The sequence below is a fragment of the Streptomyces sp. Pv4-95 genome (assembly GCF_045782725.1).
GTDB lineage: Bacteria > Actinomycetota > Actinomycetes > Streptomycetales > Streptomycetaceae > Streptomyces.
Window position 1 is genome coordinate 5043014 of record NZ_CP127172.1, and the last position, 57671, is coordinate 5100684.

Below are 57671 nucleotides of genomic sequence, written 5' to 3' on the forward strand. Positions count from 1 at the left end.
TGATGGCCGAGGCCGCGGCCGACCCGCGGGTCACCGGACTCCTGGCGGAATTCCCCATCGTCGACGGTCACAACGACCTTCCCTGGGCGCTGCGCGAGCAGGTGCGCTACGACCTCGACCAGCGCGATATCGCCGGTGACCAGTCGGCGTATCTGCACACCGACCTGCCCCGGCTGCGGGCCGGCGGCGTCGGCGCGCAGTTCTGGTCGGTCTACGTCCGCTCCGACTACCAGGGCGACAAGGCGGTCAGCGCCACCCTCGAACAGGTCGACGTGGTGCGGCAGCTGGTCGCCCGCTACCCCGGCGACCTGCGCCTGGCACTGGCCGCGGACGACATGGAGGCCGCCCGCGCGGACGGCGTCATCGCCTCCCTGATGGGTGCCGAGGGCGGCCACTCCATCAACAGCTCGCTCGCCACCCTGCGTGCGCTGCACCAGCTGGGCGTGCGCTATATGACGCTCACCCACAACGATTCGCTGGCCTGGGCCGACTCGGCGACCGACGAGCCGCGGGCGGGCGGTCTGAGCGCCTTCGGCGAGGAGGTCGTCCGGGAGATGAACCGCCTCGGCATGCTCGTCGACCTCTCGCATGTCGCCGCCGAGACGATGCGCGACGCGCTCCGCGTCACCAGCGCGCCGGTGATCTTCTCGCACTCCTCGGCCCGCGCCGTCTGCGGCCACCCGCGCAACATCCCCGATGACGTGCTGGAGCAGCTGCCCGCCAACGGCGGCGTGGCGATGGCCACCTTCGTGCCGAAGTTCGTGGTCCCCGCCGTCGGCGAGTGGGTGCTGCGGGCGGACGAGAACATGCGGGCGCACGGCTTCCACCACCTGGACACCACCCCCGAGGCGATGCGGGTGCAGCGCGCCTTCCAGGCGGAGAACCCGATGCCGCAGGCCACCGCCTCGGACGTCGCCGACCACCTCGACCACATGCGCGAGGTCGCCGGCATCGACCACCTCGGTCTCGGCGGCGACTACGACGGCACCGCCTTCACCCCGAGCGACCTGGCCGATGTGGCGGGCTATCCGCAGCTGATCGGTGAGCTGTTCGACCGCCGGTGGTCGGCGGCCGACCTGGCCAAGCTCACGTGGCGGAACGCGGTGCGCACCCTGCGGGCCGCCGAGGACGTCGCCCGCGCCGAACAGGCCACCCGCGGCCCCTCCCTCGCGACGATCGACCAGCTGGACGGCCCGCAGGCCGCCGGCTGACGGTTCATCGGCGGGCCGCCGCACGCGGCCCGCCGATGGTTCCGGCTCACTTCATGCAGAGGCAGAAGGGGTGCCCGGCCGGGTCGAGATAGACCCGGAAGTCGCGCTTTCCCTCGTCGTGCCAGACGAGCTTGGCGCCGAGCCGGAGGACCTTCTGCTCGGCCTCCTCGATGTCCGCGGCGCGCACGTCGAAATCGAGGTGCAGCTGCTGCGGCACCTCCTGGCCCGGCCACCGCGGCGGCTGGTAGTTCTCCACCTGTTGGAAGGCGAGCCGTCGGCCGGCCGGTCCCGTGACCTCGTACCAGTCGTCCTCGCCGCCCGCCTGCCAGCCGAGCACATCGGCGTAGAAGTCGGCGAGGGACGCGGGATCGGGGCAGTCCAGTGCGACGACGCCGAGTTCGATGAGCGCCATGCGTTACCTCCTGGTCGGTTCAACCGGTAACTTGCGTTACTGCATGATGGCCTGATGCCGGTAACGTGGCAAGGGTGACGGACCGCTCAGCGCCGGATGCCCTGCAATGGGTGCAGGACCTGGTGAACACCCTGGACATCGAAACCGGCGCGGACGCGCTCGCCGCCGACGGCGGCCCCGTCGCGTTCCTCCGCGAGCACGGTGCGCCGGACCTCGTACCGGCGACCGGCGAGGCGGAGGTGCTACGGGAGCTGCGGGAGGCGCTGCGAGCCGTCTGCCTCGCGCACACCGTCCGCGAGACGGTTTCCGAGGACGCGGCCCGGACACTCGACCGGCTGCTGGCCCGCGCGCCGCTCGTACTCGCCGTCGCACCCGACGGCGGCGCCGCGTTGCACCCCGCCCCCGGCCTGGAGGGCATCGCCCGGTTCACCGCCCGGATGGCGGCGGGTATCGCGACCGCGGTCGCCGACGGGACCTGGTCCCGGCTCAAGGCATGCGAGGCCCACGACTGCCGATGGGTCTTCTACGACAAGAGCCCGGCCGGCCGCAGCCGGTGGTGCACGATGGCGGTCTGCGGCAGCCGGGCGAAGATGCGGACCTACCGCGCCAGACGCACGGGGTCCTGAGGCGCCTGCCGCGGGTCTGCACGGCGGCAGTTCGGCAGGCGCCGGAAGTGTGAGGCCGTGTCAGGTCTACGCCTGCGGGCGGCCCAGGGCGCGGTAGGTCCAGCCGGCCTTGCGCCACAGCTGCGGGTCCAGGGCGTTGCGGCCGTCGAGGATGCGGCGCTCCGTGACGACCTCGCCGAGCTCGGCCGGGTCCAGCTCGCGGAACTCGCGCCACTCCGTCAGGTGCAGGACGGCGTCCGCGCCGCGCACCGCCTCCAGCGCGCTGTCCGCGTAGCCCAGGGTCGGGAAGAGCCGCCGGGCGTTCTCCATGCCCTTGGGGTCGTAGACGGTGACCTGTCCGCCCTGGAGGTGGATCTGGCCGGCGACATTGAGCGCGGGGGAGTCGCGTACGTCGTCGGAGTCCGGCTTGAAGGTGGCGCCCAGCACGGCGACCCGCTTGCCGAGGAAGGCGCCGCCCACCGCGTCGCGGGTCAGCTCGACCATGTGGCCGCGGCGGCGCATGTTGATCGAGTCGACCTCGCGCAGGAACGTCAGCGCCTGGTCGGCGCCCAGCTCGCCGGCGCGCGCCATGAACGCCCGGATGTCCTTGGGCAGGCAGCCGCCGCCGAAGCCGATGCCGGCCCGCAGGAACTTCTTGCCGATCCGCTCGTCGTGCCCGATGGCCTCGGCGAGCTTGACCACATCGCCGTCGGCCGCCTCGCAGACCTCCGCCATCGCGTTGATGAAGGAGATCTTCGTGGCCAGGAAGGAGTTGGCGGAGGTCTTCACCAGCTCGGAGGTCGGGTAGTCCATGACGATGAACGGCGAGCCCTCGCCCACCGGCGTCGCGTAGACCTCGCGCAGCAGGTTCTCGGCCCGCTCACTGGCCACACCCACGACGATCCGGTCCGGGTGCAGGGTGTCCTTGACCGCGAACCCCTCGCGGAGGAACTCCGGGTTCCAGGCAAGCTCGGCGTCCTCGCCCACCGGGGCCAGGGCGGCCAGCCGCTCGGCGAGCCGGGCGGCGCTGCCCACCGGCACCGTGGACTTGCCGACTACCAGCGCCGGGCGGTTCAGGTGCGGTGCCAGCGAGGTGAACGCGGACTCGACGTAAGACATGTCACAGGCGTACTCGCCGTGCTTCTGCGGGGTGTTGACGCAGACGAAGTGCACATCGCCGAACGCCCCGGCCTCCTCGTAGGAGGTGGTGAAGCGCAGCCGGCCGCTGGAGCCCTCGATCCCGGCGACGTGCCGGCGCAGCAGATCCTCCAGCCCCGGCTCGTACATCGGGACCTCGCCGCGCCCCAGCATCTCGATCTTCTCGGGAACCACGTCAAGACCCAGCACCTCGAAGCCCAGCTCGGCCATGGCCGCGGCGTGGGTGGCGCCGAGGTAGCCGGTGCCGATCACGGTGATCTTGAGGGGCATGGATGCTCCAGACAGGTGGTTCCGGCGCGGTGCGCCGCCGGTGCGGTGCGGGGTGGGATGACGGGGGCGTACGGGAAACTGCGCGGACCGAGCATAGCCGCGCGTGGAGGGGCGGGATCCAGCCGTCGCACCGGCTCCGGCCTGGTCTGTCGGGAACCTCACGTATCCGTCACGGTCCCTGCGCCCTAGAATCCGGTGAGTATCTGGTTACTTAACGGTAGTTAGCTCAGTCAGCTCTCAGGGGAGTGAGAAACCTTGGCGGGAACCGCCGATTTCGATCTGTACCGGCCGTCGGAGGAGCACGACATGCTCCGCGAGTCGGTGCGTGCGCTCGCCGAGGCGAAGATCGCGCCCTTCGCCACCGCGGTGGACGAGGAGGCGCGCTTCCCGCAGGAGGCACTGGAGGCGCTGGTCGCCAATGACCTGCATGCGGTGCATGTGCCGGAGGCGTACGGCGGTGCGGGTGCCGACGCGCTGGCGACGGTCATCGTCATCGAGGAGGTCGCCCGGGTCTGCGGCTCGTCCTCGCTGATCCCGGCGGTCAACAAGCTCGGCTCGCTGCCGGTGATCCTCTCCGGCTCCGAGGAGCTGAAGAAGAAGTTCCTGGGCCCGCTCGCCAAGGGCGACGCGATGTTCTCGTACTGCCTGTCGGAGCCGGACGCCGGCTCGGATGCGGCCGGTATGAAGACCAAGGCGGTGCGCGACGGGGACCACTACATCCTCAACGGCGTCAAGCGCTGGATCACCAACGCCGGTGTCTCCGACTACTACACGGTGATGGCCGTCACCGACCCGGAGAAGCGCTCCAAGGGCATCTCCGCGTTCGTCGTCGACAAGAGCGACGAGGGGGTGTCCTTCGGCGCTCCGGAGAAGAAGCTCGGCATCAAGGGCTCCCCGACCCGGGAGGTCTACCTCGACAACGTCCGTATCCCCGCCGACCGCCTGATCGGCGCGGAGGGCACCGGCTTCGCCACCGCCATGAAGACCCTGGACCACACCCGCATCACCATCGCGGCCCAGGCGCTCGGCATCGCCCAGGGCGCCCTGGACTACGCCAAGGGCTATGTCACCGAGCGCAAGCAGTTCGGCAAGCCGATCGGCGACTTCCAGGGCGTGCAGTTCATGCTCGCCGACATGGCCATGAAGCTGGAGGCCGCCCGCCAGCTCACCTACGCCGCGGCCGCCAAGTCCGAGCGCGTCTCGGCCGGCGGCAAGGACGAGGACCTGACGTTCTTCGGCGCCGCCGCCAAGTGCTACGCCTCCGACGCGGCCATGGAGATCACCACCGACGCCGTCCAGCTGCTCGGCGGCTACGGCTACACCCGCGACTACCCCGTCGAGCGGATGATGCGCGACGCCAAGATCACGCAGATCTACGAGGGCACCAACCAGGTCCAGCGCATCGTCATGGCACGCAACCTGCCGTAGTCACGGGAAAGACGACAAGGCACAGAGGGGCCCGGACCGCAGGCGCGGTCCGGGCCCCTTTCGTCTGTGTCCTGCGCTTCGACCGGTAGCCGCTAGTTGCTGCTGACCGTGACCTTCTCGTCGTTGTTCAGCTGCTGGACGAGCTGCTGGAGCTTGGCCTTGTCCCACAGCAGGTTGCCGCCGGTGCTGCCGGCGATCGGCATGTTCATCGACTTGCCCTCGCCGCCCGTGACGCCCTTCATCGCGAAGAACATCTGGCCCAGGTTGAACAGGCTCATGTCCTTGTCGGTGATGAGCGTGTCCAGGCCGGCGCCCATCGTCGGGTAGAGCGTGAAGGGGTTGAGGATCGTGGCGGGCGTCGCGGTCTGGCTCGCCAGCGCGGCCAGGAACTTCTGCTGGTTCTTGGTGCGGTCCAGGTCGCTGCCGGCGAAGGCGTGCCGGGTGCGGACGAAGGCGAGCGCCTGCTGGCCGTTGAGCGTCTGCTTGCCCGCCGGGAAGTCGGCGCCCGAGTTCTTGTCCTTGAACGCCTTGGGGATGTTCATCTCGACGCCGCCGATGGCGTCCACGATGTTGGCGAAGCCCGCGAAGCCGATCTCGACGTAGTGGTCGATGTGCAGCTTGGTGTTGAACTCAACGGTGCGCACCAGCAGTTCGGGGCCGTCCTCGGCGTACGCGGCGTTGAGCTTGGTGTGCCGCCCGGTGCCCGGGTACTTCTTGCCGGAGTCGGAGCCGACGAACGAGGGGATCTCGACGTCCGAGTCACGCGGCAGGGATATCAGCGTCGGCCCGTTGCTCCCGTCGTGCAGGATCATCATCGAGTCGGTGCGCTTGCCCTCGGCGGAGCCGGTGTGCAGCTTCTTCTTCTCCTCGGCGGACATGCCCTCGCGGCTGTCCGAGCCGACGATCAGGTAGTTCGTGCCGTCGCCCGTCTCCGGCCGGTCGATGACCTTGCTCAGGTCCACCTCGCGGCGCACCTTGCCGTCCGCCCAGAAGTACGTGGCGACCGAGGTGACCAGGAGCACCGCGATCAGGGTGAGCACGGTCACCTTGATGCGGCGGCCCCAGGCCGGTCGCGGCCGGCCGCCGCGGCCGTCGCCGTCGTAGCCACCGCCACCGCCCCCGCCGCCGTAGACCTGGCCGGTGTTGTAACCGCTGTCGAAGTCGTCGTAGCCCTGGGACTGCTGCGGCGGCACGCTGCCCCGGCGCGGGGACATGTCCGGCGGCATCGGCGGCTCGCGCCGGGGGTGCCCGGGGGCGGCGTCGCGCCGCACCCGCGGCATGGCGCGCGCACCCTCCGGCTCGTGGCTGCTGCTGCCACGTCCGTACCGGTTGCCGTTCTGGTCGCCGGACCACCCATTGGGCCACTCATTCATAGGGGGAAGTGTGCCTGCCGCGAGTGCCGGGGAAATAGGGCGGGTGCCGGATCGGGCCAGGGCTGTTGCAGAGCTGATGCAAAGTGACGGCGCCGCTACCGCCGCATACCGCACGGGGACATGACCATTCCGGCGGGCCGGATGGAATCATCCATTCCGGATTGTTTCGGGAGCGGGTGAGGGGATTCGCCACGGGTGGCGCCGGGCGGCCGGGGGCGGCCCCGGCTTAGGCTGGGCCCATGACCGACCTCGTCACCAACAGCACGGAGGGCGAGCTTGTGGGCAAGCTCACCGCCGTCTCCCGCACCACGCTGTCGCACATCATGACCGCCGGCGACACCAACCTCCTCGGGACCGTGCACGGTGGCGTGATCATGAAACTGGTCGACGACGCGGCGGGCGCGGTGGCCGGACGGCACAGCGGCGGACCCGCGGTGACCGCCTCCATGGACGAGATGGCCTTCCTGGAACCGGTCCGCGTCGGTGACCTCGTCCATGTGAAGGCCCAGGTCAACTGGACCGGCCGGTCCTCGATGGAGGTCGGCGTACGCGTCCTGGCCGAGCGCTGGAACGAGTCCACCCCGGCCCAGCAGGTCGGCTCCGCCTATCTCGTCTTCGCCGCCGTCGACGAGCAGGGCAAGCCCCGCCGGGTGCCGCCGGTGATCCCCGAGACCGAGCGGGACAAGCGGCGCTACCAGGAGGCGCAGATCCGCCGTACGCACCGGCTGGCAAGGCGGCGCGCGATCATGGAGCTGCGCGAGCGACGTGCCGCGGAAGGCCTCGACGACGCGTAACCGTCACCGCCAGCCGCGCCAGCAACGCAAGACCCGCGCCGGTGACCGTGCCGGCCGCCGCGCACAGCACATCGTCGATATCGGCGATCCCCCCGGCCCGCATCACCAGCTGCGCCCCCTCGATGGCCACGCACAGGCCCACCCCCAGCAAGAACGCCGCTGCCACCGACCAGCGCGGCACCGCGAAGCGCAGCAGCAGCGGCCCCGGCAGGAAGAGCGCGGCATTGGCGATCTGCTGCCTTATCAGCATCGCCAGCTCCTCCGGCTCCAGCTGGGCGCCCGGGTCGAGCAGCCCCTCGCCGGGCTTCCACCACACCGTCGCGTCGGTGGAGCCGATCGGCTGAGTGGGGGAGAGCGTCGCCACCAGGACCAGCAGCAGCCAGCCCGCCAGCAGGACGCCGGCCGTCAGGCGCGGTCCGTCACTCCCGGGAGCGCGCGCGGACCACAGGGCGAGGGCCCCTGCCAGCGCCAGTGCCGCGGCGAGGAACACCGCGACGGTGGTGGGGGTGATGCCCAGTACGACCTGCCACACGATGTGCCCCCTTCAGGACATCCCCGGCTTCAACCGCAGCTCCACTTGGTGACGAAGATCTGGTCCCCGTACTCCATGACGCCCCGGATGCACTCGTCCGGGAGCATCCGGACGCGGCCGCTCAGGGCGGCGGCGCCGTGCACCGTCCGCCGGCTGCCGAACCAGCCGGGAAACGCGGTGATCTTCGGGTTCTTGCGCTGGAAGCCCAGCCGCACGGTGATCTCGGCGCCGGAGGCGAGCGGGGCGGACCCGGCGGGCGAGCCGGCGACCCGTGGGTTCCTCGGCTCGGCGGCCCCGGTGCGCCGATAGATCGTGCGGTACGTGCCGTCCCCGCCCACCGGGCCGCGCAGACACAGCTGACCGCGCATCAGATCGCCGCAGCCGGTCGGCGCGTCGGGTGCCGGCGGCGCCGCGGCGGCGGTGGCCGCGACCAGGCACAGCCCCGCGAGGGTGACCGCGGCCCGGCGGGCGCGGGCCGGACCGGGCGGCCGGTCCGCCGCCGGCGGGCTCGCGGTGCAGCGGGGTGCGGGCACGGTCATGGGCACACCGCCTCGTCGCCGGTGATCGCCGAGAAGCCCCCGGAGTTCTGCTGGGCCGGCTCCGCCCGTACCTGCTGCACCGCCTTGAAGTCCCCGCCGACCGTCACCTGCATCACCGCGCCCTGGTTCGGCACCGGACGCAGCTCCGCGCCGGGCAGCGCCGCGGCCAGCGAGCGCGCCGAGCGGTCCCACCGCGGGTCGTAGGTGATGAGGGTGCGCGCGAGCGCGCCGCCGGTGCCGTTACCCGGAGCCCCGGTGGTGGCGAAACCGGTGGAGCGCAGCGCCCCGTCGACGGCGCTGCCCAGGCCGGTCCTCGGGGTGCCGTTGTTGACGTGCACCTGGATCTGCCCCGGCGGGACCTCCACGACCTTGGTGCGTGACGGCGCCGGCTTGGCGGCCGCGCGCACCGCGATCGGCCGGTCGTCGCGGATCGCCTGGAAGAGCTTCCTGGACCTCACCGGATCCCACTGGACGGTCTCGCCCAGCCCCGGCACCCTCAGGCTCACACTGCGCAGCGGCACGGAGGTGAACTCCGACGACGAGGCGGTGAAGCCGCGCATCGCCTGCCCGAGATCGACCATGTCGTTGGCGTCGAAGCCCCCGTCGGCGCGGACGGATTCCAGCATCGTGTCGGCGACCTCCTTGAAGCGGATCGGGTTCATCAGCACCCCGGAGGACGTGGTCTGGTGGATGAGGGCGGCGAGGAAGCGCTGCTGGCGCCGCATCCGGCCGAGGTCCGCGGAGCCGTCGATGTGCCGCGAGCGCACGTACTGCAGTGCCTGGCCGCCGTTGAGCCTGCTCTTGCCGACCGGCAGGTCAAGGCCCGAGTAGCTGTCCTTCAGCGGCCGCACCGTGCAGATCTCCACGCCGCCGACGGAGTCCACGCTCCGCATGAAGCTGGTGAAGTCGACCTCCAGATAGTGGTCGATGTGCACACCCGTCATGTGCTCGACGGTCCGCACCGTGAGGTTCGCGCCGCCCTCCGCGTACGCGGCGTTCAGTTTCACCGCGTGCCGGGGACGCCGCTTGCCGGTGGCGTCCTGGTGGTCGGGCACCACGGCGTAGGAGTCGCGCGGCAGGCTGATGACACTGGCGCGGTTCCGGTCCGCGGAGAGGTGCACCAGCATCAGCGTGTCGGTGCAGTGGCAGGGCGCACCGCCCAGGTGGTACTGCCGCTTCTGCGCCCTGGAGAGCTTGTCGCGGCCGTCCGTGCCGACGATCAGGAAGTTCAGGCCGCCGGTGCTCGTGGGGGGCCGGTTGTTCATGCCCTTGAAGGCGTCCACCCGGCCGATCCCCTTCTCGACGCCGGTGACCATGGCGTGCCCCACACCGCTCGCGACCAGCAGCAGCATCGAGGCCACGGCGCAGACCCGCAGCCCCCACCGGCGCCGCGGCGGGCGCCGGTGCCGTGCGGGCCGGCGCGCGACGGTGCGGGGGGAGCCGGGCTGCGCGGGGTGAGGGGAGCGGGACGGGGCGGTCACGGTGGACACCTCCGCGGCGGGGCGGGTGGGGGCGGCGGCCGGCGGGGGCGCGGCAATTCGGTACAGGTCGGGACGAAGCCGGCTGGTACACCGTAAGCCGATATGATCTCCTGCAAAGCATCACACGCCGGGCGCCGAGCCCCCGGCCACCCGGCTGCCGTCCGCCGGTGTCCCCCGTTCGCGGTAACGTGAGGCGCGATATCGCAGTCTCCCGGCGAGCGCTGCCGCTCGATGGCGGCTCCGCCGCGGGCCGTCCCCCCGAGGATCCATGTCTCAGCAGCAGCCCCCGGCCGTCTCCGTGATCATGCCGGTGCTCAATGAGGAACGTCACCTCCGCAATGCGATCCGGCACATCCTGGAGCAGGAGTACGCCGGCGAGATGGAGGTGGTGATCGCCCTCGGTCCGTCCACGGACCGCACGGACGAGATCGCCGCCGAGCTCGTCGCGGAGGACTCCAGGGTGCACACCGTGCCGAATCCGACCGGCCGCACCCCCGCCGCGCTCAACGCCGCGATCAAGGCGTCCCGGCATCCGATCGTGGTCCGCGTCGACGGCCACGGCATGCTGTCGGCGAACTACATCGCCACCGCCGTACGCCTCCTTGAGGAGACCGGCGCGCAGAACGTCGGCGGCATCATGCACGCCGAGGGGGAGAACGCCTGGGAGGAGGCGGTGGCCGCCGCCATGACCTCCAGGATCGGCGTGGGCAACGCCGCCTTCCACACCGGCGGCGAGGCCGGCGAGACGGAGACCGTCTACCTCGGCGTGTTCCGGCGGGACGCGCTGGAGCAACAGGGCGGCTACAACGAGGAGTTCATCCGCGCCCAGGACTGGGAGCTGAACTTCCGGATCCGCGAGGCCGGCGGGCGGGTCTGGTTCTCGCCCGAGCTGAAGGTGCAGTACCGTCCGCGCCCGAGCATCAAGGCGCTGGCCAAGCAGTACAAGGACTACGGCAAGTGGCGCCACGTCGTGGCCCGCTACCACTCCGGCTCGATCAACCTGCGCTACCTCGCGCCGCCGACCGCGGTGTGCGCGATCGCCGCGGGCGTCGTCGTCGGCGCGGCGCTCACCCCGTGGGGCTTCGTCGTCCCGGGCGGCTATCTCGCGGCCATCGTCGCGGGCTCGGTGCCGGCCGGCAAGGGGCTCTCCCTCAAGGCCCGCGCCCAGATCCCCGTCGCCCTGGCAACCATGCACATGACGTGGGGCTTCGGCTTCCTGACCAGCCCGCGCTCCCTCGCTCGCAAGGTAATCGCCAGCCGCCGCCAGGCCGTGCAGGCGCCGGTCTCGTAAGCGGCGGCGAACGGGTTGGGTGGTTTCAGGTGGGTCCCCTGTTGCGCCTGACGCAGCGCTCCTGGTGAAGAGCCGGAGCGCGTACGTCTTTGGCCTCCTACCGTGACGGATAACCGGGTCGCCGGGGGAGCCACCGGACTACCGCCGGCGTAAGGCGCGACTACCAGCGCCCCTTTGGAGCTCGCCGCCGGAGCCCTGTCGCCGCTTGTCGCTCACGCACCAGTTGCCGGCGAGCGAGTGGTTCGGCGAGGCGACCGAGGGGCCGGCAGGCCAACATCACCCGATGTCAGCCGCCACTGGCGGCTTCCGTCCCGGACACGTCCCGGACTTGCCCTCTGTGAGCACGAGGCGTCGCTCAGCGCGAAAAGCAGCCGCTGTGGGGCGACTTGACCTTGGTAGCCTGCCGATTCGCCCGTACCCGAATCAACTGAACATCGAAAGGACTACGGCGTGATACGTAGCAGGTGGGTCCAACGAGCTGCGGTAGCCGCGGGCAGTGCTCTCATCGTCACCGGTGCACTGCCACTGGTGGCCCCGAGCCTGGCCTCGGCTTCCGCTTTTGACTGTGTGCAGTATCTGCGGCACCAGGGTTACAACGTCCCTGACGAGGGCAAGGCCGCGAAGGCGTGCATGACTGCCCAGGAGGGCAAGGGGTCGCCGTACTCGCTCGACATGTGCCGGCAACAGCTCGAGGCCCTGGGGCTTCCTTGGAAGCACGTGAAGCCCGCTTGCCTGAAGGGTGCCGCCTGACTGCGGTCGCAGGCCGGCACCCTTCAGCCGTGGGTATGGTGCTCCAGGCCCCTACGCCTAGAACGTGTACTGCGGATTCACCTTCATGCAGGCCTTCTTGTCCTCGCCGTTGAGTGCGTCCGCGCTCTCCGGGGCCTTGTTCGCGGGCTTGTCGTCGCCCTGCTGCTTCGGGTACTGCGTACCGCTGCGCCAGTCGTTGCCGACCACGAGGCGCAGCTCGGAGACCGAACGGGACTCCTTGGCCGCGCCCTCGGGCAGGCCCAGGGCCTTGGCCAGTGCCAGGGCGTCGCCCCGAGCGGCCTTGTTCGGGTAGCTGATGGTGGTGTCGGCCTGGGTGCTCAGCGCCGAGTCGGTGTCCGCCGCGGTGTAGCCGAGGCCGGCCAACTGCTGCTGGATGACGCTCGCCCGGCCCGACACCGGGCCCGAGACGCTGCTGTTGGTGCCGTTCTGCACGACGACCTTCAGCTCGCTCTTGGGAGTCGACGCCTTGGGGGCGGGCGAGGGCTTCTTCTTCGCGTCCTTGCCGTCCAGCGCGGTGTCGTTGCGCAGCAGGGCGAAGGTCTGCTCCGCCTCGCCCGGCTTGGGCATGACGTAGCTCTCGCCGGGGCCGTACTGCCAGGGCATGGTGACCATCGTGATGCGCTTGGTCGGCACCCGCTGGAGGTCGCCGCCCAGGTCGTAGAGCTTCTTGACGCTGCCGAGGCCGTCGTCGACGGTCAGTGCGGCGGTGGCCGCCTCGGCCAGATCGCGCAGCTGGCCGGGGTTGGTGAGCTTGGTGCCGGCCTTCAGCTGCCGGACCATGGAGTTCATGTACATGTGCTGGGCCTTGGCCCGGCCGATGTCGGTGTTGTCCTCGAAGCCGTAGCGGGTACGCAGCCACTGCAGGGCCTGGACGCCCTTGACGGAGTGGGTGCCCGCGGTCAGCCGCAGCCCGCTGCCGTGCCCCTTGCTGTCGTGCGAGTAGATGTTCTTGTCGACGCACACCGGGACTCCGCCGATGGCGTCGGCCATCTCCACCACACCGGAGAAGTCGACCATCATGAAGTGGTCGATGTAGATGCCGGTCAGCTCCTGCCAGGTGGCGAGCGTGCAGCCCGGACCGCCGTGCTGGAGCGACTGGTTGATCGCGGCCGTGGTCTGCGGATACACCTTCCCGCCGTGCGGGTCGGTGCACTTGGGTATCGGCACCCGGGTGTCCCGCGGGATGGAGATCACCGACATGTTGCTGCGGTCGGCGGAGACGTGCAGCAGCATCTGGACGTCGGCCAGCGGCTTGCGGTCCGCGTCCTGGCGGGCGCCGCCGAGCTTGATGTTCTCCTTGTTGTCCCGGCCGTCCGACCCGAGCAGCAGGATGTTGAGCGGGCTCTGTCCGAACGCGTTGGGATCGGGCTTCTTCAGCCCGCCGGCCGACAAGTCCCTGCGGTCCTTGCGGAGTTTGGAGTTGAGGTGCTCGTAGTAGAGGTAACCCGCACCCGCTCCGGCCACCAGCAGCAGGGCCAGGCTGATGGCGGTCCAGCGCAGCACCTTGCGGCCCTTGCGCCGGCGCGGCCGCCCGCCCTTGCGATGGCCGCCGCCCCCCTCGTCGTCGGGCGGCACGCTGCTGCTGCCCGGGGGCGGCGTCCAGCCGGGCGCGTCCGGCGGCAGCCCGCTCTCGTACGGGCCGTCGCCCGCCGGATCCTGCGCGTCCGGCCGCCGCCGGCGTGTTCTGTCACCACGCACACTGCTCTGCCGCATTCGGCCCTCTCCCCGTTGTCAGTTGGGCGGTGCACTCGGCGCCTCGGCGGCAGCCGGATCACGCTCTGTTCACTTGGCGCAGATGTTCTTGTCATCCGCGTTGACGTTCTGCACCCCGTCAGGGGTTTCGGTCGGTGCCTCGACCGGCGTGCCCGGAGCCGTGAAGTCCTTGCCGAGCACCAGCTTCATCGGGACCCGTGAACCGGCGTCCTGCGACGACTTCTTGAGCGCGCTCTTGGGCAGTCCCAGCCAGTCGGCCAGGGTGGCGGCCTGGTCGGCCTGGTTCGGGGCGTATTCGAGGCGGGTCGCGTCCAGCTTCTCCGGGGCGTTGCCGGCGTTGGTGGAGAGCTTGGCGGCCTTGGTGTTCTGCAGCCAGTCCACGGTCTCCTGCGCGGCGCCGAGCGGCCCGCCGCCGTTGGTGACGTCGACGCGTACACGCTCCGCCGGGGCCTTCTTGGCCGGCCCGGCGGCCTTCTTGCCGCCCTTGCTCTTGCCCTTGGACAGGGTGTGGTCCGCGCGCACCATCTGGAACAGCGGATTCGCCTTGCCCTCGTCCAGTACGACGGTGGCGGGGTCGTCGGGGTTGTCCAGGACCGGCACCGTGGCAAAGGTGATCTTGTCGATGTCGACCTTCTTGAGGTCGGTACCGAGATCCAGCAGCTTCTTCGCGCTGCCGATACCGGTGTCGACGGTGAGCGCCTTGGTCGCCGCCTGGCTGATGTCCAGCAGCTTGCCCGGGCTGCTGAAGGCGCTGGACTTCATCTTGCGGATCATGGAGCTGAGGAACTGCTGCTGGAGCTCGATCCGGCTGAGGTCGCTGCCCGTCCCGATGGTGTGCCGGGTGCGCACGAACGCCAGCGCCTGCTCGCCCTTGACGATGTGCTTGCCGGCCTTCAACTTCAGGTGCGACTTGGGGTCGTTGATGTCCTTGGCCGCGCACACCTCGACGCCGTCGACCGCCTCGGACAGCTCCTTGACCGCGTTGAAGTCGGCCATCATGAAGTGATTGATCTTCAGCCCGGTCATCTTCTCGACGGTGCGCCACGTGCAGCCCGGGTCACGGCCCGCCTGGCCGAGGCTCGTATTGAAGCGCACCCCCTGCTCACCGGGGATCGTCTTCTTCGAGCCGTCCGGCTGACTCGTCGGGCAGTTCGGGATGTCGGTGATCATGTCGCGCGGGATGCTCAGGGCGGTCGCGTTCGTACGGTCCTTGGAGACGTGCATCAGGATCGTGGTGTCCGCGTGCCCGACGCTGCCGGCGTCGCCGTAGCCCTGGTTGCCCTTACCCGAGCGGGCATCGGTGCCGATGATGAGGATGTTGACCGGCCCGTCGGACACCGCGTCGTTCTCGACGCCGACATCGACCTTCGAGATGTTGCCGTCCAGCTGCTGGTAGATGAAGTACGCGCCGCCGCAGCCGGCGACGAGGACGAACCCCACCACACCGGCCGTCCAGTACAGCGCCTTCTTCTTCACCGACTTCTTCGGCTTGGCCTTCCGCCGGCCCGCACGGCCCGCCTCGGCCGCCGCCGCGGCGGTCCGGCCTCGGCCGCCGCGCCGCTCCGCCCGGCCACCGGACGGGCGCTCGTCGGCCTCCTCCGCGGCGCGGCCGCCCCGGCGACCGCGCTGGGTCGGCAGGGGACGGGTGTCGGTGTCTCCGCCCTCGGCGCCCGCGTTGCGCGCGGCGCGTCTGGATCCGGGCGTCTTTCGGACGGAGGGCCGCTCCGCGGCTTGACCGGCAGGGTCAAGCCGCAGCTCGTAGTTGCCGGTGTTCGGATCGAACACCCACTGATCTGCGGGATCGACATTGTCGCCCGCCCGCCCACGGCCTTGCGCGTCCACGGTGCCTTGAGTCCTCCGTCGGTGCCACGCGGCGCCATCCCCTCAAGGCGCTCGGTCGGTCGATTGTGCATTACGTGCCTGGCCGGTTCCGCTGGTCGAGCGGACCGGATCGCTCACACTATCGGCCCAGTTCAGCGCCTAGCGACGCCCGTGACAAATTCCACTTCCCTACAACTGGGCATTCCGCCCAATCCATTCGAGTCGTTGAGCGTACCTTTGCGTCGTTTTTATTCGCAGATCCCGCGCTCCGCGGTGGTTCCGGGAAAGGTCGGGTCCGAACCGCCGGACGGCGAGGGCGATCCGTCCGGTTTGCCGTCCGGGGAGGTGGTGTTCGAAGGGTCCGGTGAGGATGTCGCGCCGTGCGGCGACGGGGCGTTCCCCGTACGGGCCGCGTCCGCGTCCCGGACGGGCTCCACCTCCACCGGCAGGTCCTTGCGCAGCTGGCCGAAGAGCCGTTTGGCGTCCGGCTGCACCAGCTCGTCGCGATTGGCGTCGAAGCGGTACTCCTGACGTGGCACGGTCAGGAACTGGACCCGCTCGGTGGGAATGCTGCGCATGCTGCGGACCAATTCGTACAGGCCGGTGAGCGAGGCCAGATCTTCGTCGGTGGTCAGCGAACTCGTCGCGGCATCCAACACCGGATAGAGACGGGTCGGATTGAGCAGCACACCATTACTCTGCACTTTCTTCACGAGAGCGCCAAGAAACTGCTGCTGCCGTTCCATACGCTGGGTGTCGCTCCCGTTCCCCATGCTCTTGCGTGCCCGGACGTACCCGAGCGCCGCCTCGCCGCGCAGTGTCTGGCGTCCGGCGGGCAGCACCAGGTGCGCCGCGGGATCGTTGACGGGCCGCGGCAGGCAGACGTCGACGCCGTGCACCGCGTCCACCATCTTCTTGAAGCCCACGAAGTCGATGATCATGTGGTGGGTGATGCGGATTCCGGTCATCTTCTCGACCGTGCGGATCGTGCAGGCGGCACCGGCGAACTGGAAGGCCCAGTTGAACTGCACCGTCTGGGAGTCGACCTGCTTGCCGTCGGAGCGCTTGCAGCGCGGTACCTGCACCATCAGGTCGCGCGGGATGCTGACCGCCGTGGCGCTCTGCCGGTCCCCCGCCAGGTGCAGCAGGATCGTGGTGTCCGAGCGCTGGGTGCCGCTGTCCTCGCCGTACTTCCCGTTGCCGTCGCCGCGGTTGTCGGAGCCGATCAGCAGGATGTTCTCGACATCCGGCGGACCCGCCTCCGGGCGCTCGGCTTCGTACTTCTCCAGCTCGTTGCGGGTCGCGCTGTCGGTCCGGATATTGCCGTTCAGCTTGGTGTAGAGCGCCCATCCGGTGCCGGCCGCGACCAGTACCAGGGCGGCCACGCCGACCGCCGCCCAGCGCATCAGGCGCTTGCGGCGGCGCTGGGTGCGCGGCGGGCCGGGCCCGTCGGAGGACGGCCGCCGTCCGAGGGGCCAGATGGGCAGGCCCCGGTTCGTGGGGCGCTCCGCCCAGCGGGCGGTGCTCTTCCCGGCCGGCCGGTCGGTCCCGGACTCCCCGCCCGGCGCGTGCGGAGCCGCCCCGGCACCCGTCTCCGGCCGCTGCCCCGCCGCAGGCTGCTGCGTCGGTGAGGCGCCCTCCTCGGGGCCCTCGCGGTCGGAAGGGGTATCCGGGCTCTCGGTCACGTGTGCGTCCATCCCTCACGGAGTCGGCGGCGCGCCCGCACGCGGGGCCCGGTCGAGTCAGAAGACGGACGAACCCCGTGCATGGTTGTACGTACGCAAGATCATGGACCGAAATGGGCGAACCAGCCCATTTCTACGGGTTTCCGGTCCGCCGGACGGGGGAGCAGGTGCCTCAGGAGCGTGGTGTCGTCACCGTGAAGGTGGTCTTCTCGCTGCTCTCGCGGGCGGCGGTGCCCTCCGCGCCCAGCTGTTCGAGATGCCGGCACAGCACCACGGAACCGCCGGTCGCCAGCGGCGCGTACAGCCCGTGGGACAGGCCCTGCCAGCTGTCGTACGCCAGGCCCGACAGCACGCGGGGCGCCTGCGGCATCCCGGCGGCCGCCGCGTCGGCCACCGCGCGTGCGGTGATCGCCGCGCCGGTCAGCTCCGCGCCGTCGACGACCAGCGCGGCGGCGCCCGGATCGACCGGCATGAACGGGACGAACCGATCGCCCTGGGAGGGCACCTCCACGGCGTAGTCCGCGAAGCCCTCGGGCGTCTGCGGGAAACGGCCGCCCATCGGGCGCAGCGCCAGCGCCACCCGCTCCCCGGAACAGCCGCGGGCCGCGTCCAGATGGTCGGGTCCGCTGACGACAAGGTCGGCCGCGGACGGGTTGCCGCCCACCTCCGCGACCACGCCCACCGACGAGCAGGCCAGCAGCCAGACGGCGGTCTGCCAGTGCGCGGGCAGCAGCAGCGCGAGCCGGTCGCCGGGCTCGGCGGCGAGGTCGCCCTGGAGGTAGTTGGCGGTCTTCGCCACCCAATTGGCGAAGGTGGCGACGGACAGTTCCACGCGCTCACCGGTGGCGTCGTCGTAGAAGGTCACGAGCGGGCGGGCCGGGTCCGCGGCGAGCGCGGAACGCAGCAGGTCGGCGGGGGTGCGATCGGTGGCGTTCATCGTGGCCAGATTACGCGCGGCGCCGATTGACGCCCCGTCGGGCACTGCGGGGCACGCCACCGGTTCGGCCGATGCCCCGTCAGATCACCGATGGCGCGTTCCGCCCGGCGGTCCCACGATTTGGCCATGCGTGCCTACTTCGTGACTTCGCTCGGCGCCGCGTGCGCGGTCGCCCTCGCCCTGCCCCTCGCGCTGCCCGCGGGAGCGGCCGCCCCCCGCTCCGCCCCGTCCTCGCCGCCCGAGCGGGCGGTGCCCGGCACCACCCGGTCCCTGCCGGTGGAGCGCCTGGGCTCGGCGGCAGGGAGCACCTCCGACCGCGCCGCCGCCGCGGCCGGGCTCCGGGGGCTGTCCGCACGCAAGGTGCAGCCCTTCTCCCTGCTGGGTGTCGTCTGGGACGACGGCCGCGCAGAACTCAGGGGCCAGGTGCAGGTCCGCACCCGCACCACCGGCACCGACATCTGGTCCGGCTGGCAGGAGGTCCAGGCCCACAACGACGACGCCCCCGACCTGGACGCCGCCGAGCGCCGCGGCAGCCGCGCCCGGGGCAGCACCGCCCCCCTGTGGGTCGGCGACTCCGACGCCGTCCAGCTGCGCATCACCCCCGAGACCGTCGACCGGGCACCGGCCACCCTTCCGGGCGGGCTGCGGCTGGAACTCGTCGACCCGGGCGACGAGCCGGAGACCGCGCGCGGTGTGCAGGCCGGCCCGCCCGCCCCGCTCGCCCCCGCCACCCCGGAGGACGCCGCGAGCTCCGCGGTCAATGCCCAGCTCGCACCGCTCGGCGCCACCGAGATCCCGGCCCTGGGCAAGGACGCCTCGCAGAACGACGTGAACGCCGCGGACGGCAGGCCGGCCGGCGCCCACCCGTTCATCGGGCCCCGCCCGCGGATGGTCACCCGGGCCGGCTGGGGCGCCGACGAGAGCCTCCGCGAGAAGGCGTTCGCCTACACCTCGACCGTGCGCGCCGCCTTCGTCCACCACAGCGCGTCCGGCAACAACTACACCTGCGCCCAGGCGCCTTCGGTGCTGCGTGCCATCTACCGCTACCACGTCAAGACCAGCGGCTGGCGGGACATGGGCTACAACTTCCTCGTCGACAAGTGCGGCACCATCTACGAGGGCCGCGCCGGCGGCGTCGCCAAGCCGGTCATGGGCGCCCACACCCTCGGCTTCAACCACGACAGCATGGGCGTCGCGGTGCTCGGCACGTTCACCACCATCGAGCCGCCGCAGCCCGCCGTGGACGCGATCGCCGCACTGACGGCCTGGAAGCTGGGGCTCTACGGGGCCGACCCGCAGGACATCGCCCGGCTGAAGTCCAGCGGCGGCAACCGCTTCAAGAAGGGCGTCGAGGCCAAACTGCACGTCATTTCCGGCCACCGGGACGGCTTCAACACGCAGTGCCCCGGCGACCGCCTCTACGACAAGCTGGGGACCACCCGCATCGCCGCCGCCCAGCTGCAGGGTCGCTGAGGCGGCCCCCGGCCGGTTACCGTCCGGTTGGCCCACCGGTGAACCGACCCCGCACGCGAGGCGTCCTACCGACCATGAAGCCGCCCCCCAGGGCGGCACATCACCGGAAAGCGTCTGCCTACACTGGTCGGCCGATCGCCGACCCCAGCAGGAAGCAGTGAAGACAAGGTGACTGAAGCGATCCTTCTGGTCGGCGGCAAGGGCACGAGATTGCGCCCGCTGACGGTGCACACGCCCAAGCCCATGGTGCCGGCGGCCGGTGTGCCGTTTCTCACCCACCAGCTGGCCCGCGCACGGGCCGCGGGCGTCGAGCACATCGTCCTCGCCACCTCCTACCTCGCGGAGGTCTTCGAGCCGTACTTCGGCGACGGCTCGTCCCTGGGACTGCATCTGGAGTACGTCACCGAGGAGGAGCCGCTGGGCACCGGCGGCGCCATCCGCAACGTCGCCTCGCGGCTGCACTCCGCGCCCGGCGACCCGGTGCTCATCTTCAACGGCGACATCCTCACCGGCCTGGACATCGAGGCCCTCGTCGACACCCACCGCACCACCGGCGCCGACGTCTCCCTGCATCTGACCCGGGTCGAGGACCCGCGCGCCTTCGGCCTGGTGCCCACCGACGACACCGGCAGGGTCACCGCCTTCCTGGAGAAGCCGCAGACGCCCGAGGAGATCGTCACCGACCAGATCAACGCCGGCGCGTACGTCTTCAACCGCTCCGTCATCGACAGCATCCCGGCCGACCGGCCGGTCTCCGTCGAGCGCGAGACCTTCCCCGGACTGCTGGCCGACGGCGCCCACCTCCAGGGCATGGTCGACTCCACCTACTGGCTCGACCTCGGCACGCCCCAGGCCTTCGTGCGCGGCTCGGCCGACCTCGTCCTGGGACGCGCCCCGTCCCCGGCCGTCCCCGGCCGCTGCGGCGACCGGCTGGTCCTGGAGACCGCCGACGTCGCCCCGGACGCCAAGCTGACCGGCGGCACGGTCGTCTGCGCCGGCACCACCGTCGGCGCCGCCACCCGCATCGACGGCAGCGCCGTCCTCGAAGGCGCGGTGATCGAACCGGGCGCCCACATCCAGGACTCGCTGATCGGCGCCGGCGCGCACATCGGGGCCCGTACCGTCCTGGACGGGGCGGTCATCGGCGACGGCGCGCGGATCGGCTCCGACAACGAGCTGCGCGGCGGCATCCGCGTCTGGTGCGGCGCCGAGATCCCGGCCGGCTCGGTGCGCTTCTCCTCCGACCAGTAGGTGCTGCGCGGCAGGCCGTGACGCGCGGCACCGCCGCGTACGCCCGCAGCCCCCTCGCCCGTCCGGCCGATCGCCTAACCTGGCAAGATGCCCGCCCGCACCTGGGTCCCGCCCGGCCCCTACGACCTGCACCGCACCCTGCGCGTGCTGCAGCGTGGCCCGGGCGACCCGGCCTTCGCGGTGCGTGGCGAGGAACTCTGGCGCGCCTGCCGCACCCCTCAGGGCCCCGGCACCCTGCGTGTCGCCGCCCGCCCGGCAGCGGGCACGGTCGAGGCGGAGGCGTGGGGGCCGGGTGCCGACTGGCTGCTGGAGCGGCTGCCGGTACTGCTCGGGGAGGGCGACGACCCGGAGGAGCTGACCGCCAGACACCGCATCGTGCACGAGGCGCGCCGCCGCCACCCCGGCGTCCGGCTCGCCAGGACGGGCCTGGTCCTGGAGTCGCTGATCCCCTCGATCCTGGAGCAGAAGGTCACCAGCGACGAGGCATACCGCGCGTGGCGGCTGCTGCTGCAACGGCACGGTGAGCCCGCGCCGGGTCCGTGGGAGCGGATGCGGGTGATGCCCGATCCGCGCGGCTGGGCGCTGATCCCCTCCTGGGAGTGGCACCGCGCCGGGGTCGACGCCAAGCGCTCGTCGGCGATCCTGCGTGCGGTACGCGTCGCCCGCCGGATGGAGGAGGCCGCGCGGATGGACCTCGCCGATGCCACCCGCCGCCTGACGGCCCTTCCGGGCATCGGCCCGTGGACCGCCGCCGAGACCCTGCAGCGGGCCCTCGGCGCACCGGACGCGATCACCGTCGGCGATCTGCACCTTCCGAAGATCATCGGCTATGCGCTGACCGGCCGCCGCGGCACCACCGACGAGGAGATGCTCGAACTGCTCGCGCCCTACGAGGGGCAGCGGCACCGCGCGGCGCGGCTGATCCTGCTGTCCGGCCGCACCCCGCCGCGCCGCGCCCCCCGCTTCCCGGTCGGGGACATAGCCCGGCTCTGAGTACACCTGCCTCGCCGCACCCACGACCGCCGGGCGCGGCGCACCGCGTGCGGGGTCAGCGCACCACGACGTAATCCGCGCTGTCCCGGGCCGGCCGCTCCCGCGGCGGTGCGGCCGGGCGGCCCACGGCCACCGCGCCCATCGGATCCCAGTGCGCGGGCAGTTCCAGGACCTCCCGTACGACGTCCCGGCAGAACATCGTCGAGGACACCCACGCCGAGCCCAGCTGCTCACCGGCCAGCGCGACCAGGAAGTTCTGGATCCCGGCGCCGTTGGCGACGACGAACATCTCGCGCTCGGCGGCGTTGCGCCGCGCGTCCGGGTAGGTGTGCGAGCCGTCCGTCACCATGCAGGGCACCACCAGGCAGGGCGCCTTGCGCAGGACATCGCCGCGGCGCACCCGCTTGGCGATCGACTCCTCGCTGAAGCCGTCCGCCCGCAGATCCGCGATCCACGCATCCCGCATCGCGTCCAGCAGCCGCAGCCGACTGTCCGCGGACTCCAGCAGGACGAACCGCCAGGGCGCGGTGTGGTGCGGGGCCGGGGCGGTCACGGCGGCGGCCACCGCGCGGCGCACCGCGCCGCCGTCGACCGGCTCGTCCCGGAACTCCCGGATCGTCCGCCGCAGCGTCACCGCCTCCCGCACGGCCTCGGAGGTGCCGAGCCGGAACATGTCCTCCTCGGCGTCGCGCACCAGCGCGTGCGCGCCGTCCGCCGCGTCCGCCTCCTCGACCAGCCGGGGCAGCCCGCGCAGCACCGCGACCGGCAGCCCGCCGGCCTTGCCCTTCACCAGGTCGCCCGCCGCGGCCAGCTCGTCGGCGGTGGCCACCACCGTCGCGCTGAGCGGATTGCCGTACGCGTCCACGCCGCCGCGCAGATCGTCCAGCACCCGCACGCCGGCCGCCCCGATGGCGACGTCGGTGAGGCCGCTGCGCCACGGCCTGCCGAACGTGTCGCTGATGATCACGCCGACCTCGACACCGAGCACCTCCCGGAGCCCCGCCCGCAGGGCGCGGGCCGAGGCGTCCGGGTCCTCCGGCAGCAACAGCACCGTCCCGGCAGGGGTGTTGGAAGCGTCGACACCGGCCGCGGCCATCACCAGGCCCTGCCGGTTCTGCACGATCCGCAGCGCACCGCGGCGCGCCACGACGCGTACCGTCTCCTGGTCCACCGCCGCCTCGCGGTCGGCGGCCTGCAGCACCCGGCCCTCCGCCTTGCTGACGATCTTCGAGGTCACCAACAGCACGTCGCCGTCGGCGAGTCCGGGCAGCCCCTCGCCGGTCGCCGCCGCGGCGATCACCTTGACGAGGTCGTCGCCGGGCCGCACCTCGGCGATGCCGGGCAGCGCCCAGACCCGGTACGCGGGCACCTCGGCGGTCATGCGCGGACCTCCTCGGCCAGCGCCAGCGCCTCGCGCACCATCGAGGCCGTGGCCTGGTCGTCCGTCATCATCAGCGGGACGGCCCGGCAGCGGATACCGGCCGCCTCGACGTCGTCCACGGCGGCCGCGTCGACGGAGTCGACCAGCCAGCCGTCCAGCAGGCCCGAGCCGTAGTGCTGTGCCACGGCCGCGGCGGTCGCCTCGACGCCGACTGCGGCCAGCACCTTGTCGGCCATGCCGCGCACCGGGGCGTCCCCGACGATCGGCGAGAGGCCGACCACCGGCACGCCCGCGTCCGCGATCGCCTCGCGGATGCCTGGCACGGCCAGGATCGTGCCGATGCTCACCACGGGGTTGGACGGCGGGAAGAGCACCACGTCGGCCCCGGCGATGGCGTCCAGCACACCGGGGGCGGGCTTGGCCTGGTCGGCGCCGACCGGCACCACGGCGTGCGCGGGCACCGAGGCGCGCATCCGCACCCAGTACTCCTGGAAGTGGACCGCCTTGCGCTCGCCGTCCTCCTCGACCGCGACATGCGTCTCGACCCGGTCGTCGGACATCGGCAGCAGGCGCACACCGGGCTTCCAGCGGGCGCACAGCGCCTCGGTGACGGCGCTGAGCGGATAGCCGGCCCCCAGCATCTGGGTCCGCACGATATGGGTGGCGAAGTCCCGGTCCCCGAGCCCGAACCACTCGGGGCCCACGCCGTAGGCGGCCAACTCCTCCTTCAACCGGAAGGTTTCGTCGGTGCGGCCCCAGCCCTGCTCCTCGTTGATGCCGCCGCCGAGCGTGTACATCACGGTGTCGAGGTCGGGACACACCTTCAGCCCGAACAGATGGATGTCGTCACCGGTGTTGCCGATCACGGTGATGTCCGCGTCCGGAGCCGCTGCCTTCAGTCCCCGCAGAAAGCGGGCGCCGCCGATACCGCCGGCCAGAACCACAATGCGCATGACGACAGTGTGTCAGTCGGCGACCGTCACGGAGCGGCGGTCTCCCGGGCAGGCGAAGCGCACCGGGCGCTCGCGCCGTGCCCGGCGGCGGCGTCCGAGGCGGGGAGCATCGGCATCTCGGTCAGGCCGGGGAAGTAGATGTGCAGGCTGACGGCGGGGGCCAGGGAGTCGTTGACGACCTCGTGGACGTAGCCCGGGGCGAAGACCCGCTGGGCGCCGGCCCGCAGCGTGTGGTGCCCGGCGCCGGCCCGCTCGGTCAACTCGCCCTCCAGGACGGTCAGCACACCGGAGGACGGCCCGTGGTCGTGCCGGCCGCTGCCCTGCCCCGGCACCCAGCTCAGCAGCCAGACCTCGTAGCCCGGCCCGACGCGCAGCCGGTGATACCAGCGGGTGGTGGTGTCGTAGCGGACGAGTGGGGCCCAGGAGGCGCGGTCGGCGGCGATGGAGCGGGCCAGCCCCGCGAAGCCGGCGACGGTGGCCGGGTGGGCCGGAACGGGCGGCAGCAGGTGGGGGATGGCGAGCGGGTCGCCGGCGATCTGGACGTCGCTGTTCATGTGCTTCGGGTTCCTCGGCGGAAGTGCTGGGGGCGGTCGCGCTGGGCCACCTCCCAGCGGTAGCTGGGGGAGGGGTGCGGCACGGCGCGGGGCTTCCCTGTGGGGGGCGTGGCGCGATGGCGCGGAGCAGGGGCGCTGCTGGGGTGGTGCGAGCGAGAAAGCTGGAGCTCAGTGGCTTCGACAGCTGGAACAGCGACAGCGAGCCTGCGCAGCGCAGAGCGACCCGTAGGCACGGGTCAGGCGGGGCGCGGGGGTCACTGGCATGCGGTCAAGGAGACCGGGTTCACGTCGCGATGTCAACTGGATGTCGGGTTTGCCGCACATCTTTCACCTCATCCGGTTACGCCGCCCGGCGAAAGGTTTGTGCAGTTGCCGGTCAGGAGAAGTCGCCCATCAACCGCGCCTTCAAACGCCGTTGCCGTAGTGATCTCGTGATGTGTTTGTGATCCTTCCCGCTTCGGTGTGCGCGATGCAACGGGAGTACCGCCCCCGAGCGTCTCGCTTAGGAGAACGCGGCCCGGGCACCCGGTCGCGGAGGCGTCCTCGGATGCGTCTGCAGTGTGTCCTGGTTTTTGGTGATTTGAACACTTTCCGCATACGCTTGGTTCCGCAGAGTGAATAAGGGGCCCAATAGCAGATCTCGGCTTGACTGGCCCGGATCAGCACACTTGTAATTTCACTCGTGTCGTTCAGCCGTTATCGATCACGGCGAGATCACGGGGACGTCAAGCCAACGGGGACGCAAAAGACCGACGAGGGGCGCACATGACCGAGCTGTTCCAGGAATTGCTGGTCGAGGAGGCGGACGAGGAGCTCGGCTGGCAGGAGCGCGCGTTGTGCGCCCAGACCGACCCCGAGTCCTTCTTTCCGGAGAAGGGTGGCTCCACCCGCGAGGCCAAGAAGGTCTGCCTTGCCTGCGAGGTCCGTTCCGAGTGTCTGGAATACGCCCTCGCCAACGACGAGCGCTTCGGAATCTGGGGCGGCCTGTCCGAACGTGAGCGGCGGCGACTGAAGAAGGCCGCTGTCTGAACGTGACACGGCAGCCCGGAAAACGCACGGCGCGCGGCCCCGCCGCCGCACCACCCCAACTCCCCATATCCCCCTATAGCGAACACTCCGCCTCCAGCGTCCCGAGCGCCGGAGGCGGACTGCTGTGACGGAGCCGGTCGGCCCGCCGGTGCGAACCATTAGTGTGGGGCCCCGTCCGAGACGCGCCGACGCCCCCCGCCGGGCGCGCGCGTACCCAGGCGAGTAAGTCCGATGTCCGTCGCAGTGTCTTCCGGGGGCGGTGGCCGCGAGCGACTTCGCCGCGGGTCCCGAACTCCCGGGTCCGGAGGGCCCGTACCTCGATGTCCGTGCACAGCCAGTCGGCGGCCCAGCCCGCCTCATATGCAGCCGCCACGCCAGAGTTCCCGCGGCACGTCGTCACCGCCGTGATCGTCTCCCATGACGGTGCCCGCTGGCTGCCCGACGCGCTCGCCGGCCTGCTCGGCCAGGAACGCCCGGTGCAGAACGTCATCGGTGCCGACACCGGCAGCGCCGACGAGTCCGCCCGGCTGCTCGCCGAGGCCATCGGCGACGAGCGGGTGCTGCATCTCGCCCGCCGCTCCGGATTCGGCACCGCCGTCGACGAAGCCGTCCGCACCGCCGGTGTGCTCACCCCCGACGACCTGCCCTACCTGCGGCGGCCCAGCGGCTGGGACCCGGTCAGCCGCACCTGGCGCGACGACGCCTACGACATGCCCGAACTGCCGCACGGCGAGCCGGTCCAGTGGCTGTGGCTGCTGCACGACGACTGCGCCCCCGCGCCGGACGCCCTCGCCGAGCTGCTGAGGGTCGCCGACTCCAGCCCCTCGACGGTCATCGTCGGCGCGAAGCTGCGCAGCTGGTACGACCGCCGCCAGTTGCTGGAAGCGGGCGTCACCATCGCCCGCAGCGGACGCCGTTGGACCGGCCTGGACCGCCGCGAGCAGGACCAGGGACAGCACGACCAGGTGCGTCCGGTGCTGTCCGTCTCCACCGCCGGCATGCTCATCCGCCGCGACGTCTACGAGGAGTTGGGCGGCTTCGACCGCAGGCTGCCCCTGATGCGCGACGACGTCGACCTGTGCTGGCGCGCCCACGCCGCCGGCCACCAGGTGCTCATCGCGCCGGACGCGATCCTGCGGCACGCCGAGGCATCCGCCCGCGAACGCCGCCCCATCGACTGCGTCGGCCGCTCCGTCGCCAACCCGCACCGCGTCGACAAGGCCGGCGCCGTCTACACCCTCCTCGCCAACACCCGCGGCGCGCTCCTCCCGTACGTCCTGCTGCGGCTGCTGCTCGGCACCATCCTGCGTGTCGTCGCCTACCTCGTCGGCAAGGTCCCCGGCCAGGCGCTCGACGAGCTGGCCGGGCTCTTCTCCGTCCTGCTGCGACCCGGCAAGGTCCTCGCCGCCCGGCGCAGACGAGGCCGGCCCGCCGTGGAGGCGGCCGACCTGCGGCCGCTCTTCCCGCCGCCCGGCGCGACCGTGCGCGCCACCGTCGAGCAGGTCGCCGGCAACCTCGGCGGACGCGCCGCGCCCGATGTGGCGTCGGCCGGCCGGCACGGCGCGGTGGAGTCGGGACCGGGCGGTGACGACGCCGACTTCCTGGAGGTCGAACAGTTCGCCCGCCTCAAGCGGGTCGCCCGCAGGCCCGGCCCGGTGCTCTTCCTGCTCCTGCTGCTGGTGTCGGTGATCGCCTGCCGCGGACTGCTCGGCTCCGGCGCGCTGACCGGCGGCGCCCTGCTCCCCGCCCCCGCGCAGGTGTCCGACCTGTGGGCGGCGTACTTCGACAGCTGGCACGCGGTCGGCGTCGGCGACACCGCCTCCGCGCCGCCCTACCTGGCCGTCCTCGCGGTGGTGGCGACCTTCTTCTTCGGCAGCACCGGCTTCGCCCTCACCCTGCTGCTGGTCTGCTCCGTCCCGCTGGCCGGACTCACCGCCTACTTCGCCTCCCGCCCGCTGGTCGCCTCCCGGCTGCTGCGGGCCTGGGGCAGCATCGCGTACGCCTTCCTGCCCGCCGCCGCGGGCGCGCTGGCCGGCGGCCGGCTGGGCACCGCGGTGCTCGCCATCCTGCTGCCGCTGATGGCGCGTGCCGCCGTCGCCGCGAGCGGGCTGCGCCTGGCGTCCGGCACCCGCCCGAGCTGGCGCGCCACCTGGGCGTACGCCCTGCTGGTCACCTTCACCATGGCCTTCACGCCGGTCGTCTGGCCGATCGCGGTGGTGCTCGGGATCGGCCTGCTGGTGCTGCGCTACCGCGACGGCCGCCGTGAACTGATGCTCGGCTACGCCCTGCGCTTCCTGGCCGTGGCCCTCGCGCCGCTCCTCGTCCTCGCCCCCTGGTCGCTGTCGCTGCTCATGCAGCCCTCGCGCTTCTTCCAGGAGGCCGGGCTCGACTACGGTGCCGGTTCCGCCTCCGTCCTGGACCTGATCGCGCTCAGCCCGGGCGGGCCCAAGGCGGCCGGCAGCGTGCTGCTGATCGGCGTCGTGCTGGCCGCCCTCGCGGCGACCCTGCGCGACGCGCGCCCCACGGCGATCCGTACGGCCTGGGCGGTCGCGGTGACCGCGCTGCTGTTCGCCGCGCTGGGCAACGGATCCGGCTGGACCGGCCCCGCCATGCTGATCTACGGCCTGGCGCTGCTGTGCGCGGCCGCGGTCGGCGCCGAGGGCATCCGCACCCGCATGGCCACCCTCGGGTTCGGCTGGAAGCAGCCCGTCGCCGTGCTGATCGCCCTGGCCTCGGTCCTCGCCCCGCTCTACGCCGCGGTCAGCTGGATGATCACCGGCGCGGCCGGCCCCCTGGAGCGGCGTGACCCGGTGCAGGTCCCGGCGTTCGTCGCCGAGGAGTCCGGGACCGCCGACCGGGCCCGCACCCTGGTCCTCGGCGGTAGGTCCGGGCACGTCGACTACACCCTCGTCCGCGGTTCCGGAGCCCGGCTCGGCGACGCCGACCTGGCCGCCGAGGCCGGGGAGAACGCGCGCCTCGGCGGCATCGTCGCCAACCTCGTGGCCGGTTCCGGCGCCGACCAGACCAACCAGCTCGGCGGCTACGCCGTGCGCTACATCCTGGTCCGGGACGGCGCACCGCGCGAGATGGGCCGGGTGCTGGACGCGACCCCGGGCCTGACCCGGCTCAGCCAGGAGGACGGCAGCGCCCTGTGGCGGGTGGACCGGCGGGTCTCGCGGGTCTCCGTCGTCGCGAGCGCCGCCCAGGACGGCACCCGCGCGGGCGAGGCGGCCGCGCCGATCCCGGTACCGGCAGGCCCCGTGGAGGCGCACACCGAGGTACCCGGCGGGACCGACGGCCGGGTCCTGCGGATCGCGGACGCGGCCGACGAGGGCTGGCAGGCCACCCTCGACGGCAAGCCGCTGAAGCCGGTGACGCTGGACGGCTGGGCGCAGGGCTTCGCACTGCCCGCGGCCGGCGGCCGGCTCGACCTCACCCATGAGAACCCGATCAGCCACACCGTCTGGCTGGCCGTGCAGGGGCTGCTCGCCGTCGTCCTGGTGGTGCTCGCGCTGCCGGGCCGCCGCCGCGAGATCGACGACGACCTGCCCGAGGACACCGGTGCGGCGGCCGCCGCGCAGGCCGCGGCCGGGGCCACCGGCGAAGGCCGCAGGGCCCGCAGGCTGCGCGCCGCTGCCCAGGCGGCAGGAGCTCCCGAGGCCGGCATCCCGGCTGCCCGTACGGGTGAGGAGCCGGTCGACCCGATGGCCGACCCCGCCGGTCCGATGGCCGGGGCGATTCCGGGCCAGGGCGCGCCCCAGCCGGGCGACCCCTACGCGGCGGTGCCGCAGCAGCAGTCGTACGAGGACTGGCAGGCCGTCCAGCAGGGACAGCCGGAGGCGCAGCCGCCGTATCCCGAGGCCGACCCCTACCAGGCCGGGCAGTACGGCCGGCCGCCCTACCCGGAGGCCGCCCCTTACCAGGCCGACCCGTATCCGGCGGACCCGTACCAGGCCGGCCACTACGACCCGTACGGCTACGGCCAGCAGCAGCCGCTCCACGACGGCGAGCAGCCGCCCCCGCCGTCCTACGACCCCGGCCAACAGCCCCAGCAGCCCTACGACGACGGCACGTCCTATTTCGGCTCCTACCCCGAGCCGCGCCGTGACGGGAGCGACCAGCAGTGAAGCGCACCATGATGTCCCTGATCGGCGCGACGGTCGCGCTCGCCGCCGTCACCGGTGTCGCCGCCGTGGCCGCGCCGGACGGCGAGGAGCAGGCCGCCCCCGGCAGCGCCTCCCGGAAGCCCGTACAGCGCTCCGCGCTGCTGTGCCCGACGCCGACCTCATCGGAGGTCGGCGAGACGACGTACACCGCCTTCGCCCCCTCCGGAGCCGCGGCCGGCGCGGACGCGAAGAAGGGCACCGCCCAGTTGCTGCCGGCCGGCACGGTCGCGGAGAGCGGCGACACCGGCGGGAGCAAGCCGGGCGAGAAGGGCGAGAAGGGGAAGACGGCGAAGAAGGGGGACGCCGGCAGCGAGGCGGACGCCGCGCGCCTGCGGACCGTGCCGCCGCGGGACAAGAAGCCCGTCGTGCCGCTCAAGGAGGCCGGCAAGCCGGTCACCACGAAGACCGACAGCGCCGACGCTCCCGCGCTGGTGGGCGCCGCGGACGGCACCCTCGCCCCCGGCTGGACCGTGCAGCAGACCACGTCCGTCGCGGCCGGCTCCGGCCGTGGCCTGCTCGGGCTGACCTGCGCCGCGCCGGACACGACGTTCTGGTTCCCGGGGGTGAGCACCGCCCGGGGCCGCCAGGACTACGTCCATCTGACCAACCCGGACTCCACCCAGGCGGTCGTCGACCTCGAACTGGCCGGCAAGGACGGCCCGTTGGAGACCCCGGGCGGCGAGGACATCACGGTGCCGCCGCACACCACCGTCCCGGTGCTGCTGTCGACCCTGACGGGCTCGCCGACCACCAACGCGGCGCTGCACGTCGTCGCCCGGGAGGGCCGGGTGGGCGCCTCCGTGCAGGCCGGCGACGCGAAGCTGGGCAGCGACTGGCTGCCGGCCGCCGCCGACCCCGCGCCCGAGGCCGTGCTGCCCGGCATCCCGGCCGACGCGACCTCCGTGCGGCTGATCGCCGTCTCCCCCGGGGAGGCCGACGCCGATCTGAAGGTGCAGCTGGACACCCCGACCGGTCCGATCGTCCCGGCCGGGCTGGAGACGCTGCACGTCAAGGCCGGGATGACCACGGCGGTCGACCTGAAGGACCTCACCAAGGGCGAGGCCGGTTCGCTGGTGCTGACGCCCGCCGACGGCGCGTCCAAGGCGCCGATCGCGGTCGCGGTGCGGGTCACCCGGGGCAAGGGCGCCAAGCAGGAGATGGCGTTCATCTCCTCGACCCGGCCGGTCGACAAGCGCGCGACGGCGGCCGACAACCGCGCCGAGGGCAGCACCCTCTCGCTGGTGGCACCGGAGAAGGGCAAGGACGCGAAGGTCAAGGTCACGGCCTCGGCGGGCAGCGGCGGCGGTACGCCGGTCAGCAAGACGTACACGGTCAAGGGCGGCACGACGCTCGCCGTCGAACCGCCCCGCCCGGGGGGACTGAAGGGTTCCTACGCGCTGACCGTGGAGCCGCAGCCGGGCAGCGGGCCGGTCCACGCGGCCCGCACGCTGGCGCAGCCGCAGGGCGGCATCCCGGCCTTCACCGTCCAGCCGATGCCGGACGACCGGGGCTCGGTGGTGGTCCCGACCGCCGGCCAGAAGCTGTCCCTGCTGACGGACTGAGTGCTCCACCTGATTACGGCCCGTGCGGGAACGCGCGGGCCGTAATCAGGTGCGGTGGGGGCTCGCGGCGGGCGCGCGGTCCGGGGTCAGTCCTGGCCGTAGCGCGGGTCCACCGACTCCGGAGCGAGGCCGAGGAGCTCGGCGACCTGTTCGACCACGACCTCGTGCACCAGGAGCGCGCGCTCGTCGCGGTTCTTGGTGCGGATCTCCACCGGCCTGCGGTAGATCACGATCCGGTCCCGGTGCGGGCCCGCGGCCGGCAGCGACCGGCCCAGCGGCACCGTCTCCTCGTCCGCGCCCGTGTCGGGACCTTCGTCGGGGCCGAACCCGGGCACGTCCAGCACCAGGAAGTCGACGTCCGACAGCTGCGGCCAGCGTCGCTCCAGCCGGTCCCGGGAGTCGTAGACAAGATCGATGAAGGCGTCGGCGCGGGTCACCGACAGGGGCACCTGCGGAGGTGCGATCGGTCCGCGCATGCCGCGGCCGTGGCGGTCGCGGCGGCGCTGGCGCGGCTCCGACGGGCGGGGCGGTACGGGCGTGTCCATCAGCATCGAGCGTAGCCGTCGCGGGACCGCGGGCACCGTCGTGCGCGACAACGCGCGCCATGTCGCCGTGTGACCGGTCCGGTCGCGGTTGTGTTTGTTTGCATCCCCGCATCAGATCGCAGATCGCCCGCGGAATGACATGAATTGCATCGAATCATGGCGGGATTCCTCGTCCCGGACCGCCCGTCACCGCCCACCCGGCGCGGGTCCGGTCGAGCGGGTGCAGGTCAGACGCATCGGACGAAGCGGGACGACACGGTTGGGTGAGCCGGTGGAGAGTCGTCGCGGCCCGCTCAAGAGTGCGGTACCGTCCAACGTCGTGAGCCCTGTACGTCGCTGTTCGCGCACCGCGTGCGGCCGCCCCGCCGTCGCAACGCTGACGTACGTCTACGCGGACTCGACCGCCGTGCTCGGCCCGCTCGCCACGTACGCCGAACCGCACTGCTACGACCTGTGCGCCGAGCACTCCGAGCGGCTGACCGCCCCCCGCGGCTGGGAAGTCGTCCGCCTCGCCCTCGACTCGGGACCGGCCCGCCCCAGCGGCGACGATCTCGAAGCCCTCGCCAACGCCGTCCGTGAGGCGGCCAGGCCGCAGGAGCGCGCCGCCGGCGGCACCGGCGGGCCGCAGACGACGGGCCCCGGCGGACGGAACTCCCAGCCCATGGAGGTGGCCCGGCGCGGCCATCTGCGGGTGCTGCGCTCGCCCGACTCCTGATCCTCCCGGCCCCACCCCACGTCCCGGGTGGCCGGCGACGCTTCGCAAGCGGTTGCCGACGGAGCATTGACGCCGAGTTGTCGCGGACACGACCATTCCCCCACTCCCGCATGATCCGCTCGCGGTCGCGGCCCGTCGACGGGCGCCCTTCGTGACCGGGAGCGGCAAGGGGAGCCACCCATGCCGGGAGGTCTCGTGTTCGTCCAACAGCTGGAGCCCATCGCCGACTCGCTCGCCCTGTCCGCCCTCGTCGCCGCAACTCCGCTGGTCACCGTGCTCGTCCTGCTGGGCGCCGTACGGCTGCGTGCCCACTACGCCGGCCTGACGGGTCTCGCCGTCGCCCTCGCCGTGGCCTGGTGGGGATACGGCATGCCGACCGGCCAGGCGCTCGCCGGCGCCGCCCAGGGCGCCGTCTTCGGGCTCTTCCCCATCCTGTGGATCGTCGTCAACGCCCTGTGGGTGTACCGGATGACAGTCCGCACCCACCACTTCGACGTGCTGCGCCGCTCCTTCTCCCGGCTCTCCGCCGATCCCCGCATCCAGGCCCTGGTGATCGCCTTCTGCTTCGGCGCGCTCCTGGAGGCGCTGGCCGGCTTCGGGGCGCCGGTCGCCATCAGCGCGGTGATGCTGGTCGCGCTGGGCTTCGACCCGGTCAAGGCCGCGGTCGTCGCGCTGGTGGCCAACACCGCACCGGTCGCCTTCGGCGCCATGGGCACCCCTGTCGTCACCCTCGCGCAGGTCACCGGCCTGCCCCTGGACGCGGTCGCCTCCGTGGTGGGCCGCCAGACACCGCTGCTTGCCCTCGTCGTGCCGCTGCTGCTGGTCTTCCTGGTCGACGGGCGGCGGGGCCTGCGCGAGACCTGGGCCCCCGCCCTCGCCTGCGGGGCCGCCTTCGCGGTCGTCCAGTTCGCCGCGGCCAACTTCGTCTCGGCGCAGCTCGCCGACATCGGGGCGGCACTGGCCGGGGCCGCCGCGCTGGTCGCGGTCCCCGGCGCGCGCCGGCCGGCCGCCGAGCCGGTACGGGCCGCGGTCCTCACCGGCGTCCGCAGCGACGACCTGGACACGGACGACGAGCGCCGCGAGATCGTCCGCGCCTACGCCCCCTACGCGATGATCGTCGTCGTCTTCTCGCTCGCCCAGGTCCCCCCGGTCAAGGAGCTCCTGGCGCGGGCGACATGGACCTTCGACTGGCCGGTGCTGAACGTCGCGGGCCCCGACGGCACACCCGTCGGCGGCAACGTCTTCTCGCTCCCGCTGCTGGCCACCGGCGGCACCCTCGTGCTGCTGGCCGGCCTGCTCACCGCCCCCCTCCTCGGCGTACGCGCCGGTGCGGCCGTCCGGGAATGGGCCGCCACGGTCCGGGAGTTGCGCTACGCCATCCTCACCGTCACCTCGGTGCTGGCACTCGCGTACGTCATGAACCTTTCCGGACAGGCCGCCACCATCGGCCACTTCGTCGCCGCGGCCGGCGCCGGGCTGGCCTTCCTCTCGCCGGTCCTCGGCTGGTTCGGCGTCGCCGTCACCGGCTCCGACACCTCGGCCAACGCCCTCTTCGGTGCCCTCCAGGTCACCGCCGCCCAGCAGTCCGGGCTCGCCCCGGAACTCCTTGCCGCGGCCAACAGCTCCGGGGGAGTGCTGGGAAAGATGATCTCCCCGCAGAATCTGACGATCGCCTGCGCGGCGGTCGGCCTCGCGGGACGCGAAGGCGATCTGCTGCGCAAGGTGCTGCCGTGGAGCCTGGGCCTGCTGCTGGTGATGTGCCTGATCGTGGTCGGGCAGAGCACCGCGGTCCTGGGGTGGATGCTCCCGTAGCCCGGCCGCCGCGCAGGCGCGCCCGGGGCATCGGGTGCGCCTGCGACCGCCCGCCGCGTGCCACGGCGTACACAGGCCGGATTCAGGGCTCGCGCACAGGCGGTGCGGGTAGGTTTGGGGCTCCGTAGAGACCTCAGGAGGGCTGGCTGTGGCTGATCTGTCGCGGATCGTGAAGGCGTACGACGTGCGCGGTGTGGTCCCCGATCAGTGGGACGAGACGCTGTCGGAGCTGTTCGGCGCGGCGTTTGCGGAGGTCACCGGCGCCGACGCGATCGTGACCGGGCACGACATGCGCCCCTCCTCACCCGGCCTCTCCGGCGCCTTCGCCCGCGGCGCCGCGGCCCGCGGGGTGGACGTCACCGAGATCGGCCTGTGCTCGACCGACGAGCTGTACTTCGCCAGCGGGGCCCTGGGGCTGCCGGGCGCGATGTTCACCGCCTCGCACAATCCGGCCCGGTACAACGGCATCAAGATGTGCCGGGCGGGCGCCGCGCCGGTCGGCCAGGACACCGGTCTCGCCGAGATCCGCGCGCTGGTCGAGCGGTGGACGCGGGACGGCGCCCCGGAGCCGGCCGCGAAGAGCGGCACGGTCGTACAGCGGGACGTGCTGGCCGACTACGCCACCCATCTGCGGTCGCTGGTGGACCTCTCGGGCATCCGCCCGCTGAAGGTCGTCGTGGACGCCGGCAACGGCATGGGCGGCCACACCGTCCCCACCGTCTTCGAGGGCCTGCCGCTCGAACTGGACGCCCTCTTCTTCGAGTTGGACGGCTCCTTCCCCAACCACGAGGCCAACCCGCTCGACCCGAAGAACATCGTCGACCTCCAGGCGCGGGTGCGCGAGGTGGGCGCCGACCTCGGCCTGGCCTTCGACGGGGACGCCGACCGCTGCTTCGTGGTGGACGAGAAGGGCGACCCGGTCCCGCCCTCCGCGATCACCGCCCTGGTAGCCGCCCGCGAGCTCGCCAAGCACCCCGGCGGCACGGTCATCCACAACCTGATCACCTCCTGGTCGGTGCCCGAGGTCGTCAAGGAGCAGGGCGGCGAGGCGGTCCGCACCCGGGTGGGGCACTCCTTCATCAAGGAGGAGATGGCCAAGACCGGCGCGATCTTCGGTGGCGAGCACTCCGCGCACTACTACTTCCGGGACTTCTGGAACGCCGACACCGGCATGCTCGCCGCCCTGCACGTCCTCGCGGCCCTCGGCGGCCAGCCGGGCACCCTGTCGGAACTGGTCGCGCAGTACGACCGGTACGCCGCCTCCGGCGAGATCAACAGCACCGTCGACGACCAGTCCGGCCGGCTCGCCGCGATCAAGGCCGGGTACGCCGGCCGCGAGGGCGTGACCCTCGACGAGCTGGACGGTCTGACGGTCACCGCCGCCGACTGGTGGTTCAACCTGCGCGCCTCCAACACCGAGCCGCTGCTGCGGCTGAACGTCGAGGCCCGGGACGCCGCCACCGTGGACCGGGTCCGTGACGAGGTGCTGGCGATCGTCCGCGCCTGAGCGTGCCGGCCGGGCCCGAACCTGACGGCGGGCGGCGGACGCCGCACGAGCGGGCGCGGTGCACAGCAGGCGGGACCGGAGCGGAACACACCGCTCCGGTCCGCTCGCCGTCCGGCGCCGCGGCCCGCGCCACGCCGCCCCGCCCCACCGGTCACCTGTAAACCACCGCCGAGCAGGCCCCCGCCCCCGGTCCGGCGGTAGGCTGGCTGGGCCGCAACCACCCCGAAGGAGCAGCCGCCATGCCGGTCGAAGCCAGCCTGATCGAGATCCTCGCCTGCCCGGCGTGCCACGCCCCGCTGAAGGACCGGACCGCGGCCGACCCCAGCGAGCTGACCTGCACTTCCGCCGACTGCGGCCTCGCCTACCCCGTCCGGGACGGCATCCCCGTGCTGCTCGTCGACGAGGCCCGCCGCCCCGCCTGACCGGGCGCCGCCGGGCCCGCCCCGGCACCGCCCGGCGTTCCCCCGCCCGTACCGGCGATCGGAGGCCGCGCACACCATGCTCGACGAGTCACTCCTCGACACTCCGGAGGCGCTGGCCGCCGCCGACCGCTACGGACTGCTGCGCGGGGTCGCCGAATCCGGCGCCCGGGTCCGCACCGCCGCCCGCAGCGCCGCCGAAGCCGGCATCCCGGAACTGACACCCGACGGACGGCCCCGCGCCCTCCTCGTCGCGGGACCCGGCCCCGCCGCCTCCTGCGTCGCCGACCTCCTGGAGGCGCTCGGCGGCGGCAGCTGCCCGGTCACCCTCATCCGGCCCACCGGCGTCGCCCCGCGGCCCGGCGCCCTGCGCTGGACCCTGCCCGGCTGGACCGGACCGCTCGACCTCCTGCTGCTCGCCGGACCCGACGGCTCCGACCCGGGCCTGGCCGAGCTGGTCGAGCAGGCGTACCGCCGCGGCTGCGCCGTCGTCGCCGTCACCCCGACCGGCGGCCCGCTGGCCGACGCCGTCGTCCAGGCCCGCGGTCTCGTCGTACCGCTGGCCACCACGCCGTACGACGCCGAGTTCGACGTCGAGGGCGCGCCGCCGGCCGCCCCCGGCACCCTGTGGTCCGTGCTGATCCCGCTGCTGGCGCTCGCCGACCGGATCGGGCTGCTCCACGCGCCGCCCGACGACCTGAACAAGCTCGCCGACCGCCTCGACCAGCTCTCCGAGCGCTGCGGCCCGGCCATCGCCACGTACACCAACCCCGCCAAGACGCTGGCCGCCGAACTCGCCGACGCCCTGCCGCTGATCTGGACGGAAGGCAGCGTCGCCGGGGCCGTCGGCCGGCACTTCGCCACCGTGCTCACCGGACTGGCCGGCCGCCCCGCGCTGGCCGCCGACCTCCCCGAGGCGCTCAGCACCCACCGCCCCCTGCTGGCGGGCGCCCTCGCCGCCGGCGCCGACCCGGACGACTTCTTCCGCGACCGCGTCGAGCAGCCCGCGGCCCTGCACGCCAGGGTCCTGCTGCTGCGCGAGCGGGAGCCGGGGCCGCTGTCCGCCACGCGCGCCGCCATGGAACTCGCCGACCAGTGCGACACCGCCGTCAGCGCCCTCCAACCGGAAGGCGGCGACGATCTGGAGACCGCCACGGAGCTGCTCGCCATCACGGATTTCGCCGCCGTTTACCTCGCGCTCGCCGACACCGAGTGATCATGAAGAGGCCGGTCCCCGGCACGGCCGGGGCGCGGTGCCGAACCCGCCCCGCCCGCGGCAGGACCACCCGATAGCACACGTACGACACCAGGAAGCAGCCCCATGGACCGCCTCGCCAACACCGTGCGCCCCTATGCCTGGGGATCGACCACCGCCCTCCCCGAGCTGCTCGGCGTCGAGCCGACCGGCGAACCGCAGGCCGAGATGTGGATGGGCGCCCACCCCGGCGCGCCGTCCCGCATCGACCGGGGCGCGGGCCCCGTCCCGCTGGCCGAGGCGATCGACGCCGACCCCGAGGCCGAACTGGGCGCCGACGCCGTCCGCGCCTTCGGCCCCCGGCTGCCCTTCCTCCTCAAACTGCTCGCGGCCGGCTCGCCGCTCTCCCTCCAGGTCCACCCCGACCTCGGCCAGGCCAAGGAGGGCTTCGCCGACGAGCAGCGCCGCGGCGTCCCGATCGACGCCGCGCACCGCAATTACAAGGACGCCAACCACAAGCCCGAGCTGATCTGCGCGCTGACCCCGTTCGAGGGCCTCTGCGGCTTCCGCCACCCCGCGCAGGCCGCCGACCTGCTGGAGGGCCTGGGCGTCGACACCCTCAAGCCGTACGTCGACATCCTGCGCGCCAGCCCCGAGGAGAGCGCCCTGCGCGAGGTCCTCACCGCCCTGCTGACCGCCGAGCACGACGCGATGGCCGAGACCGTCGAGCGGGCCGCCGTGGAAGCCGAGCGGCTGGGCGCCGGGGACGGCCCGCACGCCGCCGACTACGCCGCCTACGCCGCCACCGCGCACCACTACCCGGGCGACCCCGGCGTGATCGCCGCCATGCTCCTCAACCACGTCCGGCTGCAGCCGGGCGAGGCGCTCTTCCTCGGCGCCGGCCTCCCGCACGCCTACCTCAGCGGCCTCGGCGTCGAGCTGATGGCCAACTCCGACAACGTGCTGCGCTGCGGCCTCACCCCCAAGCACGTCGACGTCCCCGAACTGCTGCGGGTGGTCCGCTTCGAGGCCGGCGACGCGGGCGTACTGCGCCCCGAGGCGGTCAACGGTGAGGAGATCTACGAAACCCCCATCGACGAGTTCCGGCTCTCCCGCTTCGTCGTCGCGCCCGGCGCCGCGCCCCACCCGCTGGACGCCCGTACGCCGCAGATCCTGCTCTGCACCCAGGGCACGATCCGGCTGGTGACCCGCGTGGGCTCGGCAGCCGGCAACGGCGGCTCCGACGAGCTGACCCTCTCGCCCGGCGAGTCCGCGTTCGTCCGGGCCGGCGAGTACATCTCGCTCTCGGGCGAGGGCACGCTCTTCCGCGCCACCGTCGTCGCCTAGCCGGACACCGCACCGCCCGGAACCGGCCGATTTCCGCGCCACGGCGGTGCGCGGGCCGACGGCCGGAAGGTGGCCTCGTGGCGTCGGCCGTCGGCCGGGCTGCAACAATGACCGCCGCACAGCATTAAAGGGGCGGTAAAGCGGAGAGCCCCGTCGACGGAAGGGACATGCGGCACTCATGAGCGCATCAGGCGGGACAAAGGCGATCGTCGCGGCCCTGGCCGCCAACCTGGCCATCGCCGTAGCGAAGTTCGTGGCCTTCGCCTTCAGCGGCTCGTCCTCGATGCTGGCCGAAGGCGTGCACTCCATCGCGGACTCCGGAAACCAGGGCCTGCTGCTGCTCGGCGGCAAGAAGGCCAAGCGCGCGGCGACCGCGGAGCACCCCTTCGGCTACGGCCGCGAGCGGTACATCTACGGCTTCCTGGTCTCCATCGTGCTGTTCACCATCGGCGGCGTCTTCGCGCTCTACGAGGGCTACGAGAAGATCCACGACCCGCACGAGCTGGACAACTGGTTCTGGCCGGTCGGCGTCCTGGTCTTCGCGATCATCGCCGAGAGCTTCTCCTTCCGTACGGCCATCAAGGAGTCCAACGAGCTGCGCGGCAAGCAGACCTGGTCGCAGTTCGTCCGCCGCGCCAAGGCACCCGAGCTGCCGGTCGTGCTGCTGGAGGACTTCGGCGCGCTGGTCGGCCTGGTGCTCGCGCTGGGCGGTGTCGGACTGACGCTGGCCACCGGTGACGGCATCTGGGACGGCATCGGCACCATGTGCATCGGTGTGCTGCTCGTGCTGATCGCCCTGGTCCTGGCCGCCGAGACCAAGTCGCTGCTGCTGGGCGAGGCCGCGGGTCCCGAGCAGATCACCCAGATCCGTGCCGCGGTCGTCGACGGCGAGGTCGTCACCCGCGTCATCCACATGCGCACCCTGCACCTCGGCCCCGAGGAACTGCTGGTCGCCGCCAAGATCGCGGTGCAGCACGACGGTACGGCCACCCAGATCGCGGACGCGATCAACGCGGCCGAGGCCCGGATCCGCGAGGCGGTGCCGATCGCCCGCGTCATCTACCTGGAGCCCGACATCTACCGCGAGGAAGCGGCCGCCGTGGGCGCCGACCCGGAGAAGACCCCCGGCGGGCACTGAGCCGCCCCGCTCCCTCGCCGGACACCGGCCGCACGAAGGGCCCCCGCACCGATCCGGTGCGGGGGCCCTTCGTCTGCCGTGCCGCCGGCTCCCTCGCGGGGGCCGGCGGCGTCCGGTCACTCGATCTCGCCGAGTACGCCCAGGATCGCGGCCGTGTCCGGCGCGCTCTGCAGCCGGGCCCGGAAGTCCGGGTCCATCAGCTTCCGCGACAGCAGCGCCAGGATCCGCAGGTGCTCGTCACCGGCAGCCGCCTCCGGCACCGAGATCATGAAGACCAGCTTGGCCCGCGTGCCGTCGAGGGAGTCCCAGTCGATGCCCGCCGCGGACCGTGCGAAGCCGACGACGGGCGCGGTCACCGCGTCGGTCTTGGCGTGCGGGATGGCGATCTCCTCGCCGAGCCCGGTGGTGCCCTGCGCCTCGCGGGCCAGCGCCACCCGGACCAGCTCCTCGACGTCCGCGACCTTGCCGGTCCCGGCCGCCAGCTCGGCCATCTCCCGGATGGCCGCCTCCTTCTCATCGGAGACGAGCCGGGTCTTCACGGTCCGCTCGGTGAGATAACCGGAGAGAACTTCGGGGGCCGTCGCGGTGGCGGTATCGGGTTTGGCCTCGGCGCCGGCGTCAGGGGTGGCGGTGGCGGGGCTGTCCCCGTCGGCTGCGGTGTCCGCCACGGCGGTGGCAGCAGCCGTCACCGTGGCCGTGGCCGTGGCCGTGGGCGTACGGCCCGCATCGCCCGGAGCGGCCGAGTCGGCCACGCGTCCGCCGGCACCGGCGCCCGGCCCCGCCGCGGCACCCGCGCCACCCGCGCCGACCCCGGCGAGCGCCGGCTCGGCGAGCGGCGTCAGCGCCGCCGTACCGGACTTCCTGCGCTCCGAGAGGTCCACCAGCGTCACCGTGGAGAGGGCCGTGACCACCGAACCGATGACGACCGCGAGGAAGAACGTCGGCCAGCCGCCCACCGCGCCCAGCACGGCCACGATCGGGCCGCCGTGCGGCACCGCGTCCGTCACCCCGCCCATGCCCGCGACGGCACCGGCCACCGCGCCACCGAGCATGTTCGCCGGGATGACCTGGGCAGGCCTTGCCGCGGCGAACGGGATCGCGCCCTCGGAGATCCCGAAGAGCCCCATGAACAGCGCCGCCATGCCCGTCTCGCGCTCCTGCTCGGAGTACAGCCGCCGACGCAGCACAGTGGCCAGACCCTGACCGAGCGGCATCACCGGGATCGCGGCGGCGCACATGCCCATCACCGTCTGGTTGCCGGAGGCGATCAGCCCGGCGCCGAAGAGGAACGCGGTCTTGTTGACCGGGCCGCCCATGTCGAACGCGATCATCAGGCCGAGGATCGCGCCGAGCAGGATCGCGCTGGACCCGGTCATCCCGCCGAGCAGGTCCGTCAGATGCGTGAACACCCAGGAGATCGGCTTGCCGATGACATAGATGAAGAACAGGCCGAGCACCGTCGTCGCCACGATCGGGATCACGATGATCGGCATGATCGGCTGGACGAACTTCGGGACCTTGACCTTCTTGATCCACAGCACCAGATAGCCGGCCAGGAAGCCCGTGACGATGGCGCCGATGAAGCCCGCGCCCGCCTTGGAGTCGTACAGCGAGCCGGTGTTGGCGATCCAGCCGCCGATCATGCCGGGCACCAGCGCGGGCCGGTCCCCGATCGCATAGGCGATATAGCCGGACAGGATCGGCACCATGAGCTGGAAGCCGATGGTGCCGACGTCGTTGACGTGCTTCCAGAACGTCCCGTCGGGGATGACCAGGCCGCCCTCGGGATTGGTGTGGCCGCCGAGAGCCAGCGATATCGCGATCAGCAGACCGCCGACCACGACGAACGGGATCATGTAGCTGACCCCGTTCATCAGCGCCTTGTACGCGACGCTCCGCTCCTTGCCGCCACCGGAGCCACCCGCGGACGTCCCCGCGCTGCCCGCGTCGGCCGCGCCCCCGTCGCCGCCCTGGACCGGCGCGCTCCGCACCCGCTCGATCAGCTGCTCCGGGTGCCGGATGCCCTCGGCGACCCCGACCGCCAGGACCCGCTTGCCGGCGAAGCGCGTGCGGTCGACGTCCTTGTCCGCGGCGATGATGATCCCGTCCGCGTCCTTGACATCGTTGTCAGACAGTAGGTTCTCAGCCCCGATCGACCCTTGGGTCTCCACTTTGATCTCGTGGCCCAGGGAGGCGGCGGCCTGCGTGAGCTTCTCCGCGGCCATGTACGTGTGGGCGATGCCGGTCGGGCATGCGGTCACGGCGAGCAGCTTCAGCCCCTGCCCGCTCTTCCCCGCGCCCTCGGGGGCATCAGCTGGACTCGTGGTCACGTGGTTCTCCTAACGAACGGACGCGCGAGGTCGTGCAGGTGCTCTCGCGCTCCAGGCATCCTGCAACACGGAGGAGCCGGTGCAAAGTGTCGAAGGCCACCTCGGCCCGAGCGCCGGAACACCCCAGCGCACAGCCGTGGGCCCGCCCCGCACCGTCTCCCCGCACGCACGAACTGCCGATGCGGACTGCGGCCGCTGGGCCGATCGGTGTAGATTCGTGACCAGTGCCAGACGTCGCTGCTGATGGCGGTCGGGCGGCCCGCACCGCGGACCGGCCGAGGGAGAGAGGGCCTGGACGGACTGCGCTGCGGCCAGGGGAGAGGTGCGTCCGCTTCCGCGTACGCTGCTGCCCGCGCCGCAGACTGCCCAGCCCGCAATGTCCACCTCGACCCTCGAGGAGCAGCCCGCATGACGACAGCAGCCAACGGCCAGGACTTCAAGGTCGCCGATCTTTCTCTTGCGGCTTTCGGCCGCAAGGAGATCACTCTTGCCGAGCATGAGATGCCCGGTCTGATGTCGATCCGTAAGGAGTACGCCGCGGCGCAGCCGCTGGCCGGTGCCCGGGTGACCGGTTCGCTGCACATGACCGTGCAGACGGCCGTGTTGATCGAGACCCTGGTCGCCCTGGGTGCGGAGGTCCGTTGGGCCTCGTGCAACATCTTCTCCACGCAGGATCACGCCGCCGCGGCGATCGCGGTGGGTCCCGAGGGCACGCCGGAGGCGCCGCGGGGTGTGCCGGTCTTCGCCTGGAAGGGCGAGAGCCTGGAGGAGTACTGGTGGTGCACCGAGCAGGCCCTGACGTGGCCGAACTCGCCCACCGGCGGTCCGAACATGATTCTTGACGACGGCGGCGACGCCACGCTGCTGGTGCACAAGGGTGTGGAGTACGAGAAGGCCGGCAAGGTTCCGGCGGTGGAGACCGCGGAGAGCGAGGAGCATCGCGCGATCCTGGAGCTGCTGCACCGCACGCTGGGTGAGGCTCCGCAGAAGTGGACCCGTCTGGCTTCGGAGATCCGCGGTGTGACGGAGGAGACCACGACCGGTGTGCACCGTCTGTATGAGATGCACCGCGATGGTGAGCTGCTCTTCCCGGCGATCAATGTGAACGACGCCGTGACGAAGTCGAAGTTCGACAACAAGTACGGCTGCCGCCACTCGCTGATCGACGGCATCAACCGTGCGACCGATGTGCTGATCGGTGGCAAGACCGCGGTGGTCTGCGGCTACGGCGATGTCGGCAAGGGCTGTGCGGAGTCGCTGCGCGGCCAGGGTGCGCGGGTGATCATCACCGAGATCGACCCGATCTGTGCGCTGCAGGCGGCGATGGACGGCTACCAGGTCACCACCCTGGAAGAGGTCGTCGAGAGTGCTGACATCTTCGTGACGACCACGGGTAACAAGGACATCATCCTTGCCGAGCACATGGCGCGGATGAAGCACCAGGCCATCGTCGGCAACATCGGTCACTTCGACAACGAGATCGACATGGCCGGCTTCGCCAAGATCGACGGCATCGTCAAGGACGAGGTCAAGCCTCAGGTCCACACCTGGACCCACCCGGACGGCAAGGTGTTGATCGTGCTGTCCGAGGGCCGTCTGCTCAATCTGGGCAACGCCACCGGTCACCCGTCGTTCGTGATGTCCAACTCCTTCGCGGACCAGACGCTGGCCCAGATCGAGCTGTTCACCAAGCCGGAGGAATACCCCACCGACGTCTACGTGCTCCCCAAGCACCTCGACGAGAAGGTCGCCCGCCTCCACCTCGACGCCCTCGGCGTCAAGCTCACCGAGCTGCGCCCGGAGCAGGCCGCCTACATCGGCGTCCAGGTCGAGGGCCCCTACAAGTCCGACCACTACCGCTACTGATCACCACCAGCAGCCGGTGCACCACCCAGGCCCTCGTCGCTCGCGGCGGGGGCCTGGCCCGTGAGGGCGCCGCACCGGCCCGCCCGAAGGACCTCCATGCCCCGCGGCCACTACTCCCTGCACGACCCGCACGACCACACCCCCCTCGGCGAAGAACACTTCCACTGCGCCACCGGCCCCTCCGGCTGGCGCTATGTCTCGCAGATCGTCACCCCCTCCGGCGATCACGCCGGCTCCGTCGACCTCACCCTCGACGACCTCGGCCGCCCCATCCGCCTGGAACTCCACGCCTCCGCCTGGCAGGTACGAGGCGCCGCCCTGGAGGGCGTGACCTGGGTACGTACCGACCCGACCGGCGAACACGCCACCGAAGGCAACGTCGCCGCCCACGCCTTCACCGGCGCGTCCCCCGCGTTCCTCATCGCCACCGCACGTCTGCTGCGCCCCGCCCCCGGCGCCGGAGCCGTCCGCACCCGTCTCGTGGCCTTCACACCCCCCGTGCTCGCCCCCCGCACCCTCGACCAGTCCTGGGCCTTGCTGAAAAGCACACCACACGCCACTGACAACGCCCCCCTGATCGCCGACGAATACCAGGTCAACGACCTGGAGACCGGCGAACAGCACGCCGTCCACATCGCCGGCGACGTCGTCCTCGCAGCCCCCGGCATCGAACTCGAATCCCTCGAAACCCCACCGTCGACGTTCACCTGACGGCTCTGACGGCTCTGACGGTCTGAGGGCTCGGACGACCCGGCCACCCCGGCCCGGGCCGGCAGACCGGCCTAGTCGCTCCCGGCACAAGCGCCATCCGGCCACGGGCACGGGGCCCGGCTCTGGTGGGGACCGGACACTGCGCCCATCACGAGGCGATCACCCGGCAACCAACTGGCAGTCGCCACCTCACCCACCCGCGACCGAACGCCCTACGCGGCCGCGTCATGTCCGGCGGACCAACAGCCACGCTGCCCGGCCGCCCCTCACTCAACGGCCGCGATCCACCCCTCCACCGGCAACGCCTCCCCTCCGGCGCAGCCTCCCGGAGGGGACAGCTCTCCCCGGCCGCAGCCCGCAGTCCGCAACCCGCTGCCCCTCAGCCCCCACCCGGCCCGCCGCCGTACCTGGGCGCACGCAACAGCACCCTCCGCCACTGGCCGCTCGGCATCGCATGGCCGGCCCCAGCCCCACCAACCACCGCCTGGCCTCACCCCCGGCCCCATCGCCCCCGCGACGCCATCTCCGGGAGCGCCATGGGCGAGATCGGGCCCGACGAGCATCGCGCCCGGTGCGCACGTGCAGCCCACCTCACCCCCCGGCTCACCCCACGCCCCCCGCTACAACCGCCCCTGGTCACACCGGCGGAGCGAACCCCGTGGGCCGCGCCTCACCACTACGGTCCTGCCCCTCCCCCTGAACCTCGCCGACCCGCTCCGCCCCATGCGACAGAGGCACCCCATGTGACACAGACGTGCCATACGGATACGGGGACGACGCCCCCTGCAGCCCGGGCACCCCAGGCCAAACCGCAGGCTCCGACACATCACTCACCCCCGGCCCACCCCCAGGCGCCGACCACCCACCGCCAGGCGCCCCCGCCAAGCGGCCCCCCGACGCAGACGCTGACGCACTCCCGGCCACCGAACCCGAACCCCCGTAAGCCACCGGTTCTCCCATCTCGGCCCGAGCCGGCGCGGCAGCCCCAACCCCGGCACCCACCGAATCGCCCTCGACAGCTCTCCCCGGCCCCCCGCCGGCCCCCCGCGCCCCGAATGCTCGCTTCGACTCCCGCGCCTGACGCTCGGCCACCACCGCGGCCAGATACCCCGCCGGGTGCACGCCCTGCGGCCCCGGCGCACCCGTGAACCCGCTCAGGTCGTCAACCAACCGGCCCGCCATCGCCCCACCCGCCTGCGGATCCAGTTGCCCCATCCGCATCAGGTACTGCCGCACCGCCAGCCACCATCCGTCCGGCACCCGCGACAGATCCAACGCTCCGACCTCGGCCATCAACCAGGGCGGCGGAGGTGGCCACTCCGCCCCAACCTCCGCTGCCGGGATCCGCTCCCGTATGACCAGCGTTCCGGCGAACACATCCCCGATCCGCCGGCCCCGCGCGGACACCAGCGAGGCCACCGAAGCCACCACCCCCATCGTCAGCACGATCTCGATGGCCCCCATAGCCCCACGCACCAGCGCGTGCCGGAACCGGATCGGCCCACCGTCCTCCCGCACGACCCGCAGCCCGCACATCAGCTTCCCCAGTGAACGGCCGTGGCTGAGCGTCTCGATCACGATCGGTATCCCGACCTGGACCAGTACGAAGGTCGCCACGGACACCGCAGCCACCGCGGCCGGGTCCATCGACGACGTCGCGCTCACCAGCAGCATCGACACCCCGATGTACAGCCCCCAGGCGACGGCCAGATCCACCGCCACAGCCAGCCCCCGACTCGGCAGCCTGGCCGGCCGAAGTCCCAGCACCACCGCTTCACCCGTGACGAGTTCGCTCACCCGAACCCACTCCCTCTCTCGTTCCCCGAAGCCCGCCCACCCGGTGCCGGACCCGGCCAGTCTGCCAAGCTGACCCTCACCCACCTGACGGCGCTGCGAGGAGCGACACCGTATGGACCTCGATGTCTTCGTTACGGCCCACCGCGCGGAATGGGACCGGCTCGAAGCCCTGCTGCGCCGCAGGCGTCGGCTCACCGGCGCCGAGGCCGACGAACTGGTGCTCCTCTACCAACGCGTGACGACCCACCTCTCCCTCCTCCTCTCCAGCGCCCCCGACCCCGCCCTGACCGGCCGACTCACCTCACTCGTGGCCCGTGCCCGCAGCGCGGTGACCGGCGCCCGCAAGGCTTCGTGGCGCGACACCGCGCGCTTCTTCACCACCGCCTTCCCCGCCGCGGTCTATCGCCTGCGCCGCTGGTGGATACCCACCGCGATCCTCTCCCTCGCGATCGCCGCCGTCATGGGCTGGTGGATCGCCACACACCCCGAGGTCCAGGCAGCCATCGGCGCCCCGCAGGAACTCCGCGAAATGACGCGCCCCGGCGGCGAATACGAGTCCTACTACTCCAGCCACCCCGCCGCGTCCTTCGCCGCCCAGGTATGGACGAACAACGCCCAAGCCGTCGCGCTCTGCCTCGTCCTGGGCGCGTTCGCCGGCGTCCCCGTCCTCTGGGTCCTCTTCCAGAACATGGTCAACCTGGGCGCAGGCATCGGCCTCATGTCCTCCGCAGGCCGCCTGGACACCTTCCTCGGCCTGATCCTTCCCCACGGCCTCCTCGAACTGACCGCCGTCTTCGTCGCGGCGGGCATCGGCCTGCGCCTGGGCTGGACCCTCGTCGACCCGGGGCCACGCACCCGGCGCACGGCCCTGGCGGAGGAGGGCCGAGCAGCCCTGGGCGTCGCCATCGGCCTAGCCGCGGTCCTCTTCGTCTGCGGCGTCATCGAAGGCTTCGTCACCCCCTCCGGCCTGCCCACCTGGACCCGGATCGGCATCGGAGTCGCCGCCGAAGTGGCCTTCCTCCTGTACGTCTACGTGCTGGGCGGCCGCGCCGTTCGTGCAGGTGAGACGGGCGACGTCAGCGCGAGCGACCGCGATGCCCCGGTGCCCACCGCAGCCTGATGTGCATCCGACCCCGCTGACCTGCTAATCTCCTCTTCTCCCCAGGAAACCCGTTGACACGGGACTCATGGGGAGGTAGATTCGAACGGTTGCAGGGGATCTGGACAGGTCCCCGCGCAAGGGTTAGTCTCTCCAACGCCTCGGCCTGGATCTCTCATTCGGCGAGGCATACCGACCACTTACCGGAAGTGCCGGTCGATTAATTCGACCGAATCCTTTCTGGTAAAGTCGGAAACAGCCGAAAGGCAATCCCCTCCGACGGGGAATCGGATGCAAATTCGGACCGGAAACGGAACGGACTGGATCTGATAGAGTCGGAAAGGCCGGAAAGCGAAAGCAAGAAGGCCAACCCCGCTCCAACAGGGGGCCGGAGACGGAAACGGATCTGGTAAGGTTGGAATCGCGAAGAAGCCGAAAGGACGAATCGCACCGGCGAAAATCAGGACCGCGAGGATCTGATAGAGTCGGAAACGCAAGACCGAAGGGAAGCGCCCGGAGAGCCTGGTGAAACAGGCACAAAGGAAGCGTCCGTTCCTTGAGAACTCAACAGCGTGCCAAAAGTCAACGCCAGATATGTTGATACCCCGTCCACCTCGGTGGATGAGGTTCCTTTGAAAGTCCATCCCGTCCATGTGGCGTGGGTGGCACACACAGCGAGGACGCTGTGAACGAGCAGACTTATTCCGTCCGCTCGTTCCGCTCTCGTGTGTGTTTCGCCGGATTACCGGCAAACATTCACGGAGAGTTTGATCCTGGCTCAGGACGAACGCTGGCGGCGTGCTTAACACATGCAAGTCGAACGATGAACCTCCTTCGGGAGGGGATTAGTGGCGAACGGGTGAGTAACACGTGGGCAATCTGCCCTTCACTCTGGGACAAGCCCTGGAAACGGGGTCTAATACCGGATACGACTACCGACCGCATGGTCTGGTGGTGGAAAGCTCCGGCGGTGAAGGATGAGCCCGCGGCCTATCAGCTTGTTGGTGGGGTGATGGCCTACCAAGGCGACGACGGGTAGCCGGCCTGAGAGGGCGACCGGCCACACTGGGACTGAGACACGGCCCAGACTCCTACGGGAGGCAGCAGTGGGGAATATTGCACAATGGGCGAAAGCCTGATGCAGCGACGCCGCGTGAGGGATGACGGCCTTCGGGTTGTAAACCTCTTTCAGCAGGGAAGAAGCGAAAGTGACGGTACCTGCAGAAGAAGCGCCGGCTAACTACGTGCCAGCAGCCGCGGTAATACGTAGGGCGCAAGCGTTGTCCGGAATTATTGGGCGTAAAGAGCTCGTAGGCGGCTTGTCACGTCGGATGTGAAAGCCCGGGGCTTAACCCCGGGTCTGCATTCGATACGGGCAGGCTAGAGTTCGGTAGGGGAGATCGGAATTCCTGGTGTAGCGGTGAAATGCGCAGATATCAGGAGGAACACCGGTGGCGAAGGCGGATCTCTGGGCCGATACTGACGCTGAGGAGCGAAAGCGTGGGGAGCGAACAGGATTAGATACCCTGGTAGTCCACGCCGTAAACGTTGGGAACTAGGTGTGGGCGACATTCCACGTCGTCCGTGCCGCAGCTAACGCATTAAGTTCCCCGCCTGGGGAGTACGGCCGCAAGGCTAAAACTCAAAGGAATTGACGGGGGCCCGCACAAGCAGCGGAGCATGTGGCTTAATTCGACGCAACGCGAAGAACCTTACCAAGGCTTGACATACACCGGAAACGCCTGGAGACAGGCGCCCCCTTGTGGTCGGTGTACAGGTGGTGCATGGCTGTCGTCAGCTCGTGTCGTGAGATGTTGGGTTAAGTCCCGCAACGAGCGCAACCCTTGTTCTGTGTTGCCAGCATGCCCTTCGGGGTGATGGGGACTCACAGGAGACTGCCGGGGTCAACTCGGAGGAAGGTGGGGACGACGTCAAGTCATCATGCCCCTTATGTCTTGGGCTGCACACGTGCTACAATGGCCGGTACAATGAGCTGCGATACCGCGAGGTGGAGCGAATCTCAAAAAGCCGGTCTCAGTTCGGATTGGGGTCTGCAACTCGACCCCATGAAGTCGGAGTTGCTAGTAATCGCAGATCAGCATTGCTGCGGTGAATACGTTCCCGGGCCTTGTACACACCGCCCGTCACGTCACGAAAGTCGGTAACACCCGAAGCCGGTGGCCCAACCCCTTGTGGGAGGGAATCGTCGAAGGTGGGACTGGCGATTGGGACGAAGTCGTAACAAGGTAGCCGTACCGGAAGGTGCGGCTGGATCACCTCCTTTCTAAGGAGCATTTCTTACCGACTTCGGTTGGTCAGAGGCCACTTCGTCGGCAAATGTTCGACGGTGGTTGCTCATGGGTGGAACGTTGACTATTCGGCACATTCGGTTGGTTGTCATTAGTACTGCTTCGGCGTGGAACGTGAGGATGGATCGGGTGGGCCGGGCACGCTGTTGGGTATCTGAGGGTACGGACTTTCGAGTCTGGACCTTCGTGATGCCGGCCCCAGTGAACTCGCCTTGTGTGGCGGGGTGATGGGTGGCTGGTCGTTGCTTGAGAACTGCACAGTGGACGCGAGCATCTGTGGCCAAGTTTTTAAGGGCGCACGGTGGATGCCTTGGCACCAGGAACCGATGAAGGACGTGGGAGGCCACGATAGGCCCCGGGGAGCTGTCAACCAAGCTTTGATCCGGGGGTGTCCGAATGGGGAAACCCGGCAGTCGTCATGGGCTGTCACCCGCTGCTGAACACATAGGCAGTGTGGAGGGAACGCGGGGAAGTGAAACATCTCAGTACCCGCAGGAAGAGAAAACAACCGTGATTCCGGGAGTAGTGGCGAGCGAAACCGGATGAGGCCAAACCAGTCACGTGTGATACCCGGCAGGGGTTGCGTGGTTGGGGTTGTGGGAGTTCTCTTTCATCGTCTGCCGGCGATGAGGCAAGTCAGAAACCGTTGGTGTAGGCGAAGGGCATGCGAAAGGCCCGGCGTAGAGGGTAAGACCCCCGTAGCTGAAACATCAACGGCTTGCTTGAGAACCACCCAAGTAGCACGGGGCCCGAGAAATCCCGTGTGAATCTGGCGGGACCACCCGTTAAGCCTAAATATTCCCTGGTGACCGATAGCGGATAGTACCGTGAGGGAATGGTGAAAAGTACCGCGGGAGCGGAGTGAAATAGTACCTGAAACCGTGTGCCTACAAGCCGTGGGAGCGTCGCTGTATGTGCTTGCACATGCAGTCGTGACTGCGTGCCTTTTGAAGAATGAGCCTGCGAGTTTGCGGTATGTTGCGAGGTTAACCCGTGTGGGGAAGCCGTAGCGAAAGCGAGTCCGAATAGGGCGTTGAGTAGCGTGCCCAAGACCCGAAGCGGAGTGATCTAGCCATGGGCAGGTTGAAGCGGAGGTAAGACTTCGTGGAGGACCGAACCCACCAGGGTTGAAAACCTGGGGGATGACCTGTGGTTAGGGGTGAAAGGCCAATCAAACTCCGTGATAGCTGGTTCTCCCCGAAATGCATTTAGGTGCAGCGTCGTGTGTTTCTTGCCGGAGGTAGAGCACTGGATAGGCGATGGGCCCTACCGGGTTACTGACCTTAGCCAAACTCCGAATGCCGGTAAGTGAGAGCGCGGCAGTGAGACTGTGGGGGATAAGCTCCATGGTCGAGAGGGAAACAGCCCAGAGCATCGACTAAGGCCCCTAAGCGTGTGCTAAGTGGGAAAGGATGTGGAGTCGCAGAGACAACCAGGAGGTTGGCTTAGAAGCAGCCATCCTTGAAAGAGTGCGTAATAGCTCACTGGTCAAGTGATTCCGCGCCGACAATGTAGCGGGGCTCAAGCACACCGCCGAAGTCGTGTCATTGCAGTACATACCCCCAACGGGGACTGTGATGGGTAGGGGAGCGTCGTGTGCCGGGTGAAGCAGCCGTGGAAACGAGTTGTGGACGGTTCACGAGTGAGAATGCAGGCATGAGTAGCGATACACACGTGGGAAACGTGTGCGCCGATTGACTAAGGGTTCCTGGGTCAAGCTGATCTGCCCAGGGTAAGTCGGGACCTAAGGCGAGGCCGACAGGCGTAGTCGATGGACAACCGGTTGATATTCCGGTACCCGCTTTGAAGCGCCAAACATTGAATCAGGCGATGCTAAGTCCGTGAAGCCGGCCTGGAGTCTTCGGACAAAGGGACGTGGTGGAGCCGACGAACCAGACTTGTAGTAGGTGAGTGATGGGGTGACGCAGGAAGGTAGTCCAGCCCGGGCGGTGGTTGTCCCGGGGTAAGGGTGTAGGCCGTGTGGTAGGTAAATCCGTCACACGTTAAGGCTGAGACCTGATGCCGAGCCGATTGTGGCGAAGTGGATGATCCTATGCTGTCGAGAAAAGCCTCTAGCGAGTTTCATGGCGGCCCGTACCCTAAACCGACTCAGGTGGTCAGGTAGAGAATACCGAGGCGTTCGGGTGAACTATGGTTAAGGAACTCGGCAAAATGCCCCCGTAACTTCGGGAGAAGGGGGGCCATTTCTGGTGATCCGATTTACTCGGTGAGCTGGGGGTGGCCGCAGAGACCAGCGAGAAGCGACTGTTTACTAAAAACACAGGTCCGTGCGAAGCCGTAAGGCGATGTATACGGACTGACGCCTGCCCGGTGCTGGAACGTTAAGGGGACCGGTTAGTCACATTTCGGTGTGGCGAAGCTGAGAACTTAAGCGCCAGTAAACGGCGGTGGTAACTATAACCATCCTAAGGTAGCGAAATTCCTTGTCGGGTAAGTTCCGACCTGCACGAATGGCGTAACGACTTCTCGACTGTCTCAACCATAGGCCCGGTGAAATTGCACTACGAGTAAAGATGCTCGTTTCGCGCAGCAGGACGGAAAGACCCCGGGACCTTTACTATAGCTTGATATTGGTGTTCGGTTCGGCTTGTGTAGGATAGGTGGGAGACTTTGAAGCAGCCACGCCAGTGGTTGTGGAGTCATTGTTGAAATACCACTCTGGTCGTGCTGGATGTCTAACCTGGGTCCGTGATCCGGATCAGGGACAGTGTCTGGTGGGTAGTTTAACTGGGGCGGTTGCCTCCTAAAGAGTAACGGAGGCGCCCAAAGGTTCCCTCAGCCTGGTTGGCAATCAGGTGTTGAGTGTAAGTGCACAAGGGAGCTTGACTGTGAGACTGACGGGTCGAGCAGGTACGAAAGTAGGGACTAGTGATCCGGCGGTGGCTTGTGGAAGCGCCGTCGCTCAACGGATAAAAGGTACCCCGGGGATAACAGGCTGATCTTCCCCAAGAGTCCATATCGACGGGATGGTTTGGCACCTCGATGTCGGCTCGTCGCATCCTGGGGCTGGAGTCGGTCCCAAGGGTTGGGCTGTTCGCCCATTAAAGCGGTACGCGAGCTGGGTTTAGAACGTCGTGAGACAGTTCGGTCCCTATCCGCTGTGCGCGTAGGAGTATTGAGAAGGGCTGTCCCTAGTACGAGAGGACCGGGACGGACGAACCTCTGGTGTGCCAGTTGTCCTGCCAAGGGCATGGCTGGTTGGCTACGTTCGGAAAGGATAACCGCTGAAAGCATCTAAGCGGGAAGCCTGCTTCGAGATGAGTACTCCCACCCCCTTTGAGGGGTTAAGGCTCCCAGTAGACGACTGGGTTGATAGGCCAGATATGGAAGACCGGTAACGGTTGGAGTTGACTGGTACTAATAGGCCGAGGGCTTGTCCTCAGTTGCTCGCGTCCACTGTGTAGGTTCTGAAGTAACGACCTGTGTTTTTGCCGGGTTGGTTAACTTCATAGTGTTTCGGTGGTCATTGCGTTAGGGAAACGCCCGGTTACATTTCGAACCCGGAAGCTAAGCCTTTCAGCGCCGATGGTACTGCAGGGGGGACCCTGTGGGAGAGTAGGACGCCGCCGAACAATCTTTGTGTGTAAGCCCCGTGGGAACTTCGGTTCCTGCGGGGCTTACACGCGTTTCCGGAACGTTTTACGCCGGCGTTGGCTCCGGTGCTCGTGTTAGCGCGCTGTACCGCTGACCTCAATGCGTCCCTGAAGCCGCAAGTGCGAGGGCTGAGCTGGGGCGTCCGTCCGGTACGCACTGCGTTGTGGTGGGAATTGCTACGTCGGAGTGGGCGAGGGTTCCCGGATTTACGGCTCTCCCTCGGCACTGCACGAATGGCATCGCCGCTCTAGGTGCGGAAATGACGCCAGCCAGCACAACCTGGCTGGCGTGCACGCGGGACGCGGAAGTCTCCGGGCAGGGGATGGTGGTCAGAGCTAGGGCTCTGACCTTTGTGGTGTGGCTGGGGGCGTTGTTAGAGGCGACCGGCGGACTTGAGGGCCAGGTAGGCGTCGGCCAGGTCAGGGGCCAAGTGGGACGGCGTGGAGTCGATGACCGTGATGCCGTGGCGTCGGAGGCGGTCGGCGGTGTGGCGGCGATCGGCGCGGGTCTGCTCCGCGGCTGCGGCCTCGTACACGGCCTGGGGCGTATGACGGCCGGCGGCCATTTCCTCGATGCGAGGGTCGGTCACGGCAGCGACGATGAGCTCATTGCGTTTGGTCAAGCCGGGAAGGACGGGCAGGAGCGCTTCCTCTACGGGGGCGGTGTCCAAGCCTGTGAAGAGCACGATGAGGGAGCGGCGCGAGGTACGGCGGTGGATCGCTGCGGCAAGGCCACGGGCGTCCGCCTCGACGAGTTCGGGCTCCAGGGGCGCCAGGGCATTGGTCAGCGCCGGGAGGAGATCTTGCGCGGTCTTGCCTTGTACCGACGCTCGTACGCGACGGTCGTAGGCGAGGAGATCGACATGGTCGCCGGCGCGGGCGGCGAGGGCGCCGAGCAGTAGGGCGGCGTCCATGAATGCGTCGAGGCGGGGAACGTCACCGACTCTGCCGGCGGAGGTGCGCCCGGTCTCCAGGACCAGCAGGATGCGGCGATCGCGTTCCGGGCGCCAGGTGCGAACTGCGACGCTCTGGCGTCGAGCGGTGGCGCGCCAGTCGATGGATCGGGTGTCGTCGCCAGGCGTGTAGTCACGCAAGCTGTCGAATTCTGTGCCCTCACCGCGGGTCAGGATGCTGGTGCGGCCGTCGAGCTCGCGGAGCCGGGCGAGCTTGGCGGGGAGGTGCTTGCGGCTGGCGAAGGGCGGCAGCACGCGCAGAGTCCACGGGACGTCGTGGCTTCCCTGCCGCGCTGCCAGGCCCAGCGGACCGAACGAGCGGACCGTGACGCGGACGGCATGGTGGTCGCCGCGTCGGGTCGGGCGGAGGACGGTCGTCAGGCGACGGCGCTCTGAGCCGGGGATGCGTACGGAGTGGCGGGCTGCGGTGATGTCCGAGCCGGGCGCGTAGGAGCTCGGGGGCCAGGCGTCGCGGAGCTGGGCGCGCAGCGTGCGGCGGTCCGCGTTGGTCACGGTCAGGTGCGTTTGGGCTTCGCCTGTTAGTCGAACGGTTGTGTCACCGGTTCGGGTGAAATGGAGCTTTCGTACTGGCGCGGCGAGTGCCAGGTCGCACAAGATTGCTATCAGCAGGGCGAGTTGGACGGTGAGGATGCCGAGCCAGCCGGGGAGTAGGAAGCCGACGAAGAGGGCTCCGAGTGCGGAGAGGAGCGCGGTGCGTCCGGTAAGGGTCACGGCGTTGTCAGCGGGGGACGGGGAGGTGGGCGAGCACGGCGTTGATCACGGAGTCTGCGGTGACCCCTTCCATCTCCGCTTCGGGGCGGAGCTGGACGCGGTGGCGGAGCGTGGGGAGAGCGAGGGCTTTGACGTCGTCGGGGGTGACGTAGTCGCGGCCGGTGAGCCATGCCCAGGCGCGTGACGTGGAGAGCAGTGCAGTGGCACCTCGGGGGGATACACCGAGGGAGAGCGAGGGGGATTCGCGAGTGGCACGACAGATATCGACGATGTAGCCGGTGACTTCGGGGGAGACGGCGGTCTTGGCCACGGCGTCTCGTGCTGCGTCGAGGTCAGCGGCGGAGGCGACCGGGCGTAGCCCTGCGGATACGAGGTCACGGGGGCTGAAGCCGTCGGCGTGACGCGTGAGGATGTCGATCTCGTCCTGCCGGGCCGGCAGCGGGACCGTCAGTTTCAGCAGGAAGCGGTCGAGTTGGGCCTCAGGCAGCGGATAGGTGCCCTCGTACTCCACGGGGTTCTGAGTGGCTGCGACGAGGAAGGGCTCGGGCAGCGGGCGGGGAGTGCCGTCGACGGTTACCTGGCGCTCTTCCATTGCTTCGAGGAGGGATGCCTGGGTCTTGGGAGGCGTCCGGTTGATCTCGTCGGCAAGAAGGAGGTTGGTGAAGACGGGGCCGGGCTGGAAGGAGAATTCGGCGCTGCGTGAGTCGTAGACCAAGGAACCGGTGACGTCGCTCGGCATCAGGTCGGGGGTGAACTGCACGCGCTTGGTGTCGAGTTCGAGGGTTGCCGACAAGGCGCGGACTAGCAGGGTCTTGGCGACGCCCGGGACGCCTTCGAGGAGGACATGCCCGCGGCAGAGCAGCGCGACGACCAGACCGGTGACGGCAGGGTCCTGGCCGACGACGGCCTTGGCTATCTCGGTGCGCAGGGCCTCGAGGGAGGCTCGGGCGCTCTCAGCGGTCGGGGTGCTCACGGGGGGCGTGCCTCTCTTGGGAAACGATCGATATTTCGAGTGCGTCGAGCTGGTCGGCCAGGAGCACAAGTGCCTTGTCGTCCTCGGGGGTCGGGCCGAAGAGCAGCGCGTGCGCGTCGGGCTCGGCGCCGGCGGTGGACAGGCGTGCGTGCAGGGCCGGAAGAAGGACGTCGGGGGTGTGGGCGTGTGTGGGGGACACACCGAGGAGGGGAGCGAGCCGGCTGCGGGTTGCGGAGCGCAGTACGGCCGAGGCCCGGTCGCGGGCGTTGGCCTGTTCGTAGAGGCGCGCATGGCCCTCGGTGGTCTCGGCTGCCGGGACCGTGACCGGGAGGCGTTCGTGCACCAGGGGGCCGAGACGGCGGGCGCGCCAGAACGCTGCGATGACGGCTGCGAAGAGGAGTTGGAGGAGGCTCCAGTTCCAGCCGGCGGGGATGAGGTCGAGGAAGCTGCGTTGGTCGTCAGAAATGGACGAGGGGTCGCCGAGGGAGGGGAGGTACCAGACCAGATGCTTGTGCGCACCGAGGAGTTGGAGGGCAAGCGAGGCATTGCCGTGCTCGGCGAGGTGCTGGTTGTAGAGGAAGTCGGTAGAGCCGAGAAGGACGGTGTCGCGGCCGGCGGCGGAGGCCGGCAGGCGCAGCAGGGTGGGCAGACCGTCGATGAGGTAGCAGGCGTCGGTCGCGCCGCCGGGTGCCGTGTAGCGCAGGCCGCCCAGCAGGGCGGTTCCGGCGCGTCGTGCGACGGGGGAGGAGCAGAGAGGGCGGCGCGGCGAGATGTCTACCGGCGACTCCGCTCGTACTCCCGGAGCCAAGGCTTCGAGGGCGGCGGTTCCGGGGGCGAGCAGCACGGTGCGGCCGGTGGCGTGCCCGGTCGCGGTGTGGAGCTCGGAGAGCTGGCGCTTGGTCAGGACGTCGGGCTGGGTGACGAGGAGGGTGGTGTCGGGGCCGGCCGCGGCGGCGACTTCCTCGGATGTGGTGACGACCTGGCTGGTGACGCCGTGGGCGGCGAGCAGTCGGGCCATTGCCTGGCTCCCGGGGCGGTCCGGGGAGCGGGGATCGAGGCGGCCGTGTTGTTGGCCGGACTGCAGGGCTGCGAGCGCGACGCCGGTGATGACGAGCACGAGGAGTGCGAGCAGCAGACCGCGGGACCGGGTCCACAAGCGGCGGGTGTTCGGCGAGAGCGCGGTGGTGGGCGTGGTGGCCGTGGTCATCCGCGGCTCCTGGGGGCGG

At 70.5% G+C, this 57671-nt stretch carries 42 protein-coding genes and 3 rRNA genes (2 of these 45 running past the window's edge); 25 read left to right on the forward strand and 20 right to left on the reverse strand.

Annotation, left to right across the window (positions count from 1 at the left end; translation table 11 throughout):
* On the forward strand, window positions 1-3 hold the final stretch of the coding sequence (purE, locus tag QOM21_RS22140; protein WP_407555759.1) for a 5-(carboxyamino)imidazole ribonucleotide mutase. Its footprint begins 498 nt before the window's first position; 3 of the gene's 501 nt are visible here — the last part of the coding sequence; the start codon falls outside the window, past its left edge; its stop codon occupies window positions 1-3.
* Window positions 3-1211 (forward strand): dipeptidase, encoded by a 1209-nt coding sequence (locus QOM21_RS22145; RefSeq protein WP_407552546.1) that lies wholly within the window; start codon window positions 3-5, stop codon window positions 1209-1211. Before purE ends, QOM21_RS22145 begins: the two co-directional genes overlap by 1 nt.
* A gap of 46 nt (window positions 1212-1257) precedes the next feature.
* Here QOM21_RS22145 and QOM21_RS22150 read toward each other — a convergent pair whose 3' ends face one another.
* Window positions 1258-1623 (reverse strand): VOC family protein, encoded by a 366-nt coding sequence (locus tag QOM21_RS22150; RefSeq protein ID WP_407552548.1) that lies wholly within the window; start codon window positions 1621-1623, stop codon window positions 1258-1260.
* 74 nt (window positions 1624-1697) lie between these two features.
* Between QOM21_RS22150 and QOM21_RS22155 the strand changes: the two genes are divergently transcribed.
* Window positions 1698-2249, forward strand: coding sequence for a CGNR zinc finger domain-containing protein (locus tag QOM21_RS22155; RefSeq protein WP_407552550.1), 552 nt, complete (start codon window positions 1698-1700; stop codon window positions 2247-2249).
* Window positions 2250-2315: 66 nt separating this feature from the next.
* On the opposite strand, the gene QOM21_RS22160 is transcribed toward QOM21_RS22155, so the two are convergent.
* On the reverse strand, window positions 2316-3656 hold the full coding sequence (locus QOM21_RS22160; protein ID WP_407552552.1) for a UDP-glucose dehydrogenase family protein: 1341 nt from the start codon (window positions 3654-3656) through the stop codon (window positions 2316-2318).
* A gap of 255 nt (window positions 3657-3911) precedes the next feature.
* Between QOM21_RS22160 and QOM21_RS22165 the strand changes: the two genes are divergently transcribed.
* Complete coding sequence (locus tag QOM21_RS22165) at window positions 3912-5084, forward strand: acyl-CoA dehydrogenase family protein (RefSeq protein WP_407552554.1); 1173 nt, start codon at window positions 3912-3914, stop codon at window positions 5082-5084.
* Between the two features lie 92 nt (window positions 5085-5176).
* On the opposite strand, the gene QOM21_RS22170 is transcribed toward QOM21_RS22165, so the two are convergent.
* Window positions 5177-6457 (reverse strand): LCP family protein, encoded by a 1281-nt coding sequence (locus tag QOM21_RS22170; protein ID WP_407552555.1) that lies wholly within the window; start codon window positions 6455-6457, stop codon window positions 5177-5179.
* Window positions 6458-6696: 239 nt separating this feature from the next.
* Between QOM21_RS22170 and QOM21_RS22175 the strand changes: the two genes are divergently transcribed.
* Complete coding sequence (locus QOM21_RS22175; protein WP_407552557.1) at window positions 6697-7251, forward strand: acyl-CoA thioesterase; 555 nt, start codon at window positions 6697-6699, stop codon at window positions 7249-7251.
* Here the strand turns inward: QOM21_RS22175 and QOM21_RS22180 are convergent.
* The 3 genes from QOM21_RS22180 to QOM21_RS22190 are packed head-to-tail and all read right to left on the reverse strand — an operon-like array spanning window position 7202 to window position 9803.
* Complete coding sequence (locus QOM21_RS22180) at window positions 7202-7783, reverse strand: VanZ family protein (protein ID WP_407552559.1); 582 nt, start codon at window positions 7781-7783, stop codon at window positions 7202-7204. The two genes, QOM21_RS22175 and QOM21_RS22180, sit on opposite strands and share 50 nt — an antisense overlap.
* Before the next feature lie 29 nt (window positions 7784-7812).
* Window positions 7813-8322 carry a hypothetical protein gene (locus tag QOM21_RS22185; RefSeq protein WP_407552561.1) on the reverse strand — a complete coding sequence of 170 codons (510 nt, stop codon included), beginning with the start codon at window positions 8320-8322 and terminating at the stop codon, window positions 7813-7815.
* Complete coding sequence (locus QOM21_RS22190) at window positions 8319-9803, reverse strand: LCP family protein (protein ID WP_407552563.1); 1485 nt, start codon at window positions 9801-9803, stop codon at window positions 8319-8321. The genes QOM21_RS22185 and QOM21_RS22190 overlap by 4 nt, the downstream gene beginning before the upstream one ends.
* A gap of 268 nt (window positions 9804-10071) precedes the next feature.
* Between QOM21_RS22190 and QOM21_RS22195 the strand changes: the two genes are divergently transcribed.
* Entirely contained in the window at window positions 10072-11094 is a 1023-nt protein-coding gene (locus QOM21_RS22195) for a glycosyltransferase family 2 protein (RefSeq protein ID WP_407552565.1), read from the forward strand.
* An 807-nt stretch (window positions 11095-11901) separates the two neighbouring features.
* On the opposite strand, the gene QOM21_RS22200 is transcribed toward QOM21_RS22195, so the two are convergent.
* The 4 genes from QOM21_RS22200 to QOM21_RS22215 form a co-directional block, all read right to left on the reverse strand.
* Window positions 11902-13578, reverse strand: coding sequence for an LCP family protein (locus QOM21_RS22200; protein WP_407552567.1), 1677 nt, complete (start codon window positions 13576-13578; stop codon window positions 11902-11904).
* A gap of 69 nt (window positions 13579-13647) precedes the next feature.
* A complete protein-coding gene (locus QOM21_RS22205) occupies window positions 13648-15420 on the reverse strand; it encodes an LCP family protein (protein WP_407552568.1) in 1773 nt (590 codons plus the stop codon).
* A 227-nt stretch (window positions 15421-15647) separates the two neighbouring features.
* Window positions 15648-17084 carry an LCP family protein gene (locus QOM21_RS22210; protein ID WP_407552570.1) on the reverse strand — a complete coding sequence of 479 codons (1437 nt, stop codon included), beginning with the start codon at window positions 17082-17084 and terminating at the stop codon, window positions 15648-15650.
* A gap of 172 nt (window positions 17085-17256) precedes the next feature.
* On the reverse strand, window positions 17257-18021 hold the full coding sequence (locus tag QOM21_RS22215) for a TIGR03089 family protein (RefSeq protein WP_407552572.1): 765 nt from the start codon (window positions 18019-18021) through the stop codon (window positions 17257-17259).
* A 126-nt stretch (window positions 18022-18147) separates the two neighbouring features.
* On the opposite strand from QOM21_RS22215, the gene QOM21_RS22220 reads away from it, so the two are divergent.
* The 3 genes from QOM21_RS22220 to QOM21_RS22230 all read left to right on the forward strand — a co-directional run bounded on the left by QOM21_RS22220 (window position 18148) and on the right by QOM21_RS22230 (window position 21738).
* Window positions 18148-19494, forward strand: coding sequence for a peptidoglycan recognition protein (locus QOM21_RS22220; protein ID WP_407552574.1), 1347 nt, complete (start codon window positions 18148-18150; stop codon window positions 19492-19494).
* A 168-nt stretch (window positions 19495-19662) separates the two neighbouring features.
* Window positions 19663-20745, forward strand: coding sequence for a sugar phosphate nucleotidyltransferase (locus tag QOM21_RS22225; RefSeq protein ID WP_407552576.1), 1083 nt, complete (start codon window positions 19663-19665; stop codon window positions 20743-20745).
* Between the two features lie 87 nt (window positions 20746-20832).
* Window positions 20833-21738: a DNA-3-methyladenine glycosylase family protein gene (locus QOM21_RS22230; protein WP_407552578.1), complete on the forward strand. Its 906-nt coding sequence runs from the start codon at window positions 20833-20835 to the stop codon at window positions 21736-21738.
* A 55-nt stretch (window positions 21739-21793) separates the two neighbouring features.
* On the opposite strand, the gene QOM21_RS22235 is transcribed toward QOM21_RS22230, so the two are convergent.
* Genes QOM21_RS22235 through QOM21_RS22245 form a run of 3 tightly spaced genes read right to left on the reverse strand, consistent with a single transcriptional unit; the run spans window position 21794 to window position 24626 of the window.
* Window positions 21794-23119, reverse strand: a complete 1326-nt coding sequence (locus QOM21_RS22235) for a coenzyme F420-0:L-glutamate ligase (protein ID WP_407552580.1) — start codon at window positions 23117-23119, stop codon at window positions 21794-21796.
* Entirely contained in the window at window positions 23116-24072 is a 957-nt protein-coding gene (cofD, locus tag QOM21_RS22240; protein ID WP_407552582.1) for a 2-phospho-L-lactate transferase, read from the reverse strand. The genes QOM21_RS22235 and cofD overlap by 4 nt, the downstream gene beginning before the upstream one ends.
* A gap of 26 nt (window positions 24073-24098) precedes the next feature.
* Window positions 24099-24626 carry a cysteine dioxygenase gene (locus QOM21_RS22245; protein WP_407552584.1) on the reverse strand — a complete coding sequence of 176 codons (528 nt, stop codon included), beginning with the start codon at window positions 24624-24626 and terminating at the stop codon, window positions 24099-24101.
* A gap of 765 nt (window positions 24627-25391) precedes the next feature.
* Between QOM21_RS22245 and QOM21_RS22250 the strand changes: the two genes are divergently transcribed.
* From QOM21_RS22250 to QOM21_RS22260, 3 genes are all read left to right on the forward strand, one after another.
* Window positions 25392-25655 carry a WhiB family transcriptional regulator gene (locus QOM21_RS22250; protein ID WP_003983763.1) on the forward strand — a complete coding sequence of 88 codons (264 nt, stop codon included), beginning with the start codon at window positions 25392-25394 and terminating at the stop codon, window positions 25653-25655.
* Window positions 25656-25975: 320 nt separating this feature from the next.
* Window positions 25976-29782 carry a glycosyltransferase gene (locus tag QOM21_RS22255; RefSeq protein ID WP_407552586.1) on the forward strand — a complete coding sequence of 1269 codons (3807 nt, stop codon included), beginning with the start codon at window positions 25976-25978 and terminating at the stop codon, window positions 29780-29782.
* Window positions 29779-31383 carry a DUF5719 family protein gene (locus tag QOM21_RS22260; RefSeq protein WP_407552588.1) on the forward strand — a complete coding sequence of 535 codons (1605 nt, stop codon included), beginning with the start codon at window positions 29779-29781 and terminating at the stop codon, window positions 31381-31383. The genes QOM21_RS22255 and QOM21_RS22260 overlap by 4 nt, the downstream gene beginning before the upstream one ends.
* Window positions 31384-31469: 86 nt before the next feature.
* Here QOM21_RS22260 and QOM21_RS22265 read toward each other — a convergent pair whose 3' ends face one another.
* Window positions 31470-31928 (reverse strand): metallopeptidase family protein, encoded by a 459-nt coding sequence (locus QOM21_RS22265; RefSeq protein WP_407552590.1) that lies wholly within the window; start codon window positions 31926-31928, stop codon window positions 31470-31472.
* A 271-nt stretch (window positions 31929-32199) separates the two neighbouring features.
* Here QOM21_RS22265 and QOM21_RS22270 point away from each other — a divergent pair, with 271 nt between their 5' ends.
* The 7 genes from QOM21_RS22270 (at window position 32200) to QOM21_RS22300 (ending at window position 40061) form a co-directional block, all read left to right on the forward strand.
* Window positions 32200-32643, forward strand: a complete 444-nt coding sequence (locus tag QOM21_RS22270) for a DUF3499 domain-containing protein (RefSeq protein ID WP_393897811.1) — start codon at window positions 32200-32202, stop codon at window positions 32641-32643.
* Window positions 32644-32838: 195 nt separating this feature from the next.
* Window positions 32839-34455: an L-lactate permease gene (locus QOM21_RS22275; RefSeq protein ID WP_407555760.1), complete on the forward strand. Its 1617-nt coding sequence runs from the start codon at window positions 32839-32841 to the stop codon at window positions 34453-34455.
* Window positions 34456-34603: 148 nt separating this feature from the next.
* Window positions 34604-35962: a phosphomannomutase/phosphoglucomutase gene (locus QOM21_RS22280; RefSeq protein ID WP_407552592.1), complete on the forward strand. Its 1359-nt coding sequence runs from the start codon at window positions 34604-34606 to the stop codon at window positions 35960-35962.
* Between the two features lie 239 nt (window positions 35963-36201).
* Window positions 36202-36384, forward strand: coding sequence for a Trm112 family protein (locus QOM21_RS22285; RefSeq protein ID WP_393897814.1), 183 nt, complete (start codon window positions 36202-36204; stop codon window positions 36382-36384).
* Window positions 36385-36460: 76 nt separating this feature from the next.
* Complete coding sequence (locus QOM21_RS22290; protein WP_407552594.1) at window positions 36461-37597, forward strand: SIS domain-containing protein; 1137 nt, start codon at window positions 36461-36463, stop codon at window positions 37595-37597.
* 105 nt (window positions 37598-37702) lie between these two features.
* Window positions 37703-38923 (forward strand): mannose-6-phosphate isomerase, class I, encoded by a 1221-nt coding sequence (manA, locus tag QOM21_RS22295; RefSeq protein ID WP_407552596.1) that lies wholly within the window; start codon window positions 37703-37705, stop codon window positions 38921-38923.
* A 178-nt stretch (window positions 38924-39101) separates the two neighbouring features.
* Window positions 39102-40061 (forward strand): cation diffusion facilitator family transporter, encoded by a 960-nt coding sequence (locus tag QOM21_RS22300; RefSeq protein ID WP_407552598.1) that lies wholly within the window; start codon window positions 39102-39104, stop codon window positions 40059-40061.
* A gap of 116 nt (window positions 40062-40177) precedes the next feature.
* Here the strand turns inward: QOM21_RS22300 and QOM21_RS22305 are convergent, their stop codons facing one another.
* Window positions 40178-42322, reverse strand: a complete 2145-nt coding sequence (locus QOM21_RS22305) for a fructose-specific PTS transporter subunit EIIC (RefSeq protein WP_407555761.1) — start codon at window positions 42320-42322, stop codon at window positions 40178-40180.
* 477 nt (window positions 42323-42799) lie between these two features.
* Between QOM21_RS22305 and ahcY the strand changes: the two genes are divergently transcribed.
* Both ahcY and QOM21_RS22315 read left to right on the forward strand, forming a co-directional pair.
* Window positions 42800-44257 (forward strand): adenosylhomocysteinase, encoded by a 1458-nt coding sequence (gene ahcY, locus QOM21_RS22310; RefSeq protein ID WP_407552600.1) that lies wholly within the window; start codon window positions 42800-42802, stop codon window positions 44255-44257.
* Between the two features lie 96 nt (window positions 44258-44353).
* Window positions 44354-44968 (forward strand): hypothetical protein, encoded by a 615-nt coding sequence (locus tag QOM21_RS22315; RefSeq protein WP_407552602.1) that lies wholly within the window; start codon window positions 44354-44356, stop codon window positions 44966-44968.
* 636 nt (window positions 44969-45604) lie between these two features.
* Here QOM21_RS22315 and QOM21_RS22320 read toward each other — a convergent pair.
* Window positions 45605-46765 carry an RDD family protein gene (locus QOM21_RS22320; RefSeq protein WP_407552604.1) on the reverse strand — a complete coding sequence of 387 codons (1161 nt, stop codon included), beginning with the start codon at window positions 46763-46765 and terminating at the stop codon, window positions 45605-45607.
* A gap of 112 nt (window positions 46766-46877) precedes the next feature.
* Between QOM21_RS22320 and QOM21_RS22325 the strand changes: the two genes are divergently transcribed.
* The 4 genes from QOM21_RS22325 to rrf all read left to right on the forward strand — a co-directional run bounded on the left by QOM21_RS22325 (window position 46878) and on the right by rrf (window position 53766).
* Window positions 46878-47885, forward strand: a complete 1008-nt coding sequence (locus QOM21_RS22325) for a stage II sporulation protein M (RefSeq protein WP_407552606.1) — start codon at window positions 46878-46880, stop codon at window positions 47883-47885.
* Between the two features lie 734 nt (window positions 47886-48619).
* A 16S ribosomal RNA gene (locus tag QOM21_RS22330) occupies window positions 48620-50148 on the forward strand.
* Window positions 50149-50451: 303 nt separating this feature from the next.
* Window positions 50452-53575: ribosomal RNA gene (locus tag QOM21_RS22335) — 23S ribosomal RNA — on the forward strand.
* A gap of 74 nt (window positions 53576-53649) precedes the next feature.
* A 5S ribosomal RNA gene (rrf, locus tag QOM21_RS22340) occupies window positions 53650-53766 on the forward strand.
* Together the 16S, 23S and 5S rRNA genes form the textbook arrangement of a ribosomal RNA operon.
* A gap of 395 nt (window positions 53767-54161) precedes the next feature.
* Here the strand turns inward: rrf and QOM21_RS22345 are convergent.
* The 4 genes in view from QOM21_RS22345 to QOM21_RS22360 are tightly spaced (at most 7 nt apart) and all read right to left on the reverse strand, a layout consistent with a single transcriptional unit that may run on beyond the window.
* A complete protein-coding gene (locus QOM21_RS22345; RefSeq protein WP_407552608.1) occupies window positions 54162-55472 on the reverse strand; it encodes a DUF58 domain-containing protein in 1311 nt (436 codons plus the stop codon).
* Window positions 55473-55479: 7 nt separating this feature from the next.
* On the reverse strand, window positions 55480-56445 hold the full coding sequence (locus QOM21_RS22350) for an AAA family ATPase (protein ID WP_407552610.1): 966 nt from the start codon (window positions 56443-56445) through the stop codon (window positions 55480-55482).
* On the reverse strand, window positions 56426-57652 hold the full coding sequence (locus tag QOM21_RS22355) for a DUF4350 domain-containing protein (protein ID WP_407552612.1): 1227 nt from the start codon (window positions 57650-57652) through the stop codon (window positions 56426-56428). The genes QOM21_RS22350 and QOM21_RS22355 overlap by 20 nt, the downstream gene beginning before the upstream one ends.
* Window positions 57649-57671, reverse strand: partial view of a DUF4129 domain-containing protein gene (locus tag QOM21_RS22360; RefSeq protein ID WP_407552614.1) — the 3' end only. 670 nt of this gene lie beyond the right edge of the window; only the last 23 of its 693 coding nucleotides appear in the window; its start codon lies beyond the right edge, outside the window; its stop codon occupies window positions 57649-57651. Before QOM21_RS22360 ends, QOM21_RS22355 begins: the two co-directional genes overlap by 4 nt.

Bases quoted from the DNA above. Each gene is read 5' to 3' on its own strand.
- QOM21_RS22175 (WP_407552557.1), top strand. From the start codon at position 6,697: ATGACCGACCTCGTCACCAACAGCACGGAGGGCGAGCTTGTGGGCAAG.
- QOM21_RS22160 (WP_407552552.1), bottom strand. From the start codon at position 3,656: ATGCCCCTCAAGATCACCGTGATCGGCACCGGCTACCTCGGCGCCACC.
- ahcY (WP_407552600.1), top strand. From the start codon at position 42,800: ATGACGACAGCAGCCAACGGCCAGGACTTCAAGGTCGCCGATCTTTCT.
- QOM21_RS22145 (WP_407552546.1), top strand. From the start codon at position 3: ATGGCCGAGGCCGCGGCCGACCCGCGGGTCACCGGACTCCTGGCGGAA.
- QOM21_RS22230 (WP_407552578.1), top strand. From the start codon at position 20,833: ATGCCCGCCCGCACCTGGGTCCCGCCCGGCCCCTACGACCTGCACCGC.
- cofD (WP_407552582.1), bottom strand. From the start codon at position 24,072: ATGCGCATTGTGGTTCTGGCCGGCGGTATCGGCGGCGCCCGCTTTCTG.
- QOM21_RS22265 (WP_407552590.1), bottom strand. From the start codon at position 31,928: ATGGACACGCCCGTACCGCCCCGCCCGTCGGAGCCGCGCCAGCGCCGC.
- QOM21_RS22195 (WP_407552565.1), top strand. From the start codon at position 10,072: ATGTCTCAGCAGCAGCCCCCGGCCGTCTCCGTGATCATGCCGGTGCTC.
- QOM21_RS22325 (WP_407552606.1), top strand. From the start codon at position 46,878: ATGGACCTCGATGTCTTCGTTACGGCCCACCGCGCGGAATGGGACCGG.
- QOM21_RS22200 (WP_407552567.1), bottom strand. From the start codon at position 13,578: ATGCGGCAGAGCAGTGTGCGTGGTGACAGAACACGCCGGCGGCGGCCG.
- QOM21_RS22355 (WP_407552612.1), bottom strand. From the start codon at position 57,652: ATGACCACGGCCACCACGCCCACCACCGCGCTCTCGCCGAACACCCGC.
- QOM21_RS22215 (WP_407552572.1), bottom strand. From the start codon at position 18,021: ATGAACGCCACCGATCGCACCCCCGCCGACCTGCTGCGTTCCGCGCTC.
- QOM21_RS22245 (WP_407552584.1), bottom strand. From the start codon at position 24,626: ATGAACAGCGACGTCCAGATCGCCGGCGACCCGCTCGCCATCCCCCAC.
- QOM21_RS22250 (WP_003983763.1), top strand. From the start codon at position 25,392: ATGACCGAGCTGTTCCAGGAATTGCTGGTCGAGGAGGCGGACGAGGAG.
- QOM21_RS22235 (WP_407552580.1), bottom strand. From the start codon at position 23,119: ATGACCGCCGAGGTGCCCGCGTACCGGGTCTGGGCGCTGCCCGGCATC.
- manA (WP_407552596.1), top strand. From the start codon at position 37,703: ATGGACCGCCTCGCCAACACCGTGCGCCCCTATGCCTGGGGATCGACC.
- QOM21_RS22300 (WP_407552598.1), top strand. From the start codon at position 39,102: ATGAGCGCATCAGGCGGGACAAAGGCGATCGTCGCGGCCCTGGCCGCC.
- QOM21_RS22290 (WP_407552594.1), top strand. From the start codon at position 36,461: ATGCTCGACGAGTCACTCCTCGACACTCCGGAGGCGCTGGCCGCCGCC.
- QOM21_RS22170 (WP_407552555.1), bottom strand. From the start codon at position 6,457: ATGAATGAGTGGCCCAATGGGTGGTCCGGCGACCAGAACGGCAACCGG.
- QOM21_RS22150 (WP_407552548.1), bottom strand. From the start codon at position 1,623: ATGGCGCTCATCGAACTCGGCGTCGTCGCACTGGACTGCCCCGATCCC.
- QOM21_RS22185 (WP_407552561.1), bottom strand. From the start codon at position 8,322: ATGACCGTGCCCGCACCCCGCTGCACCGCGAGCCCGCCGGCGGCGGAC.
- QOM21_RS22255 (WP_407552586.1), top strand. From the start codon at position 25,976: ATGTCCGTGCACAGCCAGTCGGCGGCCCAGCCCGCCTCATATGCAGCC.
- QOM21_RS22220 (WP_407552574.1), top strand. From the start codon at position 18,148: ATGCGTGCCTACTTCGTGACTTCGCTCGGCGCCGCGTGCGCGGTCGCC.
- QOM21_RS22285 (WP_393897814.1), top strand. From the start codon at position 36,202: ATGCCGGTCGAAGCCAGCCTGATCGAGATCCTCGCCTGCCCGGCGTGC.
- QOM21_RS22315 (WP_407552602.1), top strand. From the start codon at position 44,354: ATGCCCCGCGGCCACTACTCCCTGCACGACCCGCACGACCACACCCCC.